Here is a 57,671-nt window from a genome sequence, read left to right as displayed (position 1 = left end):
ACCCGGACATGCCGGATGTGGATCTCTTCCTGCGCCCGAGCGGCGAGCAGCGGACGTCCAACTACCTGATATGGCAGAGCTCGTACGCGGAGATGATCTTCCAGGACGTGCTGTGGCCCGACTTCGACCGGCGCGACCTGTGGCGCGCGTGCCTGGAGTACGCGCAGCGCGACCGCCGCTTCGGCGGCGCGCTCCCCAACGAAGAGCCGCCCACCGAGCCGGGCACAGCGTCGGCCTGACCGCGGCGAGCGGCCTGCTGGGCCGTGGGTGCACGGCCCGGTGGCGCGGGGCTGACGAGGTGTGCGGCTCGGCGGTCACTCGGGGGCGTGGGTTGCTCGCCGCATGCCGCGAGCAACCCCGCCCGCCGCGACGGCGCTCAGGTCCATGGGGCTGCCGGCGGAACTGTTCAGCAATCCCCTCGGCACGTACAGCCGCCTGGTCGTGCGCCCGGCCGGGCCATGAAGGCCGGGGCGCCGAGGGTGAACCTGAACCACCCACCGGCCACGGCTGGTTGTGCACCGCGGACGGGTGGCTCTCGATGTGCTCGCTCCACCCGGCGAGAGCCGAGACCTACGCCCGCGCGGCCTTGGCCGCACAGGCACCGCACGTACCGAAGATCTCGATCGTGTGCGCCACGTCCACGAAGCCGTTGTCCGCCGCGATCTGGTCGGCCCACTTCTCCACGGCGGGGCCCTCCACCTCCACCGCCTTGCCGCAGCTGCGGCACACCAGATGGTGGTGGTGGTCGTCGGTGCTGCAGCGGCGGTATACGGCCTCGCCGTCGCTCGTCCGCAGGACGTCGACCTCGCCCGCGTCCGCGAGCGACTGCAGCGTGCGGTAGACGGTGGTCAGGCCGACGGAGTCGCCGCGATGCTTGAGCATGTCGTGCAGCTCCTGGGCGCTGCGGAACTCGGTGACCTCGTCGAGGGCCGCCGCCACCGCGGCGCGCTGCCGGGTCGACCGGCCACGCACCGGCGGGGGTGTGCTCGTTCCACTGCTCCCCGCGGTCGCCACCGTTGCCTCCTCTGCTCGCCGTCCACTCGTACGACTGGCCATTGTGCCAGCTTGCGAGCGGGACAGGGCCTACACCTTCACGTCGTCCCCGGGCGGATTCGTGCCCCCTGCTTCCAGGGTGCACTCTTCGTCGTACGCCGCGGCGGCCCTGCGGGCCCGCCGTTTCGCCAGAGGGGCCGCGAGCGCGGTGATCACCGCGAAGACGGCGATGGCCAGGACGACGATGCTCGCGCCGGGCGGCACGTCCACGTAAAAGGAGTACACCGTGCCGGACAGGCTGACGGCGACGCCGATGCCGATCGCGGCCACCAGCGTCATGGCGAAGCTGCGGGTGGCCTGCTGCGCGGCGGCGACCGGCACCACCATCAGCGCGCTGACCAGCAGCAGCCCTACGACCCGCATGGCCACGGTGACCGTGAGGGCCGCGGTGACGGCCAGGAGCAGGTTCAGCAGCCGTACGGGGAGCCCGGTGACGCGGGCGAACTCCTCGTCCTGGCAGACGGCGAAGAGCTGGCGCCGCAGGCCCAGCGCGACCGCCGCGACGAAGGCCGCCAGGACGCAGATCGCCGTCAGGTCCTCGGCCGAGACCGTGGTGATCGAACCCCACAGGAAGGTGGTGAGGTTGGCGTTGGAGCCGTTCGGCGCCAGGTTGATCAGCAGGACGCCGCCCGCCATCCCGCCGTAGAAGAGCATCGCGAGGGCGAGATCACCGCGCGCCTTGCCGTACCAGCGGATCAGCTCCATCAGAACGGCGCCGAGCACGGTCACGCCGATGGCGGTCCAGATCGGGTTCGTCCCGGTGAGGAAGCCGAGCGCGACGCCGGTCAGGGCGACGTGCCCGATCCCGTCGCCCATGATCGCCTGCCGGCGCTGGACGAGGTAGATGCCGACGGCGGGCGCGGTGATGCCGACGAGGACTGCGGCCAGAAGCGCCCGCTGCATGAATGCGTAGCCGAGGATGTCGATCACGTCAGCAGTCCCGTTCTGATCGGTTCGGCGGCCTCGCCCGCGTGCGGGTGGACGTGGTCGTGGCCGGGGAGCGCGTGCTGGCCCACCGCCTCGGGCGGCGGCCCGTCGTGGACCACACAGCCGTCGCGCAGCACCACGGCACGGTCGATGAGCGGCTCCAACGGCCCGAGTTCGTGGAGGACGACGAGCACCGTGGCGCCTGCGGCGACCTGCTCGCGCAGAGTGTCCGCCAGTACCTGCTGGCTCTCGTGGTCCACCCCCGCCATCGGCTCGTCCATGATCAGCAGGTCGGGCTCGGTGGCGAGGGCGCGGGCTATGAGCACCCGCTGGTGCTGGCCGCCGGACAGGGCGTTCACGGAGTCCTTGGCCCGGTCGGCCATGCCCACCAGGTCCAGCGCCCGCTGCACCGCCTCCCGGTCGGCCTTGCGGCGCGCGCCCAGCCGCGTACGTGCCAGGCGTCCCGCCGAGACGACCTCGCGCACGGTCGCGGGCACACCGCTGGCGGCGGTGGTGCGCTGCGGTACGTAGCCGATGCGCGCCCAGTCGCGGAAGCGGCGCAGGGGTGTGCCGAAGAGGGTCAGATCACCGCCGGTGAGCGGCACCTGCCCGACCACGGCCCGTACGGCGGTGGACTTGCCCGAGCCGTTGGCGCCCAGCAGTGCGACGACCTCGCCGTGCCCCACGGTCAGGTCGATGCCGCGCAGGACGGGCCGGGCGCCGAGCGAGGCGGTGGCCTTGCTGAGGGATATGACCGGCTGCTCCATGTGCCGTGCCTCCGTAGGGTGCGTCACGTGGCCGCGAGGGCCTTCTGCAGATTCCTGAGGTTGGCCTGCATGACCTCGAAGTAGTCACGGCCCTGGGACTCGTCGGTGATGCCTTCGACCGGATCGAGCACGTCGGTGCGCAGCGCGATGTCGCCCGCCAGGGTCTTCGCGGTCCGGTCGCTGGCGATCGTCTCGAAGAAGACGGTGCTGACCTTCTCCTTCTTGGCGAGGGCCTGCAGGTCCTTCATCCGGGCCGGGCTGGGCTCCGACTCGGGGTCGATGCCCGAGATGCCCTCCTGGTGCAGGCCGTAGCGCTCGGCGAGGTAGCCGAAGGCGGAGTGGGTGGTGATGAAGGTGTCGGTGGTGCGGTTCGCCAGACCGTCCTTGTACGCCTTGTCGAGCCGGCCGAGCCGGGCGACCAGGGCGTCGGTGTTGCGGCTGTACGCGTCGGCGTGCTTCGGGTCGGCCTTCTCCAGCGCTCCGCCGACGCCCTGGGCGATCTCCGCGTACTTGGCCGGGTCGAGCCAGACGTGCGGGTCGGCCGCCGCGTTCCCGCCGCCGTGGTCGTGGCCCTCTTCGCCGTGGTCCTCCTCGGCGTGGCCTTCTTCGCCGTGGCTGTGCTCGTCGCCGTGATCGTGCTCCGTGCCCGCGCTCTCGCCGTGGTCGTGGCCGGACGAGGTGCCGTGGCTCTCGAGGTGGGTGAGGTCGGCGGCGTCGACCTTGTCCTTCACCTCGGCGACCTTGATCGCCTCGTCCACCGCGGGCTGCAGGCCGCCCAGGTACACGACCAGTCCGGCGTCGCTCAGTTCGGCGGTCTGGCGCGGACTGACCTCGAGGTCGTGCGGTTCGACGCCCGGCTCGGTGAGGTCGGAGACGCTGACGTGACTGCCGCCGATCGTCCTCACCAGAAACTCCATGGGGTAGAACGACGCCACCACGGCCAGCTTGCCGTCGTCGCTGCGGCCGTCCGCGGAGCCCGTGGGCGGGCAGCCGGCCAGGGTGGCGAGCCCGAAGGCGACGGCACCGGCGGCAGCGCTGGTGCGTATGAGGCGGCGGCGTACGTTCATGACAGTCATTTTCAACAAAACTGGAAACGATTGTCAACAAGGAGGGCGCGGAGACGGGCTCCCCCGGCGATTTCCGCATCTCTCCAGGGCACAGCTCCGTGCCCCCCGATTTGGTGTGAGGGGTGCGCCCGCCGGTAATCTGAGGTATTCGCTGGGCAGGATCCCGGCGGAAACCACCATGACCGCTTCGTCGTATGAAGAGAGCACCGTGGCCGCCGACAAGATCGACACCATCGTCAGCCTGAGCAAGCGCCGTGGCTTCGTCTACCCGTGCAGTGAGATCTACGGTGGTCAGCGAGCCGCCTGGGACTACGGGCCGCTGGGCGTCGAGCTCAAGGAGAACATCAAGCGCCAGTGGTGGCGTTCCATGGTCACCTCGCGCGACGACGTCGTCGGTCTCGACTCGTCCGTGATCCTGGCCCGCGAGGTCTGGGAGGCGTCAGGCCACGTCGCCACCTTCACCGACCCGCTCACCGAGTGCACCTCCTGCCACAAGCGGTTCCGCGCGGACCACTTGGAGGAGGCGTACGAGTCCAAGCACGGCCACCTGCCGGCCAACGGCCTGACCGATGTGAACTGCCCGCACTGCGGCAACAAGGGCGCGTTCACCGAGCCCAAGCAGTTCTCCGGCCTGCTCGCCACGCACCTCGGCCCGACGCAGGACTCCGGCTCGGTCGCCTACCTCCGCCCCGAGACGGCGCAGGGCATCTTCACCAACTTCGCGGCCGTGCAGCAGACTTCGCGCAAGAAGCCGCCGTTCGGCATCGCGCAGGTGGGCAAGTCGTTCCGGAACGAGATCACGCCGGGCAACTTCATCTTCCGCACCCGCGAATTCGAGCAGATGGAGATGGAGTTCTTCGTCAAGCCGGGCGAGGACGAGACGTGGCACGAGTACTGGATGCAGGAGCGCTGGAACTGGTACCGCGACCTGGGCCTCCAGGAGGCCAACATCCGGTGGTACGACCACCCGAAGGAGAAGCTCTCCCACTACTCCAAGCGCACGGCTGACATCGAGTACCGCTTCAACTTCGGCGGCACCGAGTTCTCCGAGCTGGAGGGTGTCGCGAACCGTACGGACTTCGACCTCACCGCACACTCCAAGGCATCCGGCCAGGACCTGTCGTACTTCGACCAGGAGGCCGGCGAGCGCTGGACCCCGTACGTCATCGAGCCGGCGGCCGGTGTGAACCGGGCCATGCTCGCCTTCATGCTCGACGCCTACAACGAGGACGAGGCTCCGAACGCCAAGGGCGTGTTGGAGAAGCGCACGGTCATGCGGCTCGACCCGCGCCTGGCGCCGGTGAAGGTCGCCGTACTGCCGCTCTCCCGCAACCCGCAGCTCTCGCCGAAGGCGAAGGGGCTGGCGGCGGACCTGCGCAAGCTCTGGAACATCGAGTTCGACGACGCGGGCGCCATCGGCCGCCGCTACCGCCGCCAGGACGAGATCGGTACGCCGTTCTGCGTCACGGTCGACTTCGACACGCTCGACGACAACGCGGTGACGGTGCGCGAGCGCGACACGATGAAGCAGGAGCGGGTGTCGCTGGACCAGGTCCAGTCGTACCTGGGCGGCCGACTGCTCGGCTGCTGAACGGCGTTTGCCGGTCCGCGGATTCGCTGACGTGCTGACCTGCTGACGCGCTCAACCGGCCTCGGCGGGAAGATCGTTCGCACACACGGTGCCGGGCCCGTTCCCACGGGCCCGGCACCGTTCGTTGTGCCGCCGCGCATGCCGCTCGCCGCGCATCCGCCCACGCGTCAGCCCACCGTCCGCGGCAGCCGCAGACTCATCAGCACAGTCAGTGCCACCGCCCCCAACTGCACGCTCAGCGTGGCCGCCAGCGCGTCCCGCATCCCCGTGGAGGCGGTCAGGGCCAGAAACAGCGAGCCGAGCGTCGCCACACCCAGCGCCAGGCTGGACTGCTGTGTGGTCACCATCACCCCGCTGCCCACTCCGGCCTGTTCACCCGGCACATCGGCCAGCACGATCCGGAACAGGACCGGCAGTTGCAGCCCCTGTCCGAAGCCGGCCAGCGCCATCCCCGGCAGCAACTGCCAGAAGCCCAGGCCGTCCCAGCTCCGCAGTACCGCCGTCACCAGCAGCACCAACCCCACCGCCTGGACCAGGCCGCCCGCGGTCACGATCCGGCTGCCGTAGCGGCCGACCAGACGGGGGCCCATCAGTGACGCCGCGAAGAACGTCACGGCCATCGGCACCAGCGCGACCCCCGCGTCCACCGGGCTCTGTCTCAGCCCCTGCTGGAGGGCGACCGCCATCACGAACATGAAGCCGCCGAAGCCGATCGAGAACGGCAGCACCATCCCCAGGCCCCGGCGCAGCCCGGTCAGCGCGAAGAGACTCGGCGGGACCAGCGGCGTACGCCCCTGCCGGTCCGCCTGCCGCTCCACCGCCCAGAACGCGCCCGCGAGGAACGGGAAGGCGGCCAGCGAGACCCACGTCCACAGGGGCCAGCCCGCGGCGTGACCCTCCGTCAGCGGCATCAGCAGCGCCACCAGCGACAGCGCCAGCAGCACGGTGCCGGCGCGGTCGACGGGCGCGGGCCGTTCGGAGCGGGTCTCCGGGACCGTACGGGTCGCAAGGGCCGGACCCGCCAGCGCCACCGGCACGTTGACCAGGAAAACCGAACGCCAGCCGGTGCCCGCGATGTCCGCCGACACCAGCATGCCGCCGAGGATCTGCCCGGCCACCATGGACAGGCCCGCCGTCGCCCCGTACAGGCCGATCGCCCGCGCACGCCGGCGGCCGGTGGTCGTGGCGTGGATGGTGGCCAGCACCTGCGGCAGCATCAGTGCCGCCGCCGCGCCCTGCGCCACCCGGGCCGCGACCAGTGTCCCGGCCTGCGGCGCGAGACCGCACGCCAGCGAGGTGAGAGCGAAGGCGGCCATGCCGAAGAGGAACAGCCTGCGCCGGCCGAACATGTCGCCCAGCCGTCCGCCGAGCACGAGCAGGACGGCGTACGTCACGCCGTAGCCCGCCACTACCAGTTCCAGCATCGCGGGGCCCGCGCCGAGTTCCCGGTCGATGGAGGGCAGAGCCACATTGACGATGAAGAAGTCGATCAGCGGCAGCGCGGCGCCCAGGAGCACCGTGACGAGCCCGAGCGGGCGGAGCGCGGGCCCACTGCCGCCGCCGGCCGCGGGCGCACTGCCGTTCCGGCCGGGGCGGGCCCGTTCGTCCGTGCTGCCCGGGCGGGTCGCCAGGTGCCGGACGCGCGGGAGGATCTCGGCCCGCGATGCCGATCCGGTGAGCGGGGGCGGGGGTGGGGGAGTGAAGTCGGAACGCGTCGTCGATTCGGTCACGCCTCGACGATGCGCGCGCCCTGAGAGGGGTACCAGAGTCCCCTTATCCTGGTACCCGCACTACCTGGAAACCGGCTGAGCGCCGTAGCAAGCTGGAGTCATGAGCCTTGCCACGCACTCCTCAGCCGTCCCGCCAGCCGTAGCGAACCCCGCCGCCGTCGGTGCGGATGGGGCGACCGGGGCGTCCGGGACCGGCGAGGCGGCACGCGGTGCCGACACCGTACGCCGCAGTGAGCTGGCCGCGTTCCTCCGCAGCCGCCGGGAGCGGATCACCCCCGAGCAGGTCGGGCTGCCCCGCGGCCGACGCCGCCGGACCCCCGGGCTGCGGCGCGAGGAGGTCGCCCACCTCTCCGCGGTCGGCGTCACCTGGTACACCTGGCTCGAACAGGCACGGGACATCCACGTCTCCGCCCAGGTCCTCGACGCGCTGGCCCGCGCGCTGCAGCTCGACCCGAGCGAGCGCAGCCATCTCTTCTCCCTCGCCGGAGCCACGGACCCGGCCCCGGGCAGCGAGTGCACGGGCGTCTCGCCGTCCGTGCGGCTGATGCTGGAGCAGCTCGAGCCGTATCCGGCCTGCGTCCAGAACAGCCGGTACGACATCCTCGCGTACAACCGCACGTACGGCCGTCTGCTCTGCGGCCTCGACAGCCTCCCGTACCGGGACCGGAACTGCATGTGGCTGGCCTTCACCAGCCCCGAGTGGCAGGCCGCGCTCGTGGACCGGGACGAGACGATCCGCCTGATGGCGGCCAAGTTCCGTGCCTCGATGGCCGAGCATCTCGCCGAACCGGTCTGGAAGGCGATGCTCAAGCGGCTGCAGCAGGCTTCCGCCGAGTTCCGGGAGCTGTGGGAGCGGCACGAGGTGGTGAGCACGGTCGGCAGCCGGACCAAGCGGTTCCGCAACGCCGACGTCGGGCTGCTGCACCTCGAGCACACCGACCTCTGGCTCGGTCCGCGCCACGGTCCGCGGCTGGTGACCTACCTGCCCGCGGACGCCGAGACCGGCGAGCGGCTCGGACGGCTCCTCGCGCTCGCCCTGGCGGACGCGGCGGAGGGCCGTCGCAGCGCCGCCGACGAAGCAGCGGCACTGCGCGCCGCGGACGACGAGATGGATCCGCGCGGGGACGCGGTCGGCGCGTCGGCCTCCCCGGCCTGAGCAGCGGCCGCTACGCCCGCCGGAGCGGGGAAGGTCGTCCGGGCCGCGCCAGGGCCGTTGCCCGCACCCGAGCAGGCGCAGCCGCCGGGGTCACGCCCGCGCGCCTTCCGTCCGCTGGTTCCCCGCCGCCTCAGGGTCCAGCCGGGCCGCCGTGCGTGACGTCGTACGAGCCGCCCAGGAGCCGGTCGTGGCCGCGCCGACGAGCAGGACGCACACCCCGCAGCCCGCGATGATCCACCACGCGCCGCGGCTGGCGGCGGCGAACCCCTCCACATCGGCCGAGCCGTGCACACCCGCCGCCAGCACGGCCCCGATCACCGCCACCCCCAGCGTCGCCCCGACCTGCCGGCTCGTGGACGCCACGGCGGCGGCCACGCCCGCCTGGGCGCGTGGCATGCCGGACACGGCGGTGTTGGTGATCGGGGCGTTGACCATGCCGAAGCCGAGGCCGAAGAGCACATAGCCGGTGAAGAGCAGCGGCACCGACGCCTCGGCGTCGAACCCGGCGAACAGCACCCCGCTCGTCGCCATCGCCACCCCGGCGATCAGCAGCGGCAACCGCGGCCCGCGGCTGCCGACCAGCCGCCCGGACAGCGGCGCGCAGACACCGGTCATCGCCGCCATCGGCAGCATCCATACCCCGGCGTCCAGGGCGGACAGGCCGCGGATCTCCTGCAGATACAGGGTGTTGACGAAGAGGAAGCCACCCAGCGCGGCGAAAGCGCTCACCGCTATCACCGTGGCCCCGCTGAACGGCGCACTGCCGAAGAAGCGCAGATCGATCAGCGGCTCCTCGCGCCGCGGCTCGTACAGGACCAGCGTCACCAGGGCCACGAGTGCCACTCCCGCGCAGGAGAGGATCCGCGGCGAACCGGGCCCCGCCACCGGGGCCTCGATGATCGCGTACGTCAGCGAGCCCAGCAGCGCGATGACGAGCAGCTGCCCGACCAGGTCCACACGGCGCGGCTTCGGAGCCCGGGACTCCGGGACGTACCGCGCGGTGAGCAGCAGGGCGGCGAGCCCGACCGGAAGGTTGATCCAGAAGATCGACCGCCAGCCGACCGACTCCACCAGCACCCCGCCCACCAGTGGCCCTGCCGCCATGCTGATGCCGACGACCCCGCCCCACACACCGATGGCCCGCGCACGCTCCCGCGGCTCCGTGAAGACATTGGTGATGATCGACATCGCCACGGGGTTGAGCATCGCGCCGCCGACGGCCTGCACCATCCGGAAGGCGACCAGCCACTCCAGCGTCGGCGCGAGGCTGCACAGCAGCGATCCCACGGTGAAGAGCACCAGCCCGGCCTGGAAGACCTTCCGCCGGCCGATCCGGTCGGCGGTGGAACCCATGAGCATCAGCAGCGCCGCCAGCACCACGGTGTAGCCGTCGATGGTCCACTGCAGTCCCGAGAGGGAGGCGTTCAGATCCGCGCGCATGGAGGGCAGCGCGACGTTGAGCACGGTGTTGTCGAGGCTGACGATCAGCAGGCTCATGCAGCAGATACCCAGCACGAGCAGCCGCCGGCGGTGGCTGAGTTCCGACATGCTCGAACCGTACAAGCACTCCGCCTCCTGCGTTGGGTGACGACCCCCGCCATCCGTGCGGGACAATGGGTGGTCGTCCCCCGTTCGTACGCGCCCGAAGGAAGCCTTCCCGTGACCCAGCTGGACATCGGCCCGCACACGGTGCAGCCACCGGTGGTCCTGGCCCCCATGGCCGGGATCACCAATGCGCCGTTCCGCACCCTGTGCCGCGAATTCAGCCGCGGCAAGGGGCTGTTCGTCAGCGAGATGATCACGACCCGGGCCCTGGTCGAGCGGGACGCCAAGACCATGCGGCTGATCCACTTCGACGGGACCGAGAAGCCGCGCTCCATCCAGCTCTACGGCGTCGACCCGGACACCGTGGGCCGGGCCGTCCGCATGATCGCGGACGAGGACCTGGCCGATCACATCGACCTCAACTTCGGCTGCCCGGTGCCCAAGGTCACCCGCAAGGGCGGCGGCTCCGCCCTCCCGTACAAGCGGAATCTGCTGCGGTCGATCCTGCGGGCGGCCGTCGGCAACGCGGGCCGCCTGCCCGTGACCATGAAAATGCGCAAGGGAATCGACGACGACCACCTGACGTATCTGGACGCCGGCCGCGCCGCGGTCGAGGAGGGCGTCACCGCCATCGCCCTGCACGGCCGCACCGCCGCGCAGCACTACGGCGGTACCGCCGACTGGTCGGCCATCGCCCGGCTCAAGGAAGCCGTGCCGGAGATCCCGGTGCTGGGCAACGGCGACATCTGGTCGGCCGGCGACGCGCTGCGGATGATGCGCGAGACCGGCTGCGACGGGGTGGTCGTGGGGCGCGGCTGCCTCGGCCGTCCGTGGCTCTTCGGCGACCTGGTCTCCGCTTTCGACGGCACGGGCGACTACGCGGCGCCGACGCTGAAGGAGGTCGCGGTCGTCATGCTCCGGCACGCCCAGCTCCTGGGGGAGTGGCTGGAGGACGAGGCGCGCGGCGTCATCGACTTCCGGAAGCACGTCGCCTGGTACACCAAGGGCTTCGCCGTGGGCTCCGAGATGCGCAAGAAGCTCGCCGTGGCCTCCTCCCTCGACGAACTGGACGCGCTGCTCGGCGAACTGGATCTCGACCAGCCCTGGCCGGCCGGGGCCGACGGGCCCCGCGGCCGTACGTCCGGCAGGAACCGCGTGGTCCTGCCGGACGGCTGGCTCGACGATCCGTACGCGTGCGCCGCGGTGGGCGCTGAGGCGGAGCTCGACACCAGCGGCGGGTGAGCGCTCCCGCCGGTCGGCGCCCAGGGTGCCGGCCGTGCCACCCGGCCCCTCCACGGGGTTCCGTTCGTCACCCCGGAGGAAGGGGCGGGTGGAGGCGGCGCGCTGCCGTCGCCGAGGCGCACCGCCGCCCTCCCTCCCCGGCGGGGCACCGTCACCTCCGGGCCGGAGACGACGGCGCCCGGCCCGGCACTGTCACGTCCGGCCGGGCGTCAGCGCGCTGAGCAGGGCCAGCGGTGTCGCGGCCGCCCAGGCCTGCGGTGAGCAGGAGTGCGGATACGGCACGGGCGTCGGGTGTTCGTCCCGCCCGTAGCCCGCCATGAGTTCCGGCAGCCGCCAGTCGTGCACGACCGCTGCCTCGACGAGCGCGCGGATCACCACGAGTGCCTGCTCGGTGAGCCCGTAGCGGACGAGACCGAGCGCGGTGAGCGCGTTGTCGTGCGGCCAGATGGAACCCCGGTGCCAGGACAGCGGGTGGTACGGGACCTGGCCGGAGGCCAGGGTCCGGATGCCCCAGCCGGAGAAGAAGTCCCCTTCCAGCAGCCGGCGCCCGACCTTCTCGCCGTGCTCGGGATCCAGGATCCCGGACCACAGCAGATGACCGGCCTCCGAGGCCAGGACGTCGACCCTGCGGCCGTTGCCGTCGAGGGCGAGGGCGGGGAAGCCGTGCTCCGGCATCCAGAACTCGCGGTGGAAGCGGTGACCCAGTTCGGCCGCGGCCTCCTCCAGCCGGTCCGCGAGCCCCGCGTCGTCCCAGGTCTTGCGGGCGAGGGCGGCGGTGCGGACGAGCGCGTCGTACGCGTAGCCCTGGGCCCCGGCGATCGCGATGGGCCCCTGTGCCGGTGTCCCGTCGCTGAAGCAGATCGCGCCGGGAGAGTCCCGCCAGCTCTGGTCGCCGCCCGCGCCGCCGGAGGCGTCGGCGTAGACGAGCCAGCCGCGCTCGGTCAGCCCGCCGTCGCGGAACATCCACTCGACAGCGGCCCGCGCCTGCGGCTGAAGACGGTGCGCGAGCGCGTCGTCGCCCGTCCGGTCGGTGTAGGTGTGCAGGAGGGTGAGGAAGAGCGGGGTCGAGTCGACCGCGCCGTAGTACCGCCCGTACGGGACCTGGCGGAAGTGCGGCAGTTCGCCGTGGCGGATCTCGTGCGGGATGCGGCCGGGCTGTTCGTGCCGGGTGCCGCACTCCTCGTCGCGGTGGTGGCGTCCGTGCCCCGGACCCGGGGGAACGTCGTAGCCCGTGCCCTGCGCGGCGGCGAGGGCGGAGAGGGTGGCCGAGGCCAGGGCGGGCCGGTACGGCAGGGTGAACAGCGAGGTGAACAGGGAGTCGCGGCCGAACAGGGCCAGGTACCACGGGATTCCGGCCGCGGGCACCCGCAGCGCTTCCCCGTCCGGACCGGCCGCGGGCACGCGCAGCCCTGCCAGGTCGGCGAGGCCCTGCTCGCAGGCGCGCGCCAGTTCGGGCCAGCCGATGAGATCGCGCGGGCGGGGGCCGGTGCCGGTGAAGGCGGCGTTCTCCCGGGCGAGGCCGGCGACCGCAGCGGCCGGGGTCCGCAGCTGCGGCCGTTCGTTGTCCGTGCCGGACGGCAGCGCACAGGCCTGGAGGACGATCTCGCCGCTGCCGTGCGGCGGAAGGACCACACGCCATTCCAGGGTGCGTGCCGTCCCGCTGGAGGGGTGGGTGACCTCGTCCGGCGGCGGGACCGCGGTGATCACGGTCCGGGAGTGCCACTCGGGCTCGCCACCGGTGCCGGGGCGTTCGTATCCGAGGGCGACGCCGTCCGGCAGGGCCTCGGTGGTGCGGACGGCGTCGGTCTTGTCGTACGTGCGGTGGTCGGTGCGCAGCTCGAACTGGTCGGCGAAGTCGGCGTCCACCGTCAGGGAGATGCGGGCGACCGTCGGGAGCGGGCGGTTGCTGGTCAGCCGGATGCGGTCGGCGAGCGACCGGTCGGCGACCGCCTGCTCCCGGAAGACGGTGTAGGCCGGGGGCTCGTGCTGGGTGCCGGGCGGGGTGAGTACGGCGGCCAGGGGCCGGTCGGGTCCGGCCTGGCCCGCGGCGACGAGCAGTTCGGGGTCTCGGCCCTCCAGGGTGAGCTGCCAGCGGCTGAGGTGGCGGGCGTCGCGGGAGAACAGGCCCTGGGGTGAGGCGTCCCGGGCCCCGGTGATGTCACCGGAGTCCGTGACGACGGCGAATGTTCCGTCATGCACCAGAAGATGGTGTCCTGTCATCGGTCAAGCCTGCCTTTCGGCGGGCTCGGTATGGAGGACGTCACTCCGTGTGTCCGCGTCGCGACGAAGTGTGCGGGTCGGAGGGGTCGCGCGGCGACTGCTCATCTGAGCGATTTCCCGTGCGGATGTGTCCACTGGCTGAGATCGTGGGTACATCAAAGGCGTGATTCTCGCCACCCCTGATAGGGAGCATGCTCAGATGAGCGCTTCGTGAGGGGGTGCACTTTCCAAAGGGTGGCACCCAGTGCCACCTTCCGCGACTTCGGATGATCACGGGGTCGGTCACTCTCCGCCGATCGCAGCTGGCGTTACCGTCGGCCGAGAGTAACCATGACTACACCTCTTGAAGGAACCGGAGTTGACCGAGAACCGGTCGTGTGCCTGCGATCTGCTGGCGGACGAGTGGTTACAGCCGTATGACGGCCAAGTGGACGTACTCACGCGCCTTCGATCTGGGTACGCTCCCGGCCGTCAGGGCAGCCCCACCAGACGCCGTCGGCGGTACCCCAGCGAGGTGTAGAGATCCCGTGTCGGAAACCAAAAATCCCCACGTATCGCAGCCTGAGCCCCAGAAGTTCGTCTATGACTTCACCGAGGGCAACAAGGACCTCAAGGACCTGCTCGGCGGCAAGGGAGCCAACCTCGCCGAGATGACGAACCTCGGGCTTCCCGTGCCTCCGGGTTTCACCATCACCTCCGAGGCCTGCAAGGTCTACCTCGACAGCGGCAGCGAGCCCGCGGCACTCCGTGACGAGGTGAGCTCCCACCTTCTCGCCCTCGAGGAGACGATGGGCAAGAAGCTCGGCCAGCCGGACAATCCGCTGCTGGTGTCCGTGCGTTCCGGGGCGAAGTTCTCCATGCCGGGAATGATGGACACCGTCCTCAACATCGGCCTCTCCGACGAGTCGGTCGTCGGCCTCGCCGCGCAGGCCGGCGACGACCGCTTCGCCTGGGACTCGTACCGCCGTCTGATCCAGATGTTCGGCAAGACCGTGCTCGGCGTCGACGGCGATCTCTTCGAGGAGGCGTTCGAGGAGGCCAAGCAGACCAAGGGGGCCGCGACCGACGTCGACCTCAAGGCGGCCGATCTCCAGCACCTCGTCGAGGACTTCAAGGGCATCGTGCTCAAGGAGACCGGGCGCGAGTTCCCGCAGGACCCGCGCGAGCAGATGGACCTCGCCATCAAGGCGGTCTTCGACTCCTGGAACGGCGAGCGCGCCAAGCTCTACCGCCGTCAGGAGCGCATCCCGCACGACCTCGGCACCGCCGTGAACATCTGCTCCATGGTCTTCGGCAACCTCGGCCCCGACTCGGGCACCGGAGTCGCCTTCACCCGCGACCCGGCCAGCGGCCACCAGGGCGTCTACGGCGACTACCTGCAGAACGCGCAGGGCGAGGACGTCGTCGCCGGTATCCGCAACACCGTGCCGCTCGCCGATCTCGAGGGAATCGACGAGGCGTCGTACGACAAGCTGATGCAGATCATGGAAACCCTCGAGACGCACTACAAGGACCTGTGCGACATCGAGTTCACCATCGAGCGCGGTCAGCTCTGGATGCTCCAGACCCGGGTCGGCAAGCGCACCGCCGGCGCCGCCTTCCGGATCGCCACCCAGCTCGTGGACCAGGGGCTGATCGACGAAGCCGAGGCGCTGCAGCGCGTCAACGGCGCCCAGCTCGCTCAGCTGATGTTCCCGCGCTTCGACGAGTCCGCCGCCCCCGAGAAGGTCGGCCGGGGCATCGCGGCCTCGCCCGGTGCGGCGGTCGGCAAGGCCGTCTTCGACTCGTACACGGCCGTCAAGTGGTCGCGCTCCGGCGAGAAGGTCATCCTCATCCGCCGTGAGACCAACCCCGACGACCTCAACGGCATGATCGCCGCCGAGGGCATCCTGACCTCCCGCGGCGGCAAGACCTCGCACGCCGCCGTCGTCGCCCGCGGCATGGGCAAGACCTGCGTCTGCGGCGCGGAGGAGCTGGAGGTCGACACCAAGCGGCGCCGGATGACGACCTCCGACGGGACGGTCGTCGAGGAGGGCGACGTCGTCTCCATCGACGGCTCCTCCGGCAAGGTCTACCTCGGTGAAGTACCTGTCGTCCCCAGCCCCGTCGTGGAGTACTTCGAGGGCCGGATGCACGCCGGAGCGGAGGACGCCGACGAACTCGTGGGCGCCGTGCACCGGATCATGGCGTACGCCGACCGGGTCCGCCGTCTGCGGGTGCGCGCCAACGCCGACAACGCCGAGGACGCCGCCCGTGCCCGCCGCTTCGGCGCCCAGGGCATCGGCCTGTGCCGCACCGAGCACATGTTCCTCGGTGAGCGGCGCGAACTGGTCGAGACGCTGATCCTCGCGGACACCGACGAGGATCGCCACGAGGCGCTGAAGACCCTTCTGCCGCTGCAGAAGCAGGACTTCGTCGAGCTGTTCGAGGCCATGGACGGCCTGCCGGTGACGGTCCGTCTGCTCGACCCGCCGCTGCACGAGTTCCTGCCGGACATCACCGACCTCTCCGTCCGCGTCGCGCTGGCCGAGGCCCGTCACGAGCAGCACGAGAACGACCTGCGCCTGCTGCAGGCCGTGCACAAGCTGCACGAGCAGAACCCGATGCTGGGTCTGCGCGGCGTACGTCTCGGCCTGGTCATCCCGGGTCTGTTCACGATGCAGGTACGGGCCATCGCGGAAGCCGCGGCGCAGCGCAAGAGCGGCCAGGGGGACCCGCGCGCGGAGATCATGATCCCGCTGGTGGGAACCGTGCAGGAGCTGGAGCTGGTCCGCGACGAGGCCGAGCAGGTCATCGCCGAGGTCCAGGAGGCGACCGGTGTCGACCTCAAGATCTCGCTCGGCACGATGATCGAGCTGCCCCGCGCCGCCCTGACCGCGGGTCAGATCGCCGAGGCCGCCGAGTTCTTCTCCTTCGGGACGAACGACCTCACCCAGACGGTGTGGGGCTTCTCCCGCGACGACGTGGAGGCGAGCTTCTTCACCGCGTACCTGGAGAAGGGCATCTTCGGGGTCTCCCCGTTCGAGACCATCGACAAGGACGGCGTCGGCTCGCTCGTCCGGAACGCGGCCGAGGCCGGGCGGGCCACCCGCCCCGACCTCAAGCTCGGCATCTGCGGTGAGCACGGCGGTGACCCGGAGTCGGTCCACTTCTTCCACGAGGTGGGGCTGGACTACGTCTCCTGCTCGCCGTTCCGGATCCCGGTGGCGCGTCTGGAGGCGGGCCGCGCGGCCGCGCAGAGCAGGGGCAGCGACTCCCGCTGACCAGCGGCCCGTTGGACCACCGGGGCCGCCGCCGGGACTCCCTCAGTCCGGCGGACGGGCCCGGCGCCCTGAAAGGGGGCGGCGCCTTGTGCGGAGGCGCCGCCCCCGACCTTTCTGGCGAACACCGCTGATCCGGCCCGTTCTGCTGCGGAGGCCGTCTCCCGCCCGTGCCGGCGCGCTTCATAGGATTCGAGTCGTGTTGAGCGCCGGGAAGACCCAGCAGTATCTTCGTCGGCTCGGGCTGCCTGCCCCCGAACCGCCGTCGGTGGCCGGGTTGTTCGCCCTGCACCGGGCGCACGTCGAGCGGGTGCCCTACGAGACGCTGGAGATCCAGCTGGGTCGGCCGACGACCGTCGATCCGTGCGAGTCGGCCGACCGGATTCTGCGGGGGCGCGGCGGCTACTGCTACCACCTCAACGGCGCGTTCGCCGCGTTGCTGGCCACGCTCGGATACGACGTGGCATGGCATGTCGCCGGGCTCCAGCCGGATGCGGGGATGTCCGCCGGGGCGAACGGCAACCATCTCGCGCTGACGGTCGAGTGCGAGGGCCGTACGTGGTTGGCGGACGTCGGTCTGGCGGACGCACTGCATGAGCCGCTGCCGCTGCGGGAGGGGACGTACCGGCAGGGACTGATGACGTTCGGCCTGCGCCGCTCGGTCGCCGAACCGGGCGGATGGCGGTTCGATCACGATCCCCGGGGATCCTTCCTGGGCATGGACTTCCTGACCGCGCCTGCCCGTCCGGCCGATTTCTCCGAGCGGCATCAATACCTCTCGGGCTCCCCTGACTCGCCGTTCGCCGGCACGGCCCTGGTGTTCCGGCGGGATGCCGCAGCGCTGGAGGTGCTGCGGGGCTGCGTCCTGACCCGCACCGACATCGACGGGCGGCACACACAGGAACTGACCACCGCTGAGGAGTGGTTCGCGGTGCTCGGCAGTCGCTTCGGCCTGACCCTGGAGGATCTGCGCCCCGCTGATCGCGGCGCTCTGTGGCGAAAGGTCCAGGCGGCCCATCTGACGTGGAAGGCAGCGGTCGCCCCGCTCTCGTAGGCGCGTGTGCCGGTCCGGAAGACGCCTGCCCGGCCCGCCGCGTGGTGCCCGCGAGGCGCTGCCTTATTGACGTGAGTTCAGAAGCGCACGTTCCGGATGAGGCCGCGGTGTATGACGCGGGTCACTTTTTCCGTGGCTGTTGTTGATAAGGAGCCAAGCGCGGGATGGCGGTGTTCCTCCGTACCGCTCGGAATGTACGCGCTTAACTCGCTGTCACGCACGGGGCGTTGGTGTGCCGTGGGTGTTCGGGGCGCGGTGCCGGGGGGTGTCCGGATTTCTTCGGCGACGCAGAGTGCACCTCATGCCAAGAATCCGCCCGGGAGCATTTCCCGGGCGGATTCCTTGGCATGTGCCAGTGATGCGAGGAGGCGGGTTGTCGGCCTGCGGTCCGGACGGGCTCGAGGTACCAGACCGCAGGCCGTAACCCCTGCTGGACACGTGGCGGTACCCAAAGCCGCCCGGAAACGGTCGCCGTACTGCCCCCACAACAGCTGCATCGGCGGCTTCCGTGTGCCCAACGACATACAGCATTTCGTTTCGGGCGTATGGCGGCGACCCGTTTCAACTGTGGCCAAAAGGGCGTGGTCACCGTCCGTGCCGGTGTGCATACTCGGTGACCGGGACAAAGGCGGGGGGCCACTTGTGGGGGTTTGGTGCTACGCATCCATTTCACCGGGCTTGACCTCGCCCGGATCCGGATAGCCGCACGTCCGGATGCGCTGTGGGAATCCATCCTCAGTTTCCATCGACTACGCGACAAACGGGGGGCGTCGGTCTTCCGGCAATGGCGCGGGGAAACCCGGACCAGGTTGAACGGTGAAACACGCCTGCTCGCCTCGCTCGTTCCGACCCGGGGCTATTTCCCCGACTTCCTCACCCCGCCCGAAGGCGCCATCGGGGTGGAGCCGGCCATCGAGGCGCTGCGCGAGACTCCGGACCACCGTCTGCACCACGACATACGGCTGCTGGGCAGACAGCGTTCACGCCAGGCGTGGGTGCATGCGCTCGGCGACGGCGACGCGGGGGCGCTGGGCCGGCTCATCGGCGTCCTGCGGAGCTACCACAAGGCGGCCATAGCGCCCTACTGGCCGCATGTGCGGGCGCAGATCGAAGCCGACCGGGCGGCCCGCGGCCGGGCCCTTCTGGACGGCGGTGCCGACCAGTTGCTGGCCTCGCTTCCGCCGATGATGCGCTGGCGCTCACCAGTGCTGGAGGCCGATTACCCGGTGGACCGCGACCTGTATCTGAGCGGCCGGGGGCTGCTGCTCCAGCCGTCGTTCTTCTGCCGCAGCACCCCGGTGACGTACTACGACCGGGAGTTGAGCCCGGTGCTGGTCTATCCGGTGCAGCACACCGAGGAGTCGGCCCCCTCGACCGCCCCCGTGCGGTCCTACGCGGATGACCCGGCCTCCCTCGGCAAGCTCGTCGGGCACACCCGCTCCGCCGTGCTCCAGACCATTGGGCAGGGCTGCACCACCGGTGAACTGGCCCGCAGGGTGGGTGTGTCCGCGGCGTCGGCCAGCCAGCACGCCAGCGTGCTGCGCGAGGCGGGCCTCGTCCTCACGTTGCGGCACGGCAACGCCGTGCTGCACACGTTGACACCGCTGGGCGCCGCCCTGTTGCGGGGCGGCGCCGCAGCGGTGCCGGGAGTTCAGGAGCTGCCCGCCGCTACGACCGGAACGGTCCGGTGACCTCGTAGGTGATGCCGCCGGACGAACTGCCGGTGGTGCCGCGCTGGCTGGAGAAGTACAGCCGCCGCCCGTCGGGGGAGAAGGCGGGTCCGGTGATCTCCGAGCCGGACTGGCCGTCGATGCGCAGGAACGGTGCGACCACGTCATCCGGCGTGATGATGCAGATGTCCATGCTGCCGCCGTCCTCCGCGACGAACAGATCGCCGGAGGACGTGCCGGTCACGTTGTCGACGCCGGTCAGCGGGGCCCCGCCGCCGGGCACGAGGGAGTCGTCGTACGCGAGCTCGTACCGGCCGGCCGCCAGGTCGAGCTGCCAGAGGCGGTTGTCGCCCTTGGTGGTGAACCAGACCGTGTCGTCGGCGTAGTGGCAGCCCTCACCGCCGTTGAAGCGCTTCGCACCGGCGACCTGGTTGCGGGTGGCGGTGGGGGAGCCGTCGGGGTCGGGGACGTCCGCCCAGGAGAACGAGCCGGAGGTGCCGCTGCCGGCGAGCAGGACCTGCAGGGTTCCGGACGACAGGTCGCCCCACGCGCCGGGCAGGAAGCGGTAGAAGCAGCCGTCGCTCTCGTCCTCGGTCAGGTAGACGGCCCGGCGGACCGGGTCGGCCGCGGCCGCCTCGTGCTTGAAACGGCCCATCGCGTCGCGCCGGGTGGCCGCCTGCACACCCCACGGGTCGGTCTCGTAGACGGAGCCGAGGGAGACCTCTTCGCAGGAGAGCCAGGTGTTCCACGGGGTGGCGCCACCGGCGCAGTTCTGCCGGGTGCCGCTCAGTATCCGATGGGCGCCGGTCACGGTGCCGGAGGCGTCGAACCTCACCGCGCCCGCACCGCCGTCGGGGTTGATCTCGGAGTTGGAGACGTAGATCCACCCGTTCCCGTCGGCGAAGCAGGCGCCGCCGTCGGGCGCGTCGTGCCAGGTGTACGAGGTGCCGGGCACGGTCTGCCGGGAGCGGGCGATCACCCGGCCGGTGAATCCGCTCGGTAGGCGGATCCCGTTGGCGTCGGCGGCGCCCAGCGCGCCGTACGGGCCGGGGCCGGGCTGCGCGGGGGCCGCGTACGCGGCACCGTGCGTGAGGGTTCCGCCGAAGACGGCGGCCGATGTACCGAGGACTGCGGCACGCAGAAGGCTGCGGCGTTCCATGGTCACTCCGAGGAAGTTGTGACGTCGCCCGCGGCCGGTCGGCGGCGGGGAGGCAGCGCGGAGGAACCCTAGGGGCGGAGCATGGACGGAGAGTGAACAGCGCGCCGCCGGTGGCGTCCGGCGGGACAACGGCGATGGTGGGGCACCAATACGGCCCGGATGACCGGGAGTTGGGGACGGGGGCGGGGACGGGAGGCGGACCGCTACGTACGGCCTCCGGTGTCGCCGAGGTGGGCCAGCAGGACGGGAGTGATGGCCTCCGGACGTTCCACATGCGCCAGATGGGCCGCGCCCGCGACCTCCAGCAGGCTCGCGCCCGGCACCGCCGCGGCGATCGCGCGGGCATGCTCGGGCGGTGTCGCCGGATCGTTCCGGCCCGCCACGACCAGGGTCGGCACGGTGACCGACGGCAGTGCGGCGCGCAGGTCGAAGGCCGCGAGCGCGTCGCAGCAGGCGGCGTAGCCCTCACGATCTGCCGCGCGCAGGTCGCCGAGCAGCGCCTTTCCGCGCGGTGTCCGTGCGAAGGGCGGCGCGAACCAGGTCCCCGGCCGGCTCGCCGCCATCGCCTCCGTGCCCTGTTCCCGTACCAGTGCGGCCCGTTCGCGCCAGGCCTCCGGGTCGCCGAAGCGGGCGGAGGAGCAGACGACGGCGAGCGAGCGGATCCGCTCCGGGTGGTGCGCGGCCAGGTGCAGCCCGACGGCGCCGCCGATGGAGACCCCGGCGTAGGCGAAGCGTTCCCAGCCCTGCGCGTCGGCCAACTGCAGGACAAGAGCGGCGAGTCGGGCCACGGTCGCCGATCCGTCGCCGGGAAGGAGGGCGGAGGGGGAGCCGCCGTGGCCCGGAAGGTCCCAGCGCAGGACGCGGTGCACGGCCGCGAGGTAGGGGACCTGCGGGTCCCATACGGCGAGCGAGGTGCCGAGGGACGGGCCGAGGACGAGCGGGGCGCCGTCCGTCCTGCCGTCGAGCCGGTGATGAAGCCCCTGGCGGGGCAGGTCGGTCATGCGTGCTCCCCGGGGGTGGTGCGGGGCGGGCTCGGCGCTGCAGGTCGTGCGGCCGGTGCGGGGTCGGAGGCGGCACCGTGGGTCGTACGGTGCGGGGCGGCGCCGTCGGTCGTGCGGTCGGCGGCCGGGGTTCCGGGCGGACGCCAGGCCAGCGCGCGGTCGACGAGGGCCGCGGCCGAGCCGGTGTAGCGGGCGGGGGCGGCGAGATCGTGCAGCCGTTCCTTCGAGAGCTGTCCGGCCGCGTCCGGTTCGCCATCCAGGATGTCCGCCAGTGCGTCCGCCAGGGCGATGCCCTCGGCGGCCGCGCGGCGCGAGGCCGCCGTCAGCCACTCCCGGGCCCTGGCGCGCCCGGCGATCGGACCGAGTGCGGCGGCGAGCCGTTCGCTGACGATCAGGCCGTCCGTCAGATCCAGGTGCTCCCGCATCCGTTCGGGGAACACCCGTAGCCCTTCGGCGAGTTCGGCCGCGGCGCGAGCGACCCCGCCGGCCAGCCGCAACAGTTCGCGCAGCGGCTCCCACTCGGCGTGCCAGGCGCCTGCGGGCCGCTCGTCCTCGGCGGCGAGTGCGCCGAGGAGGACGGACACGAGGGCCGGTGCCCGGCGGGCGCCCGCCGCGATCAGTGCGGCCCGTACGGGGTTGCTCTTGTGCGGCATCGCGGACGACTCGCCTCCGCCGCCCTCGGCCACTTCGCCGATCTCCGTCCGCGAGAGGACGAGGACATCGGCGGCCGGTTTCCCGAGCGCCCCGCAGGTGAAGGCCAGCGCGGTCGCCAGGTCCGCCACGGGGGTGCGCAGGGTGTGCCAGGGGAGTGCGGGCGCGGCGAGCCCCACGGCCTCGGCGTACGCGTCCATCAGCCGGACCGCGGAGGCGTCGCCGCCCGTGGCGCCTTCCGGGCCCGCGGCGCCCGCGCCCCCGGCCGATGCCTCCGGGCCCCGCGCGGCCGCCTCCGCCTGGGCCGCGAACGCGGCCAGCGTGCCCGCCGCGCCGCCCAGTTGAGCCGGCAGGGCCAGCGCGGCGAGGCGGTCACGGGCGTCCAGCACCAGCGAGCGCCAGCCCGCGGCCTTCAGCCCGAACGTGGTGGGCACCGCGTGCTGGGTGAGCGTGCGGCCGGGCATCGGCGTCGAGCGGTGCTCGGCGGCCAGCCGGGCCAGGGCCTCGGCCGTACGGTCCAGGTCGGCCAGGACGCCCGGCAGGGTCCGCGCCGCGACCAGCATCGAGGCCGTGTCCAGGATGTCCTGGCTGGTGGCGCCGCGATGGACGGAGGCGGCCGCCCCCGGATCCGTACGGGCCACGGCGGCGGTCAGGTCCGCCACCAGCGGGACGACCGGGTTGCCGGCGGAGCGGGCGCGCAGGGCCAGGTCCCGTACGTCGTAGAGCTCGGCACGGGCCGCTGCCGCGACGATGCCGACCGCAGGGGCCGGGGCCTGCCCGAGGGAAGCCTGGGCGCGGGTCAGCGCGGTCTCGGCGTCCAGCATGGCCTGCAAGAACGCCCGGTCGCCGGTGGCCGCTTCGGCGGCCGAGCCCGCCCGCAGCGGCGCCAGCAGGCCGAGGTCCTCGCCCTCGGCGTGCGGGGAACCTGCGGCGGTGGCGCCTCCGGAGCCGGGAGGTGTCCCGGAGTCAGCGGAAGTCAAGGAAGACCGTCTCCTCCTCGCCCTGCAGACGGATGTCGAACCGGTAGCGGCCGTGCGCTTCGGCCCGGGCCACCAGCGTCTCCCGGCGGGCGGGATCCAGCGAGGCGAGCAGCGGGTCCGAGGCGGGAGCCGTGCCGTGCTCCGGCAGGTGGATCCGGGTGAACAGATGATGGAGCAGTCCGCGCGCGAAGACGCACACGGCGATGTACGGGGCCGCGGCCCCGCCCGGTGGCAGCGTGCGAATCGCCCAGTGGCCGTCCGCGTCCGTCGCCACCCGCCCGAAGCCGGTGAAGTCCACGCCGTTGCGGCCGAGATGGCCGCCGGTCACCGGGTCGCGGCGCAGCGAACCGGGCGCCCCGGCGAGAGAGCCGTCCGGTCCCGACTGCCAGAACTCCAGCAGCGCGTCGGGTACGGCGGCGCCCGCCCCGTCGCGGACGCGACCGTGGACGGTGATCGCGTCCGGATGCCCCGCCGGGGCGAGGTCGCCGCCCTCGGGGAACGGCAGCGCGTAGCCGTAGAAGGGCCCGACCGTGTGGGAGGGGGTGGGGGAGAGGGGAGTGTCCTGCCCGGTCATGCGCGGCCCTCCTCGGCGAAGGTGGCGGACGGCCCGTCGAGCACGATGTCCCAGTGGTAGCCCAGCGACCACTCGGGCCGGGACCGGGTGTGGTCGTACGCGGCGACCAGGCGCTCCCGGGCCTTCTCGTCGGTCACGGACTGCAGGATCGGGTCGTGGGCGAAGAGCGGGTCACCGGGGAAGTACATCTGGGTGACCAGGCGCTGGCTGAACGCGTTCCCGAACACCGAGAAGTGGATATGGGCCGGGCGCCAGACGTTCGTATGGTTGCGCCACGGATATGCGCCGGGCTTGACGGTGGTGAAGCGGTAGCCGCCGTCGTCATCGGTCAACACCCGCCCCACACCGGTGAAGTGGGGGTCCAGCGGCGCCGGGTGCCGGTCGCGCAGATGCGCGTAGCGGCCCGCGGCATTGGCCTGCCACAGCTCGATGAGCTGCCCGCGCACCGGTCGGCCCCGGCCGTCGAGGAGCCGTCCGGAGACGGTGATGCGCTCGCCGAGCGGCTCGCCCCGGTGCTGGGCCGTCAGATCACTGTCGTGCTCGGTGACATCGGTGGCGCCGAAGACCGGCGAATGCCACTCGACGGTCTCCGGGTCGCAGTGCACCGGGACCAGCGGCCGCTGCGGATGACGCAGCATGCTGCTCCGGTACGGCGGGAAGTCCCGAGGCGGGTGGTGGGCCGCGGGAGCGCCCTGGGCCCGCGCTTCCCCGTACGCGGCGTGGATCGCGGCCACTTCGCGGTCGATGTCCGCCTGGGTGGGCCGGGCGCTGCGTGCGGCGGGGACGGACGCGTCGGATCCGGCGGGCCGTTCGAGCCGTGCGGACCGGTCGTCTGCGGCGGGGGCCATGCGATCACCCTTCCTTTCCCGCTGACTTGGGGTTTCCCCCTGCGTCGGGGGCCGGCGCCACGGGTCTTCCCGCTGTCCCGGGCGCTCCCGCTCCTTCGCGGGCTCCCGCTGCTTCGGGTGCTCCCGCCGCCTTGAGGGTGCGCAAGGCGGCGAGTTCGGTGGCGGTCGGTGGCTCGGTCGTGCCGATCACGTCGGCGGTCCTCAGTTCCCAGCCCGTGGCCGCCCGTGCCTGGTCGAGCGTCGCGCCCGGGTGCAGCTCGGTGAGCACCAGTTCGGCGGTCGCCGGGTCGGGCCGCAGCACCCCGAGGTCCGTGATGACGGCGACGGGGCCCGCGCCCCTCATCCCCAGCCGGGCGCGGTCCCCGCGCCCGGTGCCGTGGCCGAGAGTGGTGGTGAAGTCGAGCCGCGGCACGAAGCCGCGGGGGGAGTGGCGCAGGACGAGCAGGACCCGGCGGCAGTTGGCGGCGATCTCCGGGGCGCCGCCCGCGCCGGGCAGCCGGGCCTCGGGCCGGTCGGGCCCGCGGTCCACGACGGTGGTGTTGACGTTGGCGTAGCGGTCGATCTGGGCGGCCCCGAGGAAGCCGACGTCGATCCTGCCGCCCTGCAGCCAGTAGTTGAACATCTCGGGGACCGACACCACCGCGTCCGCCGTGTCCGCCAGTTCGCCGTCGCCGATGGACAGCGGGAGGCGGGTGGGCTTGGAGCCGATCGTGCCGGACTCGTAGAGAAGGACCAGGCCCGGATTGGCCGTGTTCCGGGCGAGGTTGGCGGCGGTGCTGGGCAGCCCGATGCCGACGAAGCAGGTCCTGGCGTCGGAGAGGGCCCGCGCAGCGTTGATCTCCAACAGCTCGTCGCGGGTGAACTCCGTGGCCCCGGAGCCCTGTTCGGAACTCATCGGGAGACCGCCCCTTCCCCGGTCACATGCCGCTCCATCCACCGGGCGAACCTCTCCCTGTCCCGCGAGATCGGGTCCCATGCCTGGTAGAAGTCGTTGTCCCGCACCGAGTAGCCGCCGGCGTACGAGGGGTGGGCGCCGCCGGGGACGACGGCGACCGCGTCGATCACCCAGGCCGGGAGGGTCACGCCGCCGGGCCGCGGTGCGAGTGCGTCCACCATCTCCTCGACGGTCACGAGCACCCGTTCCGCGGCGAGGGCGGCCTCCTTCTGCACGCCCGTCAGCCCCCACATCTGCACATTGCCCCGCCGGTCGGCCTGCTGGGCGTGGATGACGGTGACGTCCGGGTTGAGGGCGGCGACGGCCGCCAGCTCCTCGCCGGTGAAGGGGCAGACGACGGTGGAGACGGTGTCCGTACGGGTGGGCAGGTCCGAGCCCCGGTACCCGCGGAGCACGGCGAAAGGCAGCCTCGAGGCCCCGGCGACATAGCGGTTGGCCATGCCGGCGTGGCTGTGCTCGTCCAGTTCGAGGGGGCGCGGCCAGCCGTTCTCGACGGCGTCGCGGAAGCGGTGCAGCGACCCGACGCCCGGGTTGCCGCCCCAGGAGAACACCAGCTTGCGCACCAGGCCCGCGCCGATGAGCTGGTCGTAGATGACGTCCGGGGTCATGCGGACGAGGGTGAGGTCGGTGATGCCCTGGCGGATCACCTCGTGCGCGGCCGCGTACGGGATCAGGTGGGTGAAGCCCTCCATCGCGACGGTGTCGCCGTCGCGGATCAGGTCCGCCACGGCGTCGTGCAGGGTCCGGATATCCGCCATCATCACTCCGCGGTGAGATGTTCAGTGCACTGATGATTTTTGGCGCTGTCTTCCGACGCTGCCACTGCACATCGGTCTCGTCAAGGGAATCGGCCCATGCGACAATCTCTCCGTGCACGCACGAATACGGCCCGGGGACCCGCCGAGAGCGTCAGGGGGCAGCGCATGGGCAGCAGCAGCGGGACGCCGCGCGGCAGTGGGATGACGGGGAGCAGGGGTACGACGGGCGCCGTCGATCTGAGCACCCACCCGGGGCACCTGGCACGCCGTCTCCAGCAGGCGCACTCACTGCTCTGGGGAGCGATGGTCTCCGAGGAGACCACGTCGCCGCAGTTCGCGGTGCTCAACGTGCTGACGGAGAAGCCGGACATCGATCAGCGGACCGTCGGCGCGGAGGTCCGTCTCGACCGCTCGACGGTCGCCGACGTCGTCGCCCGGCTCGTCCGTCGCGGCCTGGTGGAGCGGGTGCGCGATCCGCACGACGGCCGCCGCAATGTGCTGAAGCCGACCGACGAGGGCGCACGGCTGCACCGCAAGCTGGTCGGCCGCACCGAGCGCATGAACCGTGTCTTCCTGGCCCCGCTGGAGCAGGACGAGCGGGAGACGCTGCTCAGGCTGATCGCCCGGGTCACCGACGCGGCCGAGAACCTGCGCGGCTGACCATCCCGCCCAGCCATCCCGCCCGACCATCCCGCCGGGACCGCTCCGCCCGGCCCGTCCGGGGACGGCGGTGGCTCCCCGGCCGTCCCCGGCGCGAGAAGGGGTCCGCGCGGGGACGGGCGTCAGAGCTCCAGCGCTCCGTACGTCACACCCGTCAGCCGCTCCGACGCACCCCACAGCCGTTGGCCCGCCGTGTCGTTGCGGGCCCACGGCGCGCGCCACGTCGGGCCCGGCTCGCGTCCGCGCCGCGGGCCGGTGAAGGAGTCCGGGGCGACGGCGGGGGCCGTCGCCGCGTACAGCGTCGGCAGCGCGCCGGTCTCCGCCGGGTGCGCGAGGCGCCGGCGCGCCGCGTCCACGATCCGCTCGGCCGTCCTGCGGCCCTCCATCCGTACGCCCGCCGTGTGCAGGCCGGTGTCCGCGTAGCCGGGGTGGGCCGACGCGGCCACCACGTCGGAACCGGACCGGGCGAGCTGTCGCGCCAGCTCGTGGACGAAGAGCAGATTGGCGGTCTTGGAGCGGGCGTACGCGATCCAGCGGCGGTAGCCGCGCTCGCTGTTGAGGTCGCGCAGATCGATGTTGGCCAGGGCGTGCATGGGGCTGGAGACGGCGACCACCCGCGCCCCCGGCGTCGCCAGCAGGTGCGGCAGCAGCAGTCCGGTCAGAGCGAAGTGGCCCAGGTGGTTGACGCCGAACTGCATCTCGAAGCCGTCCACGGTCCTGCGGTGCGGCAGTGCCATGACGCCCGCGTTGTTGACAAGCAGGTCGAGCCGGTCGTGGCCGTAGTCGCGGGCGAAGTCGCGCACCGAGGAGAGATCCGCCAGGTCCAGATGCGCGAACTGCACGTCAGCCTCGGGGAGTTCGCTCCTGATGTGGGACTCGGCCTCCTTGCCGCGTGTCTCGTTCCGGCATGCCAGGACCACCCGTGCGCCGTGGCGGGCGAGCTCGCGGGCGGTGACATAGCCGATGCCGCTGTTGGAGCCCGTCACCACTGCCGTACGCCGGCTCTGGTCGGGGATGTCGCTCGCGGTCCAGCGCTTCATGGCTGCTGCTCTCCTCGCGTCGGCGCGGGACGTACCGCAGGGTCCGCTCGCGTCGCCATCCGTTACTCGCCAGTCAGCCTAGGCGCGGCCGGACGCGCGCGCGAGACCGCCCGCGCGCGCCCGCGGCCCCGGCGCGGCCCCGGCCCGGGCGCACCCCCCGCGGGTGCGCCCGGGCCGGGGCGCCCGCCTCCCTACGCGATCCGGACCGCGTACGCCGGCACCGTCACGGACGCGTCGTCCAGGCACCGTCCGGTCGCCAGGTCGAAGCGCTGCTTCAGCAGCGGCGAGGCCACGAAGGGCTGCCCCGCGGGCGTCCGCCCGAGCAGCCCGCGCGAGAGGACGTACGCGCCGGTGAACGGGTCCTGGTTGCCGACGCAGTACGTGACGCCGGAGCGGTCGAGGAAGACCGCAACCTGCCGCCCGTCTTGCAGCAGGGCGGCCACCCCGCGGCCCGGGGTGAGATGCGCGAGGTCGCAGACGGCGAACCACCGCTGGTCGACGAGCAGTTCCACTCTGAGGTCGGTCTTGTCCGGGGCGAGGGTCATCGGGCGGAGCTCCCTTCGAGGGTGCGGACGGGGAGGACGGGGCCGGAGGCCAGAACGGCCAGGTCCGGCTTCACCTGCTCGCGTTCGGGCACGAACCGCACCGAGGGGTCGGGCGTGCCCGGGGCGTTGACGAAGGAGACGAAGCGGCGCAGCCGGTCGGGGTCCTCGAGGGTGGCGGCCCACTCGTCGCGGTAGTGCGCCACGTGGTCGGCCATCAGCCGCTCCAGTTCGCCGGCGATCCCGAGCGAGTCGTCCACCACCACGTCCCGGACGTGGTCCAGGCCGCCCTCGATGCGCTCCAGCCAGGCGGAGGTGCGTTCCAGCCGGTCGGCGGTGCGGATGTAGAACATCAGGAACCGGTCGATCAGCGCGATCAGTCGCTCGTCGTCGAGGTCCTGGGCCAGCAGGTCGGCGTGGCGCGGATCGGCGCCGCCGTTGCCGCCGACGTACAGGTTCCACCCGTTGGACGTGGCGATGACACCGAAGTCCTTGCCGCGCGCCTCCGCGCACTCCCGCGCGCAGCCCGAGACCGCCGACTTCAGCTTGTGCGGGCTGCGCAGGCCGCGGTAGCGCAGTTCGAGGCCGATCGCCATCCGCACCGAGTCCTGCACGCCGTAACGGCACCAGGTCTGCCCCACACAGGACTTCACGGTGCGCAGCGCCTTGCCGTACGCGTGGCCGGACTCGAATCCGGCGTCGACCAGGCGAGCCCAGATGCCCGGGAGCTGGTCGACGCGTGCGCCGAACAGGTCGATCCGCTGGCCGCCGGTGATCTTCGTGTAGAGCCCGAAGTCCCGGGCGACCTCCCCGATGACGATCAGCTTCTCCGGGGTGATCTCCCCACCGGGGATGCGTGGCACGACCGAGTACGAGCCGTTGCGCTGCAGGTTGGCGAGGAAGTGGTCGTTGGTGTCCTGCAGCGATGCCTGCTCGCCGTCCAGCACGTAGCCGCTGGCGCCCAGCGTCGGCGCGAGCGAGGCGATGATCGAGGCGAGGGCCGGTTTGCAGACCTCGCAGCCGTCCCCGCCCCGGGCCTCCTCGCGCCCGTGCTCGTCGAGCACCCGGGTGTAGGTGGTCAGCTGTCGCACACGCACGATCTCGTACAACTCGGCGCGGGTGTGGGCGAAGCAGCCGCACAGGCCCTTCTCGACGCTTACGCCGCTCGCCTCCAGCTCGTCGTTGACGATGCCGGTGAGGACCCTGACGCAACTGCCGCAGCCCGTGCCCGCCTTGGTGCACTTCTTCACCTCGGGCAGCGTGGTGCAGGCGTGGTCGGTGACGGCGCCGCGCACGGCGCCCTTGGTGACGTTGTGGCAGTTGCAGACGACCGCGTCGTCGGGCAGCGCGGAGGGGCCGAGGGCCGCGGGCGCGCCCGCTCCGGCGGGCATCACCAACTGCTCGGGCGCGACGGGCGGCACGGAGCCGGTGAGCGGGCGCAGCATCCCGTACGCGTCGGCGTCGCCGACCAGGACGCCGCCCAGCAGGGTGCCGTCCGCGGCGACGACCAGCTTCTTGTAGACGCCGGAACGGGAGTCGGCGTAGACGACGTCGAGGCAGCCGGGAGCGGTGCCGTGGGCGTCGCCGAAGGACGCGACGTCGACGCCGAGCAGCTTGAGCTTGGTGGAGGTGTCGGCGCCGGTGAAGGAGGAGCGCTCCGACGCTCCGGTGGCGGCGTCCGCGGCGCCGATGGCCTCCGCCGCGGTCTCCGCCATCTCATAGCCGGGCGCGACCAGGCCGTAGACCCGCCCGTCGGCGGCGAGCGCGCACTCGCCGATCGCGTAGACGGCCGGGTCCGAGGTCCGGCAGGTCTCGTCGACGGTGATCCCGCCGCGCTCGCCCACCTCCAGGCCGCAGTCGCGGGCGAGTCGATCCCGCGGGCGCACGCCTGCGGAGAAGACGACGAGGTCGGTCGCGAGCGTCGAACCGTCGGACAGGGCCATGCCCGCGACGACCCCGTTCTCGTCGGTCGTGACCTCCTGCGTGCCGACGCCGGTGTGGACGGTCAGGCCCATGCCCGCGACGGTGCGCAGGAGTGCCGCGCCGCCGCCCTCGTCCACCTGGACGGGCATCAGCCGCGGCGCGAACTCCACGATGTGGGTGTCGAGTCCGAGTCCCTTGAGCGCCCCGGCGGCCTCCAGCCCGAGCAGTCCGCCGCCGACGACGGCCCCGCTCCCGGCGCCCGCGGCGTACTCCTCGATCGCCAGCAGGTCCTCGATGGTCCGGTAGACGAAGCAGCCGGTGGCGTCCTTGCCGGGGACGGGCGGCACGAACGGGTACGAGCCCGTGGCCAGCACCAGCGTGTCGTACGGCACGACAAGACCGGCGCGGGAGGTGACGGTGCGCGCCGCGCGGTCCACGGACTCCGCCGGGTCGCCGAGATGCAGCTCGATGCCGTGGCGCTCGATGAAGTCCGGCTCGCCGAGGGCGAGTCCCTCAGCGGTCGTGCCCGAGAAGTAGGAGGTCAGCCGCACCCGGTCGTAGGCGGGCCGCGGTTCCTCGCACAGCACGACCACCCGCGCCCGCTCGGTGACGCCGCGGGCGGCGAGCGCCTCCAGGAATCGCTGGCCGACCATCCCGTGGCCGACGAGAACGAGGGTGGGACGGGACGCGGCCGGTGTCTCGGCCGGCAGGGCGGTCGGCGGGGCGGGCGGCATGTCAGTGGCCTCCATCGTGGGTGAGCAGGTGGAGCAACGGAGCGGAGGGCAGCGGCTCGTCGCCCTCCCACGTGCGGGCGAGCGCGCCGACGGTGCCGAGATCGCCGAGCAGGATGCCCCCGACGAGGCGGTCACCGCGGACGACGACCTTGCGGTACGCGCCGCGGGTCGCGTCGGAGAGGTGCACCACGTCGTCGCCGGGGGCGGGGGTGGTCTCGCCGAAGGCGGCGAGGTCGAGGGGGCGGGGTGCGGCGGGTGCCGCGCCCGGAGCCGGGGCGCCGGCGTCGGCGGCCCGTTCCGGGGCGGTGCCCGCGTGCGCGGCCTGTCCCGGCGCGCCGGCGGGGGCGGGCCGGGCTGCCAGCGTCAGGCGGGTCAGGGCTCGGGTGCCGGTGTAGCGCGCGGGCCGTGGGGCCGTCGAACCGCCGCGGCGCGGTGTGCCGTGCTGTGCGGCCGCGTTCTGTGGCGTGCCGTCCTGCGCGGCGAGGAGGACGCGGGCCAGGACGTCGGCCTGTTCCTGCGCGGGGCCCGCCAGGCCGTACACCGTCCCGTCGTGCTCCGCGCAGTCGCCGATCGCGTGGATGCGCGGGTCGGAGGTGCGCAGCGCGTCGTCCACGACGATGCCGCGCGCGACATCGAGCCCGGCGGCCTGCGCGAGGCCGACACGTGGCGCGACCCCGCAGGCGAGGACGACCAGATCCGCGTCGAGCCGGTATCCGTCGGCCAGTTCGACCGCCGAGACCTCGCGCTGCGCGCCGCCCCGCGTCAGGAGCCCCCGGACCCGGCACTCGGTGTGCACCTCCACGTCCAGCTCCGCCAGATGCCGGCCCAGCAGGCGTGCCGCGCCTTCGTCGAGCTGGCGCTCCATGAGGTGCTCACCCTGGTGGGCGAGGACGGCCTGCGCGCCGCGGCGGGCCAGCGCGCGTGCCGCGGACACGCCCAGCAGCCCGCCGCCGATCACCACCGCCCGGAGCCCGGGCCGAACGGCGTCGGCGAGTGCGAGGCAGTCGTCCATGGTCCGGAAGGCGTGGACGCCCAGGGGGAGTTCGCGGCCGTCCGGCTCGAACAGGCCGCGCAGCGGCGGCAGTACGGGGTTCGAGCCGGTTGCGAGCACCAGCGTGTCGTACGGAACGCGCCGCCCGTCGTCGCAGCTCACCTCGCCCGCCGCGCGGTCCAGCCGTATGGCGCGGACGCCGCGCAGCCAGTGGGCGGTGGACGGGGGAGCGGGCAGTTGAACGACATCGGGTGCGTACTGGCCGGCGAGGACCTCCGCGAGCAGCACCCGGTTGTAGGGCGCGTGCCGCTCCTCGCCGATGACGGTGACGTCCATCGCGGCGTCCGCCGCGCCGCCCGCCGCATCGTCCAGGGGGGCGCCGCCGTGCCCGGCCGCCAGGTGCCGCACCAGCCTGGCAGCGGCCATGCCGCCGCCGACCACCACGATGCGGTGGCCGGTGCGGCGGGTGCGGGCGTTCGTCGGGGGAGCCATGCCAGGAAGCGTGCGGGCCCCACATTTCCCGTCCGCATCGCGCCTGTTTCCCGCGCGCAACGCTGCCCTCAGCGGCGGCGCGGGGCTGCTGTGAGCTGCCGAGCCCCCCGAATCCGCGGGGAACGCGGGGGAGGTCCACGCAGGAGGAACGAGGATTTCCAGCGTGTTCGCCCCCTTGCGGGAAACCTCAGATGTCCCTCAAATCCGGCGGGACGGCCGCGGGGTCATGCCTAGGGTCGGGGCCATGTCTGACATTCCCCCCACATGCCCCATCCGCCTCTCCGACGCCGCGCGCGACGCCGCGGAGGCGGCCCTGCGCGCCGTGACGGAAACGGAACTCGGTGAGGCCGTTCCCGACACCTGTGTACGGCCCTATCTGGAACACGGTGCGAAACACTTACGGAACCACCTCCCCTGCGAGGTCCTCGAAGCCCTGGCCGACTGGCGCCACGCCGCCACGCCCTGGCTGAACCTGACGAACCTGCCGGAGCCCGACCGCCGGGTGCCCACCCCGCAGGACGGCTTCACCGACGAGGAAGCCCTCCAGGTGCCCAACCTCGTGCAGTTCGGACTGCTGCACCTGCTCGGCATGACCCCGGTCGCCTACGTGTGGGAGAACGCCGGCCGGCTGATCCGGAACGTCGCCCCGCACCCGGACGCCGCCCGGACCCGGACCTCCTGGGGCCACGCCCGCCACCTCGGCTGGCACACGGACGACTCCGTGCTCGACCATCGCGCGGGCGCCGCCGCCTCGATGGCGATACCGCACTTCCTGTCCTTCTACGGCATCCGCAACAGCGAGGGTGTCCCCACCGAGCTCCTGCCGCTCGACACCGTGGTCGCCGCACTCCCCGCCCAGGTCGCGGTCGAACTGCGCCGGCCCCAATTCGCCGTCGGCGCCCCCGAGTCGTACACCGGAGGCACCGGGTCCGGCGAGCCGCCGCAGCGTACGGACGTCCCCGTGCTGTGGACGCTCCCCGATGGGAACGACGCCCTGCGCTACGCGCCGGGCCGCGTCACCGGGCAGACCGCCTGGGCGCGTGCCGCCCTGCGGTCGTTCGAGGAGTGTGTCGCCGGGCTCGCGGGCGTCCCGGTGACGGTGGAGGCGGGCGGGTTCCACATTTTCGACAACCGTAGGGTGTTGCACCGGCGCGTCTCCTTCGCACCGGCCCCACCCGGCCGGGCCCGGTGGCTGCGCCGTTGCTACGCGATGCGGCGCGCCGCCGCCCGCTGACCCGTGCCCCGCACCTGTGTGAAAGTGACCGCCCCACCGCGATGCCCGACATACCCCTGACGACCCTGCTGCTGCTGTGCCTGGCCGCGTGCGCGGCGGGCTGGATCGACGCGGTGGTGGGCGGCGGCGGTCTGCTCCAGCTCCCGGCTCTGCTGGTCGGCCTGCCGCACCTGGCGCCCGCGTACATCCTCGGCACGAACAAGGCGGTGTCGGTCGTCGGCACCTCGGCCGCGGCCGTCACCTACACGCGCAAGGCGCCGGTGGACGTGCGCATGGCCGTACGGATCGGGCTCGCCGCGGTCGGCGGCTCGCTCGGCGGGGCGTTCTTCGCCGCGGGCATCGACAGCGCCGTGCTCCGCCCGCTGATCATGGTCGTCCTGCTGGGAGTCCTGGCGTTCGTCCTCCTGCGCCCCTCCTTCGGCACGGCCCCGGCGACCGGACCGGCCACCCGGCAGCGGGTGCTGGCCGCGATCCTCGTCGCGGGCGTGGGCATCGGCTTCTACGACGGACTGATCGGCCCCGGCACCGGCACCTTCCTCGTCATCACCCTGGCGGCCATCCTGCACATGGACCTGGTGACGGCCTCGGCGACCACCAAGGTCGTCAACGTCTGCACGAATCTCGGCGCGTTGACGGTGTTCACCGTCCAGGGCACCGTCGTGTGGCGGCTGGCCGCCTTCATGGCGGTCTTCAATCTGGCCGGTGGCATGGCCGGTGCGCGGATGGCGCTGAAGAAGGGGACCGGATTCGTCCGGGGTGTCCTGGTCGTGGTCGTGGTGGCCCTGGTCTGCAAGCTGGCCTACGACCAGTGGGTGGCCTGAGCGCAGCGGAGCCCCCGCCGTGCGACGAGGGCTCCGGGCCGCGGAGGCGCGGCGTGCTCCGTGACGCTCGCGGCGGTCAGTGCCGCCCGGCGAACGTGCCGGGCTTCCCCGCGAACTCCGCTCCCGCGGCGCGCTTGCCGCAGTTCGAGCCGGTGTTGAAGGTCTCCCAGGTGCCGATGACGCCGCCCCACTCGACGCACAGGCCGCGCCCGTAGGCGTACACGGGCCCGGCGTACGAGCGGTACTCGCCCTCGTCCATGACGGGTTCGGAGGCGCCGTCGTCGAGGACGCCGAGGTAGGCGACGATGTACATCGGGCTGCCCGTGGTGTTGCGGAGGGTGACGACGCAGTTCTTGCCGGTCGTCGCGTTGTAGGTGAGATAGACCGTGCCCACGCCCCCGACGGGGGAGGAGTTCACGACCTTGTAGCCGGAGCCGCAGACTCCGTTGTACGCGGCCGTGGCGGCGGCCGATGCGGTGGGCGCCGTGGCCAGCAGGGCCGCACCTGCCGTCGCGGCTGCGGTCAGTGCGGTCGCCAGGACACGCGGAAAACGCTTCATGTGCATCCTCGATCCGTCGGTCGAATCGGCTTCGGATGGTGTGTGCTGAAGCCATTCGGTCAGACCGGCGAGGGGGACCTGTGGTTGTACGCCCGGGCCTGGCGTCCGTCGGGGAAAACCCTTTCGGTGCGCGGGAGTTGGGGGTGGCGCAGGGGGAGGCGGCGGGGTCGTTCCCGGGCCTCGCCGTGCTCGCGTGGTGCACCGGCCTTGAAGTGATCTTCGAGCCGAGCTATGCATGACTCATGCATGAAAACACCGGCCGGACCGCAGCCCGTACCGCCCGTACCGGCAATCTGCTGGGGGCGGCGGCGCTCACCGTCTCCGACCGCATGACCAGGGCCGCGGCGGACGCGACCGGGGTGAGCGTGAGCGGCACGGCGGCACTCGTCACCCTGCTGACGTCGCCGGGCATCGGCGTGACACGGCTGGGGACGCGGATCGGGCTCAGCCAGCCCGCGTGCGCGCGCATGCTGGACCAGCTCCAGGCCCGGGAGCTCGTCACCCGCCGCCGCGAGGGCGGACGCCTCGCGGCCGTGGAGCTGACCGGGCCGGGCCGGGACGCCGCCCGGGCCGCGCTCTCGGCGCGGCAGCGGGAGCTGAACGCACTGGTGGACCGGCTCGGCGAGGAGCGTCGCGCCGGGCTGACCGCCGGGCTCGAAGCACTCCTCGACCTGCTCCACGACGAGGTCGGCTCCGAGTACGTGCTGTGCCGTCTGTGCGACCGCCCGGCGTGCGTGCGCGGTGGCGAACCCTGCCCGGTCGGCGCGGCGGCGCGCGCCCACGCGCGTGCGGAGTCGGATGGCGGTGGAACGAGCGGTCCCGATGGGTGAGTTGCTCGCCCTCGCCTCCGCGGTGTGCTTCGGTACGACGCACTTCGTGGCGGGCGTCATCGCGCGCCGTGCGCCCGGCATGACAGTCGCGGTGTACACCCAGGCGGGCGGAACGGTGCTCTGCGCCGTCGCCGCCCTCGCCGTGGCCGACGCGTTCCCGGGCGTACGGGCTCTGGGCTGGGGCGCGCTGTCCGGACTCGGCACCGGCGTCGGCGTGGCGTATCTCTACCGGGCACTGAGCAGGGGACCGATGAGCGTGGTCGTCCCCGTGAGCGATGTCGGCGCGGTCGCCCTGCCGGTGCTCGTCGGGATCGCTGTGCTCGGTGAACGCCCTTCCGCCCTGGCGCTGTTCGGCATGGTGGTGGCCGTCCCCGCGATCTGGCTGGTCTCGGGTGGGGCCGCTCGGCGACCGTCCGCCGCTCGCCGGGGCGGCGGCGACCCGGCGGCCGCGGATTCCGCGGGCGCGTCCCGCTCCGCCGCCGGTGGCCGGTCCGCCGCGGGTGACCGCGGCACGGGTCCAGGCGCCGAGCGCACACCGCCCTGGGCCCCCGGTGTTCCCGACGCACTGGTCGCCGGGGTCGGCTTCGCCGTCCAGTACCTCGCCATCGCGCGCGTCCCGGCGGATGCGGGCCTGTGGCCGGTGGCGGCGAGCCGTGTCGTCTCCGTGGCGGTGGCCGCCGTCCTGCTCCGGCGCGCCGGCGGTCCCTGGCGGCTGCCCTTCCGCCTCGCCGCCCCGGCGGCCGCGGCCGGAGGACTCGGCACGGTCGCCCTCATCCTCTACCTGTCCGCCGCGCACCAGCAGCTCGTCGCCGTGGCCACCGTCCTCTCGGCGCTCTACCCCGTCATCCCGGTCCTCCTCGCCGTGGCGCTGCTGCACGAACGGGTCGGCCGGGGGCAGGCGCTGGGGCTTCTCGGGGCCGGCGCGGCCATCGCGCTCATCGCCTCGCGGTGAGCCCCCTCGACGGCCCTTCCGCGGAGGGCGCCCACGACGCGTCGGCGGCACGCACCCCGCGCCGGACGCAGCGGGCGCGCACCGCCCCGTATGCTCGCGGCGCGCTGAGCAGCCATGACATCGACGATCGACCCCGATCACCGGTCACCGATCTTCGAAGGACGAGAAGGAGACGAGCGGACGTGGCGGAATACCTGACCGTGATGACCACCACCGACGACGCCGAGAAGGCCGAAGCCCTGGCGCGCGGGGCCGTTCAGACGCGGGTGGCGGCCTGCGCGCAGATCTCGGCCCCCGTCACCTCCGTCTACCGGTGGGAGGGGACGATCGAGACCGCCCAGGAGTGGCAGGTGCTGTTCAAGACGACGGCGGAGCGGTACCGCGAGCTCGAGGCGTACATCGAGGGCACCCACGCGTACGAGACCCCGGAGATCATCGCGACACCCATCGTCAAGGGCGGCGCCGACTATCTGGCCTGGGTCACGGCCGAGACCGCGGGGGCCACCGAGAGCTGAGCGCCGGGCCCGCCACGTCCGCCCCGTCAGCCCCGCCCGCCTCACGGCGAGGAGCCGCCGTCCGCCGGACCGGAAACAGCAGGCTGCGGCCTGTTGACCTCGGTCCCGGTCGTTGTCCGAGACTGGGACTGCGAGGACCGGAACACCGGGCCGGTCCGGACGGGGAGTGTGATCGCCATGCGTGTGGTGAGGGCCGAGCAGTTCGGGAAACCGGACGTGCTGGTGGTGGAGCATGCGCCGGACCCCGAGGCGGGTCCCGGCGAGGTCGTGGTCGGTGTGCGCGTCGTGCCGCTCCTCTTCCTGGACACGCAGCTCAGACGCGGCTGGGGTGACGCCTGGTTCACCCTGGAGCTGCCCTACATACCGGGGTCGGGGGTCGCCGGGGTGGTGGTCTCCGTCGGGAAGGGCGTGGACCCCGCCTGGGTCGGGCGGCGGGTCGTCACCGACACCGGCGCCCAGGGCGCCTACCTCCAGAAGGCGGCCGTCCCGGTGGAGAACCTGATACCGGTGCCCGAGGGCCTGGGATTGCAGGAAGCCGCGGCGCTGATGTACGACGGCCGTTCCGCGATGCGGCTGGCGGAGCTGTTCCCCGTCCGGCCGGACGAGTGGGTGCTGGTCCTGGCGGCGGCCGGCGGCCTCGGCAGTCTGCTCGTCCAGCTGGCGCATGCGGCCGGCGGCCGGGTCATCGGCGCGGCGGGCGGCAAGCGGAAGATCGACCTGGTGCGGGAGCTGGGGGCCGACGCCGTGGTCGACTACACCGAACCCGGATGGTCCGGCCAGGTGCGCTCGCTGACCGGGGGGAGGGGGCCGGAGCTGGTCTTCGACGGGGCGGGCGGGCGGATCGGCCGTGCGGCGTTCGACATGATCATGGAGGGCGGGATGTTCTCGGCACACGGCGCCCCCGGCGACCGGTTCGCGCCGATCGAACCGCAGGAGGCGCGGAGCAAGGGCGTGATGCTCTCCGGGGTCGATGAGGTGACGCTTTCGGGCGCGGAGGCCCGGCGGCTCACCGCGGAGGCGCTGTCCGAGGCCGTGGCGGGTCGGATCCGGCCGGTGATCGGCCATGCCTTCCCGCTGGAGAGGGCCGTCGACGCGCACGCCGAGCTGGAGGCCCGCGAGATCCTCGGCAGGGCCGTATTGCTGGTCTGAAGGCGCTGCGGCCGGCCGGAGGTGCCGACGGCCCTCGCCTTTGCGGGCCTCACCTTCCGCGGGCCCCACCTTCCGTGGCCCTCACCTTCCGAGGGCCTCACCCTCCGCGGCCGGGCCGGTGCCCGGAGCGCGAGCGGCTCTACGACATGGGCGCCCGCGGTGCCGACCCGTCCGGTTCGCCCTGGCTCTGGGGCGTTCCCGGACTCCCCGGGCTCTCCGGCTGCCCCGGGGATTCGGGAGGCGGCGGGGACTCGTCCGGCTGCCCGGGGCTGCTGGGCTGCTCCGGCGACCGGTCACCGGGGGACTCCGGCGAGGAGTCGGGCGCGGGCGAGGAGGGCGTGGTGTCGCCGCTCGGGGACGACGTCTCGTACGGATCGTCGCTCGGCGCCGTCGTGGGGCGGTCGGTGCTGCCCGTGTTCCCGGAGCGCCGCTCGAACCATCCGCCCGTGGACGGGTCGAAGAGCACGAACCAGACGATGTCCCGTGAAGCCGGGGCCACCGCCACGACGTTCGACCGGTCGTAGCCCGGCCAGGCGCTGCCGCGCTGCTCCGGGGCGCCCTCGAGGGCCGACGGCGGGGTCAGCGGATTGCCGCAGGCGCAGCGCACGCGCGGCACACCGCGCCTGTCGACCAGGACGGCCGTACCGGACTGCAGCACCGACTGGTAGGAGGTGGCCTCGCCGTTCCTGAAGCCGTGGTTGGTGACCCGGGTGTCCGCGCGGAGCTGGACCGGGGTGAGGGCGCGCAGCCACGACGGGATCCGGTCCTCGTCGATCTTCGCCACGCTCGCGAAGGCGCTCGCCTTGGCGCGGTCGGAGGCCAGATAGTCGATCTGCCTCTCCACGTCGCAGCTCGAGGAGTCGCGGGTGCCGCCGTACAGACCGGGCGCCGAACCCCCGATGCTGCGCGTGCCGTTGGCTCCGCTGGGCCGTGCGCTCGGCGTCGCGGTCGGCGGGATCGTGGAGGAGTTCTCGGCCGTCGAGTCCGTGTAGGGGTCGGGGCCCCGGGAGGAGGCCGCTTGGAGGAAGAGCTCCTCGGATTCCGGTTCGCCGGTCGAGCGGGTGAGGACGACGGCCACGACGACGGCGATCACCACGCTGCCCGTGATGATCGCGATGCGCGGTGCGGAGCGCCACCACGCGCGGGGCCGCTCGCCCTCGGGGTCCTCGCCTGAGGGGCCTCCGCCTGAGGGGCCTCCGCCGTTGCCTCCGGGGCCCGGTCCTCCACCGGGGCCGCCCGGGCCGCTCGGCTCGCCCGGCTCCCCGGGGCCGCCCGGCCCCGAGGGCTGAGAGGGCTGTGGGGGTTGTGAGGGATCCGACGGCCCTGAGGGGCGCGTCGGCTCAGGGCCCGAAGCATGTCCGGGCGGGCCCGACGGCTCACCCGCCGGCCGGCCGGACAGAGGCCCCGACGGCGGGCCGGTCGGCGGTTCGCCGCCCGGCCCTGTGGGCGGCTCGTTGCTGTCCGAGGGCGGCTGGGACGTCACGGGCGTGCTCCTCCGAAGGCATAGGGCGGCGATGACTGCGGACTTCTTCAGATTGATCCCGTTTCTTCCCTCTCTGCTCATTGTGTGCTCCTGCTCCACGCCCCCCGCAAGCGGTGTGGCGCCCCCGTGCTTACGGTGGATGAAAGCCCGATGAAGGGCGCGAACGCCGGAAACCGTGCGGGAGAAGGGCAGGAGGCGGACGGTGTGAGTCGTACGCGAGAAGCCGCTCCCGCGGGCGCCGCGGGACCCGCGGTGCACCCGCTGCGTGCCTGGGGCGACGCACTCGCAGCCGTGGCCGCGGGTGTGGTCACCATGTGGATCGTCGCCACGCTCGGCCTGTGGGCGGCGGGTGCCGACGATCTGCCCGGCGGGGCGTTCCCCCGCGTCGTCGCGGCCACCGTCGTGATCGCCGTTGGCGGCGATGTCGAACTGCACGGGGACGCCGGATTCATCGCGCAGACCGACGCGGCCATCGACGTCGTACCGCTGTCCGTGACCCTCGCCGGCGCCCTGGCCGTGGCCTTCGTCTTCCTGATGGCCCTGCGGCGCCGAGCCGTGGCCGACAGCCGCGAGGTGCTCGGACGCGTCGTACGCGTGGCGGTGCTCTGGCTCGTGGCCCTTCTGGTGCTGGCGCTCGTCGCCCGCCACACCTTCCGCATCTCCCTCGGCGACGGCATCGCCGAGGACATCGGCGAAGCCCTGGGTGCGGCCCCGACCGTCGGATTCAGCGCCGCGGTCGGCCCGACGCTCGGGTTCGGTCTGCTCTGGCTGCTCGCCGTCCTGGCGCTGACCTTCCTCGTCTCCCGCCGCGCCCCTCTGCCCTCGCGGCTGCTGCGCTTCCAGGAGTCCGTACGGCCGCCCGCGCACGCGATGGTCCTGCTCCTGCTCGCCTACGTCGTCATCGGGCTGGTCATCGGCCTGATCACGCTCATCACGAACGGGCACCCGGCCGAGACCCTGGCCGTGATCCTCCTCGGGCTGCCGAACCTGGCCTGGATGGGGCTCGGGCTCGGCATCGGCGGTTCGTACGACGGCCATGTCGCCGAAGGCGTCGGGCTGCCCATGCCGAACTCCCTCGACGCCGTGCTGCGCACGCCGGGCGGAAGCGACACCACCCTGGACCTCGGCACCCTCATGGAGAACGACGGCCGGGCCTGGCTGCTCGTCGCCGTGGCCGCCGTGCTGCTGCTCGCCGCCGGATTCCTGGCCGCGGTCCGCTCCCCGGCCCGTACGAAGCCCTGGCAGCACGCCGTCCGCATGGCGATCGCCCTGGGCCTGGCCATGCTGATGATCGGCCTGCTCACCCGGATCTCCGCGCACTACGGGCTCACCGTCATCGGCCTCGGAGACCTGGGAGGGGGCCTGGGCGGGGAGATCTTCCTGCGACCGAACTTCCTGCCGCTGATCGGCTACGGGCTGCTCTGGGGGCTGGTCGCCGGCTTCCTCGGCAGCCTGCTCGCCCGCCGCGTACGCCACCGGGGCGCGGTGGAGTGACGGCCGCGGCGGTGAGCCGCGGCCCGGGCTCAGGACGTACGGCGACGTGCGGCGCTCACGTACTCACCGGGACCCAGGGTCGGGGGCTATGCGCCGGGAGCGCCGAACACCGGGGCCGCCCAGGCCGGGGGCGGAGGCGGCGGCGGTGACGGTTCCGGCCACCCGGGCCCGGGTGCGGCCATGTCGACGCGGGTCGGGGTGCGCCGGGCGGCAGGGCTCTTCTCCTCCTGCCGTACGGTCCTGCCCGCCGCCCGCAGTTCGGCGATGAACTCCCGGCAGGTGCCGAACCGTTCGTCCGGCGACTTGGCCAGCGCCCTCGCCATCACCTCGTCCGCGGCGGGCGGCAGTTCGGGCCGCTCCTCGGACAGCACGGGCGGTGCCTCGTAGCGGTGCGCCCACAGCAGGGCCATGTCGTCGTCCCGGCGGAACGGGGGAACACCGGTGAGCATCTCGAAGACCACGCAGGCCAGGCCGTAGATGTCGCAGCGGCCGTCCACCGGGCGGCCGGAGATCTGCTCGGGCGCCACGTAGTCGAGCGTCCCCACGAACTGGCCGACCGAGGTGAAGCCGGTCAGCGACAGCGACTTCTTCGTCAGCCCGAAGTCGGTCAGATAGACGTGCTCGGGGCGGTCGGAGTCGGTGCCCTCCGCCACCAGGATGTTCCCCGGCTTCACGTCACGGTGCACCAACTCGTGGGCGTGGGCGGCGTCCAGAGCAGAGGCGACCTGGATGGCGATCCGGCAGGCGGCCTCGATGGTCAGGGGGCCGTTCCGGTCGAGCAGCGCCCGCAGATCCTTCCCGGCGACGTATCGCATCGCGATCCACAGCACGCCGTCGGTCTCGCCCGCCTCGAAGACCGGCACGATGTGGGGGTGGTCGAGGGAGGCGGCCACCCGCGACTCGTGGGCGAACCGCTGCCGGAAGGTGTCGTTGCGGGCGAGCTCGGGGGCGAGGAGCTTGACCGCGACGGTACGGCCGAGCCGCAGATCCTCCGCGCGGTAGACGACGGCCATGCCGCCGCGGCCGATCTCGTGCTCCAGCCGGTACTCGGCGATCCGGCGGCCGGCCGGCCCGGACGTGTCGGGCGCTGCGCCGCGCCCGGGAGGACCTGCGCCGGGCCCGGTCACCGGGCATCACCGAACCGGGTCGGGGGGTGGTGCGTGTCATCCGGCGGAAACCCCTCATCGCCGTCGTCGCCCGCCCGCCGCTCGCCCCCGGCCGGATCCCCCGCGCCGGGCTGCGCCTCGGGCCGGTCCACGTGCTGCGCCTCGGGCTGCTCCACCACCTGTGTGGGCGGGGGCGGTTGGGGCCGGGCCGTCGCGTCGGGGGAAGGCGACTCGCTGGGTGGAGGCTCGGTGGGTGGCGGCTGCGCGGGTCGTGGCGGTGTCCCAGGCGGGGCCTCCGCCTCTGGTGGGGCCTGCGCCCCGTACGCCGCCCCGGTCCCCGGGGCGGCCGAGGGACCCTCCGCGCCCGGCGGGGCCGGTGTGCTCGACGGCGTATGGCTCGCCGCGTACGTCGTCAGGGCGCTCCCGTCGGAGTAGCACCACCGCTCGTGCTCGGCGTCGTACAGCCAGATCGCCTCGCCGTCCACGACGAGCCCGGCCCGCAGCCCCCGCGTCCGCTGCCGGAACGTCTCCCCGTCCACGCCCGCGGCCAGCTCCTCCGCGGCCTGCCGGTACCGCCGCACCTCGCCCTCCGAGCGGTCCAGCAGCCCTCGCGGGTCGGCGGTGCGGGCAAGGGGTGCTCCGGCGGCGGGCGGGTTCTGCGGGACGGACACCAGCAGCCGTCCGTCCACCCACGCCGCCCAGCCGTTGGAGCACAGCACATGGGCCCAGTCGCCGCGGCGGTCGAGAAGCTGGACGGGCAGCAGCGGGTCCAGCGGCATCGAGGGGCGCGCCATGTCCGGTGCCGACCAGGTGGCCATGCCGTCCCGGGGCGCGACATGACTGGGGCGGAAGCCGGGCTCGCCACCGGGCCCTGCCACAGGCGGATCGTGGGGATCGGTCATCCGGCTCACCTCCCGCGGGCCTCTGCTTCCGTGGTGTCCGCTACTTCCGCATGATGACGGGCTCGTGCCTGCGCAGCAGCCGGGAGACCAGGTATCCGAACACCACGGACAGCACGACCAGCATCCCCATGTCGAGCAGCCAGGCCGTGGCCGTGTGGTCCATGAGCGGATCGGCGGTCACCTTCTGGCCCCGCATGATCCGCTCCAGATCCACCGTTCCCGCCATGGCCGCCAGCCCCCACCGCGCCGGCACGAGCCAGGACAGCTGCTCCAGCCCCGCGACGCCGGCCAGTTTGATCAGCGCGCCGCAGAAGACCACCTGCACGATGGCGAGGAGGACCAGCAGCGGCATGGTGACCTCCTCCTTCCGCACCAGCGCGGAGACCACCAGGCCCAGCATCATGGCCGTGAACCCCAGCAGCGCGACGGCGAGGGTGATCTCGATCAGCGGCGGCATGAACACCCCTTCGCCGCCGGGCGCGTTGAGGTCCACCCCGGTCAGCGCGACCATCGTCAGCACGACCGCCTGGACGATCGTGATCAGCCCCAGAACCACCACCTTGGACATCAGATACGCGGAGCGGGACAGGCCGACGGCCCGTTCCCGGCGGTAGATCGTCCTCTCCTTCACCAGCTCGCGTACGGCGTTGGCGGCCCCGGTGAGCACCGCTCCCAGGCACAGGATCAGCAGCGCGTTCATCGCTTCCTGGCTGGTCAGTTCCGATCCGGCGAGAGCGTGCGCCATGGCGCCCATGATGAACGGCAGGGCGATCATGACGGCCAGGAAGGTCCGGTCGGCGGCGAGGGCGGCCGCGTACCGCCGGATCAGCGTCCGGAGCTGGGAGCCCCAGCTCTGTGCCTTCGGCGGGGGAACTGCGGCGTGTGCGGCGGGCGGGACCGGCTCGGGCTGGCGCGTGGCCCCCGCGATGTACTTCCGGTGGAGATGCGAGTCGCGGTACTCGCCGGCCCAGTCCCGGTCCCGGTCCGTCTCGAACGCCTCGAAGGCCTCGGGCCATTGCTCGAATCCGAAGAACGGCAGGGCGTCCGCGGGCGGCCCGTAGTACGCGATCCTGCCGCCCGGCGCGAGCATCAGCAGCCGGTCGCACACGTCCAGGCTCAGCACGCTGTGCGTGACCACGATGACCGTACGGCCGTCGTCCGCGAGGCCGCGCAGCATGTGCATCACCGAGCGGTCCATGCCCGGGTCGAGGCCGGACGTCGGCTCGTCCAGGAACAGCAGGGACGGCTTGGTCAGCAGCTCCAGCGCCACGCTCACGCGCTTGCGCTGCCCGCCGGAGAGGCTGTGGATGGGCTGCTTGACCCGCTGGTCCAGGCCGAGTTCATGGATCACCTCGTCGACCCGCGCCTGGCGCTCTGCCTTCGCGGTGTCGTCGGGGAACCGGAGCTGGGCGGCGTAGCCGAGGGCCCGGCGCACGGTGAGCTGCGCGTGCAGGATGTCGTCCTGCGGCACCAGGCCGATGCGCTGCCGCAGTTCCGCGTAGTCCCGGTACAGATCGCGGCCGTCGTAGAGCACGGTGCCGGTGTCCGCGGGGCGCAGCCCGGTCAGCGCGTTGAGCAGCGTCGACTTGCCCGCGCCGCTGGGGCCGACGACGGCGAGCAGGCACTTCTCGCTCACCGGGAAGGAGACGTGGTCCAGCAGCGTCTTGCGGCCTCTGTCGACCTGAACGGCCAGGTCCTGGACGTCGAGCGAGATCTCACCGGTGTCGACGTACTCCTGCAGCTCGTCCCCGACCAGGCAGAAGGCGGAGTGGCCGATGCCGACGATGTCGCCCTGCTCGACGCGGGCGCGCTGGACCGGTTGGCCGTTGAGATACGTGCCGTTGTGACTGCCGAGATCGACGATCTCGTAGCCCCCGGGCGCGCCCGGGGGGTGGGGCGCGGCGCCGCCGGGTGCCGGCAGGGCCCGAAGCTCGGCATGACGGCGGGAGACCACCAGATCGTCGATGACCAGGTCGTTGTCCACGGCCCGGCCGATGCGGATCGTCCGGGCGGGCAGCGGGCGTACGGCAGACGGCCTGCGGAAGGTGCTGGTGGCGCCGGGGTGGGCGACCGCGGAGGGGCGCGGGCGCGGGACCTCCATGGGGGCGGCCGGCGGGGTACGAGCGCTGAGAACCGCGCAGGGGCCGTCGGCCGGGTTGCCGAAGCGGATGACACTGCCGGGACCGATGCCGGACCGGTCGACGCGGCGTCCGTCGGTGTACGTACCGTTGGTGCTGCCCTCGTCCTCAAGGGCCCAGTGCCCCTCCAGGGGCCGCAACACCGCGTGATGCCAGGAGACCCTGGTGTCGCTGAACACGATGTCGCTCGCCGGATCGCGACCCACGTGGTAGGACCGGCTGGGACTCATGACATGGGAGTCACCGTCGGCTTCGAGGACGAGTTCGGGCGCGGAGGGTGCGACCGGTCGCTGTCCCATGTCATGAATGGTACGGCCGGGGCCGGGCGCACGCCGGTCGGAGCAGGGCGCACCCCGGGCCCGACCGGGTCGGGGCCCGGACGGTGGGTGGCGACCTGTGCGGAGCGGGAGAGAGGAGTCGGGGGTGACGGTGGAGCGGCTGCGGCTGCCTTTCTTCGTCTACGGGACGCTGCGTCCGGGCCGGGAGAACCACGACCTGTATCTGCGCGGGCGCACCGCGGAGGAGCGGCCCGCCCTGCTGCGCGGGGCCGTGATGTACGAGGGTCCCGGGTGGCCGTACGCGGTGGCCGACCCCTGCGGCGAGATCCACGGCGAACTGATCACCCCCGCCGCCGATCACTACGACGCGCTGCTCGTGGCCCTGGACAAGCTGGAGGACTACGCGCCGGGGGACCCCGCCAACATCTACGAGCGCGTCGCCCGCGAGGTGATCCTGGGGGACGGAAAGGCCACGGGAGCCTGGGTGTACCTGGCCGCCGGACCGGTGGCGAGGCAGCTGCGCGCCTCGGGCACGCCGGTGCCCGGCGGGGACTGGGTGTCCTGCTGACCACGTGGGCGTGAGCGGCCCCCGACGGAACGGCGCGGTTCTCGAACGGAGCGGCGCGGTCCTCCACGGAACGGCGATCGGTCGGTCGATCGCGGGTGATCGTTTGCCGGTGGCTGGACGGGGTGGAGTTGCGGGTGGCCGGTGGCCGGTGGCCGGTGGCCGGTTGGGGTTGGGGTTGGCCGGTGGCGGTTGGGATTGCGGGTGGTTGTCGGGCTGCCACGCGCACGGACCGTTTCGATCCCTGACGGTGCGGCGGTCGACTGCCGATGACCGGCGGCTTGCGCGAGCGCGCTCCTAGGGTGCGGCAATCGGCTGCGTGGCCACCGGCTGCGGTGCGTCCGACGGCCGGGCGTCCGGCTGCGCCTCCGACGGCCCGTCAGCGGCAGCCGGAACCGGCTCCACGCGGACCGCGCAGACCTTGAACTCCGGCATACGGGAAGTGGGGTCCAACGCCGGGTTGGTGAGGGTATTGGCGCGGCCGGGGCCCGGCCAGTGGAAAGGCATGAAGACCGTGTCGGGGCGGATGGAACCGGTGATCCGCGCCGGTGCGACGGCCCGGCCGCGCCGCGAGACCACCGCCACCGGGCCGCCCTCATCGACCCCCACGCGCGCGGCCAGTTCGGGATGCAGCTCCACGAAGGGGCCGGGCGCCGCCGCGTTGAGCTCCTCGACCCGCCGCGTCTGCGCACCCGACTGGTACTGCGACACGACCCGGCCCGTGGTGAGCAGCACCGGATAGTCCTCGTCGGCCTCCTCGGCGGAGGCACGGTCGGTGACCGGGACGAACCGTGCCCTCCCGTCCTCGGTCGCGAACCGGTCGAGGAAGAGGCGGGGCGTACCCGGGTGGCCTCCGGCCGGAACCCCGGTGCTCTGCCCGTCGGTTCCGGGCCGAAAAGCGGTGCCGGCGGGGGCAGCGGTGCCGGCGGGGGCGGTCCGGTGGCCGGGAGCGGAACGGTGGCGGGGAACGGAACGGCCCTCCGGCTCGGCCCCGTGGTCGTTGGCCGGGTCGTCGGGGAGCGCCGCGTCGTCCGGGAGCGGGGCGTTGTCCGGGAGCGGGGCGTTGTCCGCGAGCAGGGTGGTGTCCGCGAGCGCCGTGTCGTCCGGGAGCGGAACATCGGCAGTCAGCGCCGGTAGGCCGCGTCGGCCGGGCGGCGGCTGTTGGTCACGCAGCCCGGGACGGTCACGCAGCCCGGGGCGGTCAGACGGTCCGGGTCGGTCATGCAGTGCCGGTCGGTCGGGCAGCGGGCGACCGGTCTGCCCATCCGTCTCCGGGCAGGGCCAGAACACCCCGTCCTCTTCGGCGATCCGGCGGTAGGTGATGCCGGAGTAGTCGGCGGGACCGCCCGCGGACGCGCGGCGCAGCTCGGAGAAGACCTCCTCCGGATCCGTGGGGAAGCCCTTCTCCCAACCCAGGCGGGAGGCAAGGCCGTTCAGCACCTCCAGGTCCGTCCGTACACCCGGCGGGGGCGTGATGGCCCGGCGGCGCAGCAGCACCCTGCCTTCGAGGTTCGTCGTGGTCCCGGTCTCCTCGGCCCACTGCGTCACCGGCAGGACGACATCGGCCAGTCGGGCCGTCTCCGACAGCACGACGTCGGCGACGGCGAGGAAGTCCAGGGAACGGATCCGTTCCTCGACGTGGGACGCGTGCGGGGCGGACACCACCGGGTTGGATCCCATCAGCAGCAGCGATTTCACGTCCCGGCCGAGCGCGTCCAGCAGTTCGTAGGCGCTGCGGCCCGGGGCCGGGAGGGCATCGGGATCCACACCCCACACCTCGGCCACATGGGCGCGCGCAGCGGGATCGGTCAATTTGCGGTACCCGGGCAACTGGTCCGCCTTCTGGCCGTGTTCACGGCCGCCCTGCCCGTTGCCCTGCCCGGTGAGACACCCGTACCCGGACAGCGGCCGCCCGGCGCGACCGGTCGCCAGGCACAGATTGATCCAGGCGCCGACGGTGTCCGTGCCCTTCGACTGCTGCTCCGGCCCGCGTGCGGTGAGCACCATCGAGGAGGGCGCGTCGCAGAACAGCGCGACCGCCTCGCGCAGGTCGGGCAGCGGCACGCCGGTGATGCGCTCCACCAACTCGGGCCAGTGCGCCATCGCCGCGGCACGCGCCTCCGGCCAGCCGGTCGTCCGCTCCGCGACGAACGCCTCGTCCACCCTGCCCTCGGCGACCACCAGATGCAGCAGGCCCAGGGCGAGGGCGAGGTCCGTGCCGGGGCGGGGTGCGAGATGCAGGTCCGCCTGCTCGGCCGTACGGGTGCGGCGCGGATCGATGACGACGAGCCTGCCCCCGTTCTCCTTCAGCTCGGTGAGGTATCGGAGGGCGGGCGGCATCGTCTCGGCGAGGTTGGAGCCGACGAGCACGACGCAGCCGCTGCGGGGGATGTCGGCCATCGGGAAGGGCAGCCCGCGGTCCAGTCCGAAGGCCCTCTGGTGCGCGGCGGCGGCCGAGGACATGCAGAAGCGTCCGTTGTAGTCGATCTGCGAGGTGCTCAGCACGACGCGTGCGAACTTGCCCAGTGCGTACGCCTTTTCGTTGGTCAGCCCGCCGCCGCCGAAGACGCCGACCGCGTCGGGGCCGTGCTCCGCGCGCGTACGGACGAGGCCTTCGGCGACCCGGTCCAGCGCCTCCTCCCATGTGGCAGGTTCCAGTTCCCCCGTGGCGCGGCGACGGACCAGGGGCTCGGTCAGGCGCACCCGGGAGGAGAGCACGGCAGGTGCCGTGCGTCCCTTTCCGCACAGCGCGCCCCGGTTGACGGGAAACGCGGTCCGCTCCACCACCTCCACACCGCCGTCCGCCTCAGGTCGCAGCCCCATCCCGCACTGCAGCGCGCAGTACGGACAGTGCGTGTCGACGGGGGCGGCTGCGGATGCCCCGAGGGCTGGGGGTGTGGTGACGCTCGGCATACCCCTCAGCGTGCGACGGCGGTGTTACGGGACGTCTCCCTCCGCGTTACGCGCGCCGCACGGCCACCTCAGCACCGGCCGTACGGCACCGTGAGGTGCCGCCCGCACGGCCCACCCCGGATCAGCGCGGGACGCCTCCGGGAAGCCCTGCTCCGGCGTCCCCCTCCCCTCCTGCAGGCATCAACGCCGCAGACATCAACCCCGCACGCTTCAACCCGCCACCCTTCAACCCGTCACGCTCCCACCCGTCACGCTCCAACCCCCACAGGCATCAACCCGCCAGTGCCTGTGCGACTCCCGGCTCCAGCGGGCCGAGGAAGTGCGGATCGGGCCGGACGGTGGCGTCCAGCGCCGCCTTGCTCGCGGCCGCGAGCTCGCGCACCCCGCCGTACCACCAGGTGATGTCGCGCCGTTCGGTCACGCTCACGCCGTACGCGTCGAGGCCCGCCGCCTGGCACAGCGCCAGCGCCCGGCTTATATGGAAGCCCTGGCTGATCAGCAGCGCCCGGTCGACACCGAAGATCCGCTTCGCCCGCGCGCACGAGTCCCAGGTGTCGAACCCGGCGTAGTCGCTGACGATCCGCCCGTCCGGAACACCGCGCTCCGCGAGGTATCCGCGCATCGCGTCCGGTTCGTCATAGTCGGTGCGGCTGTTGTCGCCCGTCACCAGCACCACGCGGATCCGTCCCGCCCGGTACAGCTCCGCGGCGGCGTCCAGCCGGTGCGCGAGGTACGGCGACGGCCTGCCCTCCCGCAGACCCGCTCCGAAGACGATGCCCACCGGTGCCGTGGGGGCGTCGGCCACGGCCCGCACCCGCTCCGACGCCGTCGCGTGCATCCACGTCGCCGGCAGGAGGGCCAGGACGCAGCCCAGCATCACCGCCTGCACCGCGCGCCGTCTGCCCTGCCGCGTCCGCGGCAGCCGCAAGTGCTGCAAGTGCTGCAACTTGCGCAACCACCGCAAACGCGGCGGCCGTTGCGGGCCCGACCGCGGTGTGCGCTCGATTCCTGTCTGCGCTCGCGCCCGTGTCCGCGCCCGCGGCAGCCGGAGCCTCGCCATGATGTCCCCCTGGTTCTCCGTTCCCCACTCCTTCGACGATCGGGCGGGCCCAGGAGTTCACCGAACGGACGGCCGGTTCGTGAGAACACCCGGACGAGTGACCCGGGTGAGTGGGGGTGACGAAGAACGCCGGCGAGCGGCGCCAACAAGAAGATCCCGGCGCGACATTCCACGGGTGCGAAGCGACATCTCCGTGCCTCGCACCGCCTCGTGAGCCCGCCGACATCAGGTGTCACGCCGCCGCAACCACCTGGCAACACCCGCTCGCCAGACTCTCCCCATGACGGCGTCGACACCCCCTCCCGGCCCGGTCCCTCCCGGAACCACCACCCACCTCGACAGCACGGCGCAGCTCATGGACCAGATCACCGTCCAGCTCAGCAGCCGCCTTCTGACGGCGGGCACGCGCAGTCTCCGCCGCCCGCACGCGGACCGCAGGCACTCCCGGCCCCCGACGCTCGTCGCCGTAGCGCACGGCAGCCGTGACCCGAGGGCGCGCGAGACCGTCCTCGCGCTCCTCGACCTCGTCCGCGCCCTGCGCCCCGGCCTGCCGGTGCGGCTCGGACACATCGAGCTCAACGATCCGCCCCTGTCCGGGACTCTGGCCGAACTGCGCGGCGACGCCGTACTCGTACCGCTGCTGTTCGGGCGCGGCCATCACGTCAAGCACGACATCCCGCAGGCCGTCGGCGAGGCGCCGCACCTGCGCGTGCGCACCGCCGCGCCGCTCGGCCCGCACCCCCTCCTCGCCGAGGCCCTGCACTCCCGGCTCGCGGAAGCCGGCTGGCGGACATCCGGCCGCGCCGGCGGACTCGCCCGCAGCGGTGTGGTGCTGGCGTCCGCGGGGTCCCTCGACCCCGAGTCGGCCGCGGACACCGCGCGCACGGCCGAGTTGCTCAGCGCCCGGCTCGGCGGGGCGCCCGTGCTTCCGGCCTACGCCTCGGCGGCCGCCCCCACCGTGCCGGAAGCGGTGTCGGCGCTGCGCGCCGCGGGCCGTGACCGCATCGCCGTCGCCTCGTACTTCACGGCGCCCGGACGTTTCTCGGCGCAGTGCGCGGACCTCGCCCCGGGTGTCGCCGCCGGGCCGCTCGGCGCCCACCCCGCTCTCGCACGTCTGGTCCTGCACCGTTACGACGAGGCGCGGGCCGCGAAGGCGGCCGCTCCCGGTCCGGCCGGAGAACCCCAGCTCGCCTCCGCCTGATCCACGGATCCGCCGTACCACCCGAAAGAACAGCCACCCCTCGCGGCGCTTGCCATCCCCTCCCGCCCCCGCCCCGGCAGCCCTCCCGCCCCACGCCCGGCCCCCATCCCCATCCCAGCCCCGGCCCCATCCCCATCCCCATCCCCTTCCCGGCCCCGTCCCCACGCCCTGCCCGCCCCATCCCCGCCCCCGGCCCCGGTCCCCGCTCCGCCGGGGGCCGCTCGTCCCGTCCGGTGGCCGGTCCGGTTACGGTCCCTGTATGGCAGGCAATAACGGGACCGATGCATCCACCGCGTACGACGACCGCTCCGCGCCCCCCGCGCAGGGCCCGCGGCCGTACGGCGAGGGGGACACCGAGCGCTGGGCGCACGAGCCCGACAAGCGCCCCGGCCGTACCGCCTTCCAGCGCGACCGGGCCCGTGTCCTGCACTCCGCCGCGCTGCGCCGCCTCGCCGGGAAGACGCAGGTGGTCACCCCGGGCCAGCAGTCCCTCGGATGGGATGCCAGTCCCCGTACCCGGCTGACCCACTCCCTGGAGTGCGCCCAGGTCGGCCGAGAACTCGGTGCCGCGCTCGGCTGTGATCCCGACCTCGTCGAGACCGCCTGCCTCGCGCACGACCTCGGCCACCCGCCGTTCGGCCACAACGGCGAGCACGCGCTCGACGAATTCGCCAAGGACTGCGGCGGGTTCGAAGGGAACGCCCAGTCCCTGCGCCTCCTCGGACGTCTCGAACCCAAGCGCTTCGTGCAGCGGGACGGCAGTGCCGAACCGGTCAGCGTCGGGCTCAACCTGACGCGTGCCGCCCTGGACGCCGCGACCAAGTACCCCTGGCCGCGCGGAGGGCACCCGACGGACCCGGACTCCCCGAAGTTCGGGGTCTACGAGGACGACCTGCCCCTGTTCACCTGGCTGCGGCAGGGCACCCCGGACCACCGCCAGTGCTTCGAGGCGCAGGTGATGGACTGGTCCGACGACGTGGCCTACTCCGTCCACGACTTCGAGGACGGCCTGCACGCCGGCCACCTCGACCCCAATCTGCTGCTCGCCGAGCCCGAGCGCCGCGAGATCTTCGCCTGCGCCGTCGCCCGCTACGCCCCTCCCGGTACCGAGCCCGACGAGCTGGCCGAGGCTCTGGACCGGCTGACCGACCAGGAGTGGTGGCCGCACGGTTACGACGGTTCCGCCGGCGCCCAGGCCCGCCTGAAGGACGCCACCAGCCAGCTCATCGGCCGGTTCTGTCTCGCCGCGGAGGGCGCGACGCGCCGGGCGTACGGCAGCGGCAGGCTCACCCGGTACGCCGCCGAACTGGTCGTTCCCCGGACCGCCCGGCTGGAGTGCGCCGTGCTCAAGGCTGTCGCCGATCTGTATGTGATGCAGCGTGCCGAGCAGGAGCGGGTGCGCGCCGAGCAGCGGGTGATTCTGGCCGAGCTGGCCGAGGCTCTCAGCGCCCGCGCACCCGAGGGCCTCGACCCGCAGTACCGCGCACTGCACGCGGCCGCCGCGGACGACCGGGCGCGGCAGCGGGTCGTCGTCGACCAGATCGCCGCGCTCACGGACGCCTCGGCCCGCAGCCTGCATGCACGTATGACGAACGGGGAGTGAGGCCGGCGGCCCCGGACAACGCAGCGGTTCGGGAAGCCTCGGCCAAGAGCTCCCGGCCGCAACCGCGGGCCTTCCCGGCCGTAACCCCGGGGTTTCCAGGCGACAACCGTGGGCCTTCCCGGGTGCACGCGGGGCTCTCGACGGAACGCGGCCGCTCGCAACCGTACGTGGCGGCACACGGCCGTACGAGGACTCCCGCGGATCTCACGACCGCGCCGGAAGCCCCGTCCTTACGCCGAGCTCACCGCCGTCGGCGGAACCTTGTCCGTACCCGACACGACGGGACCGAGCAGCGCGACCAGCCGAACGACTCGCGACACGACGGCCGGGAGCACCACGTCACGCGGCCGAAACAGCACCCTGGAGATCGCCCGGATCAGCGCCCGAGGCAACGTCCGAAGGGGCGGAGTCCCTCTTCCCGCGGCACGCCCCGTGCGGGAGGCTCGCTTGAGGCGAGCGGAGCGGGGGACCATGGACACAGGCTTAAGGCCCGGTAGCGAGGAGGCACCAAGTGGTCGACGCTAATCAGACGTTCGTCATCGTCGGAGGGGGGCTTGCGGGAGCGAAAGCCGCCGAGACCCTGCGCGCGGAGGGGTTCACGGGAAGAGTCATCCTCATCTGCGACGAGCGCGACCACCCCTATGAGCGGCCGCCGCTGTCCAAGGGCTACCTCACAGGCTCCGACGAGCGCGACAGCGTCTTCGTCCACGAGCCCGCCTGGTACGCACAGGCCGAGATCGAACTCCATCTCGGACAGCCCGCCGTCCAGCTCGACCGCGGCACCAAGGCCGTGACCCTCGGCGACGGCACCCGTATCCACTACGACAAGCTGCTGCTCGCCACCGGTGCCGAGCCCCGCCGCCTGGACATCCCCGGCACCGACCTCGCCGGCGTCCACCATCTGCGCAGGCTCGCCCACGCCGACCGGCTGCGCGGGGTCCTCGCCACTCTCGGCAGGGACAACGGCCACCTGGTCATCGCGGGTGGCGGCTGGATCGGACTCGAAGTCGCCGCGGCCGCCCGGGGGTACGGTGCCGAGGTCACCGTCGTGGAACCCGAACCGACGCCCCTGCACACCGTCCTCGGTCCCGAACTCGGGTCGCTCTTCACGGATCTGCACCGGGAGCACGGCGTCCGCTTCCACTTCGGCGCCCGGCTCACGGAGATCACCGGGCAGGACGGCATGGTGCTCGCGGCCCGTACCGACGACGGGGAGGAGCACCCCGCCCACAGCGTGCTCGCCGCGATCGGCGCCGCCCCCCGTACGGGCCTCGCCGACTCCGCGGGCCTGGCGCTGGCCGACCGGGCGCACGGCGGCGGTGTCCTCGTCGACACTTCGCTGCGCACCTCCGACCCGGACATCTACGCCGCCGGTGACGTCGCCGCGGCCGAGCATCCGCTCTTCGGCAACCGGATCCGCGTCGAGCACTGGGCCAACGCGCTCAACGGCGGCCCGGCCGCGGCGCTGGCCATGCTCGGCCGCGAGGTGACGTACGACAGGGTTCCGTACTTCTTCTCCGACCAGTACGACGTCGGGCTCGAGTACTCGGGATGGGCGCCCCCCGGCTCCTACGACCAGGTGCTGCTGCGCGGTGACGCCACCAAGCGCGAGTTCATCGCCTTCTGGCTGAACGACGGGCGCGTTCTGGCGGGCATGAACGTCAACGTCTGGGACGTGACCGAGCCCATCCAGCTGCTCATCCACTCCGGGCAGCGCGTCGACCCCGAGCGCCTCGCCGATCCGACCGTCCCCCTGGGTGCGCTCGTGCGGGAACAGGGGGCCTGATGGGGCAGCCGATGGCACGAGACACCACGGACGCTGCGCCCGTCGTCACCCTCGACGACGTCCGGGACGCCGCCGACCGGATCAAGGGGGTGGCGCACCGTACACCGGTGCTGCGCTCCAGGACCCTCGACCGGCTCATCGGTGCCGAGACCCATCTCAAGTGCGAGAACTTCCAGCGCATCGGCGCGTTCAAGTTCCGCGGCGCGTACAACGCGGTCTCCCGGCTGTCGCCCGATCAACTGAGCCGCGGAGTGGCCGCGTACTCCTCGGGCAACCACGCCCAGGCCGTGGCACTGGCCGCCCGTGAGGCCGGGAGCACCGCCGTCATCGTCATGCCCGAGGACGCGCCCGAGTCCAAGATCGCGGCAACCGCCGCCTACGGCGCCGAGATCGTGCACTACGACCGCTACACCGGCGATCGTCATGCCATCGCCCAGGAGCTGGCGACGGAGCGCGGTCTCGCGCTCATCCCGCCGTACGAGCATCCGCACGTGATGGCCGGGCAGGGCACGGCCGCGCTCGAGCTGCTGGAGGAGACCGGGGAACTCGGCGCGCTGCTGGCGCCGGTCGGCGGGGGCGGGCTGATGGCCGGCTGTGCCACGGCCGCGACCGCGCTGTTCCCCGGCATCCGCATGATCGGGGTGGAGCCGGAGGCGGGGGACGACACCAAGCGGTCGCTGGAGTCCGGGCACCGGGTGAGCGTCCCGGTGCCGCGCACCATCGCCGACGGACAGGCGATCGATACGCCGGGGGAGTTGACGTTCTCGGTCAACCGGCGCCTGGTCGACGATGTGCTGCTCGTCAGCGACGAGGAGATCCGGGCCGCGATGAGACTGGCCTTCGAGCGGCTGAAGATCGTCGTCGAGCCCAGTGGTGCGACGGGTCTTGCCGCGCTGCTGGCCGGCAGGCTGGATCCGCTGCCGCCTCGCGTGGGCGTGGTGATCTCCGGGGGCAACATCGGGCTGCCGCGGTTCCTGGAGCTGATGGGCGGCTGAAGGGCGGCGCGGTCGCCGCTGCGGTCGGGACGGGACGTGGCCGCCGTCCGCTGGCGCGGGTGCGCGCCACGGACCACTGCGGCCGGGGTTGTCCGACCCCGGCCGTAGACTTCCCTCCGTGGCAGGCAGGATCATCGATGACGACGTGAAGGCGGTCAGGGACGCGGTCCCGATCGACGCCGTCGTTTCCGAGTACCTCCAGCTGCGGAACGCCGGAGGCGGAAATCTGAAGGGGATCTGCCCCTTTCACGATGAGAAGTCCCCCTCGTTTCATGTCAGTCCGAGCAAGGGGCTCTACCACTGCTTCGGCTGCCAGGAGGGCGGCGACACCCTCGACTTCGTGATGAAGGTCGATCATCTCTCCTTCTCCGAAGCCGTCGAACGGCTCGCCTCCCAGGCCGGGATCACCCTGCGCTACGAGGAGGGCGGATACACCCCCGGCCGCCAGCAGGGCGAGCGGATCCGCCTCATCGAGGCCCACAAGATCGCCACGCAGTTCTACATCGATCAACTCGACAGCCCCGAGGCCGAGATCGGGCGGAAGTTCCTCGCCGAGCGGGGCTTCGACCAGGGCGCCGCCCAGCACTTCTCCGTCGGCTACTCGCCGGCCGGCTGGGACCATCTCGTCCGCTTCCTGCGCGGACGCGGGTTCAACGACAAGGAGATGATCCTCTCCGGTCTCGCCCAGGACGGCCGCCGCGGTCCCATCGACCGCTTCCGCGGCCGCCTGATGTGGCCCATCCGCGACATCACCGGAGAGGTCGTCGGCTTCGGCGCGCGCAAGCTGCGCGAGGACGACAACGGCCCCAAGTACCTGAACACCCCCGAGACCCCCCTCTACCGCAAATCCCATGTCCTGTACGGGATCGACCTCGCCAAGAAGGACATCGCCAAGACCAGCCGCGCCGTCGTCGTCGAGGGCTACACCGACGTCATGGCCTGCCATCTCTCCGGTGTCACCGGCGCCATCGCCACCTGCGGCACCGCCTTCGGCGGCGACCATGTGAAGATCCTCCGGCGGCTGCTGATGGACAATGCGAGCGCGGAGGTCGTCTTCACCTTCGACGGTGACGCGGCCGGGCAGAAGGCCGCGCTCCGCGCCTTCGAGGACGACCAGAAGTTCGCCGCCGAGACCTCCATCGCCATCACCCCCGGGGGTATGGATCCCTGCGAACTCCGTCTCGCCGAGGGCGACGACGCGGTGAAGTCCCTGGTCGAGTCCCGTACACCGCTGTTCGCCTTCGCGCTGCGCTCGATCGTCTCGCGTTACAACCTGGATACCGAGGAGGGCCGCATCGCCGCCGTCGACGCCGCGGTCCCCGTCGTCGCCGCGATCAAGAACACCGGCCTGCGCGACCGCTACGCGATCCGCCTCGTCGGCATGGTCGGCATCACCAGCCAGGCCGAGGAGCAGTCCATCATCCGGCGGGTCCGGGCCCTCTCCCGCAGCCGGGACAGCCATGGAGGCGACGGTTCGGCCCAGGGGCGTACGGGCCG

46 protein-coding genes (2 of these 46 cut by a window edge) are annotated in these 57,671 nt (G+C 72.7%); 21 read left to right on the top strand and 25 right to left on the bottom strand.

All coding sequences use genetic code 11. The annotated features are described in order from the left end of the window. On the top strand, positions 1-239 hold the 3' end of the coding sequence (locus ACGFNH_RS03440; protein ID WP_393651281.1) for an isoprenyl transferase. 598 nt of this gene lie to the left of the window's left edge; 239 of the gene's 837 nt are visible here — the last part of the coding sequence; its start codon lies off the left edge, out of view; the stop codon is at positions 237-239. A gap of 331 nt (positions 240-570) precedes the next feature. Here ACGFNH_RS03440 and ACGFNH_RS03435 read toward each other — a convergent pair whose 3' ends face one another. From ACGFNH_RS03435 to ACGFNH_RS03420, 4 genes are all read right to left on the bottom strand, one after another. Next, positions 571-1,014: a Fur family transcriptional regulator gene (locus ACGFNH_RS03435; protein WP_393651280.1), complete on the bottom strand. Its 444-nt coding sequence runs from the start codon at positions 1,012-1,014 to the stop codon at positions 571-573. 69 nt (positions 1,015-1,083) lie between these two features. Continuing rightward, positions 1,084-1,983: a metal ABC transporter permease gene (locus ACGFNH_RS03430; RefSeq protein WP_393651279.1), complete on the bottom strand. Its 900-nt coding sequence runs from the start codon at positions 1,981-1,983 to the stop codon at positions 1,084-1,086. Continuing rightward, positions 1,980-2,747, bottom strand: coding sequence for a metal ABC transporter ATP-binding protein (locus tag ACGFNH_RS03425; RefSeq protein WP_393651278.1), 768 nt, complete (start codon positions 2,745-2,747; stop codon positions 1,980-1,982). Before ACGFNH_RS03425 ends, ACGFNH_RS03430 begins: the two co-directional genes overlap by 4 nt. 23 nt (positions 2,748-2,770) lie before the next feature. Continuing rightward, positions 2,771-3,814 (bottom strand): metal ABC transporter substrate-binding protein, encoded by a 1,044-nt coding sequence (locus ACGFNH_RS03420; protein WP_393651277.1) that lies wholly within the window; start codon positions 3,812-3,814, stop codon positions 2,771-2,773. Positions 3,815-4,022: 208 nt separating this feature from the next. Between ACGFNH_RS03420 and ACGFNH_RS03415 the strand changes: the two genes are divergently transcribed. Beyond that, positions 4,023-5,405, top strand: a complete 1,383-nt coding sequence (locus tag ACGFNH_RS03415; RefSeq protein ID WP_393651494.1) for a glycine--tRNA ligase — start codon at positions 4,023-4,025, stop codon at positions 5,403-5,405. A gap of 167 nt (positions 5,406-5,572) precedes the next feature. On the opposite strand, the gene ACGFNH_RS03410 is transcribed toward ACGFNH_RS03415, so the two are convergent. Next, the gene (locus ACGFNH_RS03410; RefSeq protein WP_393651493.1) at positions 5,573-6,922 is read right to left on the bottom strand and encodes an MFS transporter; all 1,350 of its coding nucleotides are present in this window, start codon (positions 6,920-6,922) and stop codon (positions 5,573-5,575) included. A gap of 313 nt (positions 6,923-7,235) precedes the next feature. On the opposite strand from ACGFNH_RS03410, the gene ACGFNH_RS03405 reads away from it, so the two are divergent. Further along, a complete protein-coding gene (locus ACGFNH_RS03405; RefSeq protein ID WP_393651276.1) occupies positions 7,236-8,291 on the top strand; it encodes a helix-turn-helix transcriptional regulator in 1,056 nt (351 codons plus the stop codon). 90 nt (positions 8,292-8,381) lie between these two features. Here ACGFNH_RS03405 and ACGFNH_RS03400 read toward each other — a convergent pair whose 3' ends face one another. Continuing rightward, on the bottom strand, positions 8,382-9,839 hold the full coding sequence (locus tag ACGFNH_RS03400; RefSeq protein ID WP_393651275.1) for an MFS transporter: 1,458 nt from the start codon (positions 9,837-9,839) through the stop codon (positions 8,382-8,384). Positions 9,840-9,950: 111 nt separating this feature from the next. Between ACGFNH_RS03400 and dusB the strand changes: the two genes are divergently transcribed. Continuing rightward, positions 9,951-11,078 (top strand): tRNA dihydrouridine synthase DusB, encoded by a 1,128-nt coding sequence (gene dusB, locus ACGFNH_RS03395; RefSeq protein WP_393651274.1) that lies wholly within the window; start codon positions 9,951-9,953, stop codon positions 11,076-11,078. A 192-nt stretch (positions 11,079-11,270) separates the two neighbouring features. On the opposite strand, the gene ACGFNH_RS03390 is transcribed toward dusB, so the two are convergent. Next, a complete protein-coding gene (locus tag ACGFNH_RS03390) occupies positions 11,271-13,298 on the bottom strand; it encodes a glycogen debranching N-terminal domain-containing protein (protein ID WP_393651273.1) in 2,028 nt (675 codons plus the stop codon). Positions 13,299-13,825: 527 nt separating this feature from the next. Between ACGFNH_RS03390 and ppdK the strand changes: the two genes are divergently transcribed. From ppdK to ACGFNH_RS03375, 3 genes are all read left to right on the top strand, one after another. After that, complete coding sequence (ppdK, locus tag ACGFNH_RS03385) at positions 13,826-16,561, top strand: pyruvate, phosphate dikinase (protein WP_393651272.1); 2,736 nt, start codon at positions 13,826-13,828, stop codon at positions 16,559-16,561. A gap of 196 nt (positions 16,562-16,757) precedes the next feature. Further along, positions 16,758-17,612, top strand: a complete 855-nt coding sequence (locus ACGFNH_RS03380; protein WP_393651271.1) for an arylamine N-acetyltransferase — start codon at positions 16,758-16,760, stop codon at positions 17,610-17,612. 653 nt (positions 17,613-18,265) lie between these two features. Further along, a complete protein-coding gene (locus ACGFNH_RS03375; protein ID WP_393651270.1) occupies positions 18,266-19,303 on the top strand; it encodes a helix-turn-helix domain-containing protein in 1,038 nt (345 codons plus the stop codon). Here the strand turns inward: ACGFNH_RS03375 and ACGFNH_RS03370 are convergent. The 7 genes from ACGFNH_RS03370 to ACGFNH_RS03340 form a co-directional block, all read right to left on the bottom strand. After that, positions 19,281-20,441 (bottom strand): alkaline phosphatase PhoX, encoded by a 1,161-nt coding sequence (locus ACGFNH_RS03370; RefSeq protein ID WP_393651269.1) that lies wholly within the window; start codon positions 20,439-20,441, stop codon positions 19,281-19,283. The genes ACGFNH_RS03375 and ACGFNH_RS03370 overlap by 23 nt on opposite strands. Before the next feature lie 203 nt (positions 20,442-20,644). Then, complete coding sequence (gene pcaD, locus ACGFNH_RS03365; RefSeq protein ID WP_393651268.1) at positions 20,645-21,442, bottom strand: 3-oxoadipate enol-lactonase; 798 nt, start codon at positions 21,440-21,442, stop codon at positions 20,645-20,647. After that, the gene (gene pcaB / locus ACGFNH_RS03360; protein WP_393651267.1) at positions 21,439-23,073 is read right to left on the bottom strand and encodes a 3-carboxy-cis,cis-muconate cycloisomerase; all 1,635 of its coding nucleotides are present in this window, start codon (positions 23,071-23,073) and stop codon (positions 21,439-21,441) included. The genes pcaD and pcaB overlap by 4 nt, the downstream gene beginning before the upstream one ends. Beyond that, entirely contained in the window at positions 23,060-23,647 is a 588-nt protein-coding gene (gene pcaG / locus ACGFNH_RS03355; RefSeq protein ID WP_393651266.1) for a protocatechuate 3,4-dioxygenase subunit alpha, read from the bottom strand. Before pcaG ends, pcaB begins: the two co-directional genes overlap by 14 nt. Further along, the gene (pcaH, locus tag ACGFNH_RS03350) at positions 23,644-24,495 is read right to left on the bottom strand and encodes a protocatechuate 3,4-dioxygenase subunit beta (protein WP_393651265.1); all 852 of its coding nucleotides are present in this window, start codon (positions 24,493-24,495) and stop codon (positions 23,644-23,646) included. The genes pcaG and pcaH overlap by 4 nt, the downstream gene beginning before the upstream one ends. A gap of 4 nt (positions 24,496-24,499) precedes the next feature. Continuing rightward, positions 24,500-25,390: a CoA-transferase subunit beta gene (locus ACGFNH_RS03345; RefSeq protein ID WP_393651264.1), complete on the bottom strand. Its 891-nt coding sequence runs from the start codon at positions 25,388-25,390 to the stop codon at positions 24,500-24,502. Beyond that, positions 25,387-26,208: a CoA transferase subunit A gene (locus ACGFNH_RS03340; RefSeq protein WP_393651263.1), complete on the bottom strand. Its 822-nt coding sequence runs from the start codon at positions 26,206-26,208 to the stop codon at positions 25,387-25,389. The genes ACGFNH_RS03345 and ACGFNH_RS03340 overlap by 4 nt, the downstream gene beginning before the upstream one ends. Positions 26,209-26,409: 201 nt before the next feature. On the opposite strand from ACGFNH_RS03340, the gene ACGFNH_RS03335 reads away from it, so the two are divergent. Next, a complete protein-coding gene (locus tag ACGFNH_RS03335) occupies positions 26,410-26,868 on the top strand; it encodes a MarR family winged helix-turn-helix transcriptional regulator (protein ID WP_393651492.1) in 459 nt (152 codons plus the stop codon). 122 nt (positions 26,869-26,990) lie between these two features. On the opposite strand, the gene ACGFNH_RS03330 is transcribed toward ACGFNH_RS03335, so the two are convergent. The 4 genes from ACGFNH_RS03330 to ACGFNH_RS03315 all read right to left on the bottom strand — a co-directional run bounded on the left by ACGFNH_RS03330 (position 26,991) and on the right by ACGFNH_RS03315 (position 32,590). Next, complete coding sequence (locus tag ACGFNH_RS03330) at positions 26,991-27,908, bottom strand: oxidoreductase (protein WP_393651262.1); 918 nt, start codon at positions 27,906-27,908, stop codon at positions 26,991-26,993. 191 nt (positions 27,909-28,099) lie between these two features. Then, complete coding sequence (nirD, locus tag ACGFNH_RS03325; RefSeq protein WP_393651261.1) at positions 28,100-28,453, bottom strand: nitrite reductase small subunit NirD; 354 nt, start codon at positions 28,451-28,453, stop codon at positions 28,100-28,102. Continuing rightward, positions 28,450-31,107, bottom strand: coding sequence for a nitrite reductase large subunit NirB (gene nirB / locus ACGFNH_RS03320; RefSeq protein ID WP_393651260.1), 2,658 nt, complete (start codon positions 31,105-31,107; stop codon positions 28,450-28,452). The genes nirD and nirB overlap by 4 nt, the downstream gene beginning before the upstream one ends. A gap of 1 nt (position 31,108) precedes the next feature. Beyond that, positions 31,109-32,590, bottom strand: a complete 1,482-nt coding sequence (locus ACGFNH_RS03315; RefSeq protein WP_393651259.1) for an NAD(P)/FAD-dependent oxidoreductase — start codon at positions 32,588-32,590, stop codon at positions 31,109-31,111. A gap of 244 nt (positions 32,591-32,834) precedes the next feature. On the opposite strand from ACGFNH_RS03315, the gene ACGFNH_RS03310 reads away from it, so the two are divergent. Together ACGFNH_RS03310 and ACGFNH_RS03305 are read left to right on the top strand one after the other, a co-directional pair. Next, positions 32,835-33,824: a TauD/TfdA family dioxygenase gene (locus tag ACGFNH_RS03310; protein WP_393651258.1), complete on the top strand. Its 990-nt coding sequence runs from the start codon at positions 32,835-32,837 to the stop codon at positions 33,822-33,824. 41 nt (positions 33,825-33,865) lie between these two features. Further along, a complete protein-coding gene (locus ACGFNH_RS03305) occupies positions 33,866-34,645 on the top strand; it encodes a sulfite exporter TauE/SafE family protein (protein WP_393651257.1) in 780 nt (259 codons plus the stop codon). Between the two features lie 76 nt (positions 34,646-34,721). Here the strand turns inward: ACGFNH_RS03305 and ACGFNH_RS03300 are convergent, their stop codons facing one another. Beyond that, positions 34,722-35,204 (bottom strand): spore-associated protein A, encoded by a 483-nt coding sequence (locus ACGFNH_RS03300; RefSeq protein ID WP_393651256.1) that lies wholly within the window; start codon positions 35,202-35,204, stop codon positions 34,722-34,724. Positions 35,205-35,446: 242 nt separating this feature from the next. Between ACGFNH_RS03300 and ACGFNH_RS03295 the strand changes: the two genes are divergently transcribed. From ACGFNH_RS03295 to ACGFNH_RS03280, 4 genes are all read left to right on the top strand, one after another. Continuing rightward, a complete protein-coding gene (locus ACGFNH_RS03295; RefSeq protein WP_393651255.1) occupies positions 35,447-36,034 on the top strand; it encodes a MarR family winged helix-turn-helix transcriptional regulator in 588 nt (195 codons plus the stop codon). Beyond that, positions 36,027-36,986 carry an EamA family transporter gene (locus ACGFNH_RS03290; protein ID WP_393651254.1) on the top strand — a complete coding sequence of 320 codons (960 nt, stop codon included), beginning with the start codon at positions 36,027-36,029 and terminating at the stop codon, positions 36,984-36,986. Before ACGFNH_RS03295 ends, ACGFNH_RS03290 begins: the two co-directional genes overlap by 8 nt. Positions 36,987-37,189: 203 nt before the next feature. Further along, the gene (cutA, locus tag ACGFNH_RS03285; RefSeq protein ID WP_393651491.1) at positions 37,190-37,501 is read left to right on the top strand and encodes a divalent-cation tolerance protein CutA; all 312 of its coding nucleotides are present in this window, start codon (positions 37,190-37,192) and stop codon (positions 37,499-37,501) included. 177 nt (positions 37,502-37,678) lie between these two features. Further along, positions 37,679-38,650 carry a zinc-binding dehydrogenase gene (locus tag ACGFNH_RS03280; RefSeq protein ID WP_393651253.1) on the top strand — a complete coding sequence of 324 codons (972 nt, stop codon included), beginning with the start codon at positions 37,679-37,681 and terminating at the stop codon, positions 38,648-38,650. A 139-nt stretch (positions 38,651-38,789) separates the two neighbouring features. On the opposite strand, the gene ACGFNH_RS03275 is transcribed toward ACGFNH_RS03280, so the two are convergent. Beyond that, positions 38,790-39,746: a DUF6777 domain-containing protein gene (locus ACGFNH_RS03275; RefSeq protein ID WP_393651252.1), complete on the bottom strand. Its 957-nt coding sequence runs from the start codon at positions 39,744-39,746 to the stop codon at positions 38,790-38,792. Positions 39,747-40,337: 591 nt separating this feature from the next. On the opposite strand from ACGFNH_RS03275, the gene ACGFNH_RS03270 reads away from it, so the two are divergent. After that, positions 40,338-41,627: a streptophobe family protein gene (locus ACGFNH_RS03270; RefSeq protein ID WP_393651251.1), complete on the top strand. Its 1,290-nt coding sequence runs from the start codon at positions 40,338-40,340 to the stop codon at positions 41,625-41,627. An 86-nt stretch (positions 41,628-41,713) separates the two neighbouring features. On the opposite strand, the gene ACGFNH_RS03265 is transcribed toward ACGFNH_RS03270, so the two are convergent. Genes ACGFNH_RS03265 through ACGFNH_RS03255 form a run of 3 tightly spaced genes read right to left on the bottom strand, consistent with a single transcriptional unit; the run spans position 41,714 to position 46,072 of the window. Next, on the bottom strand, positions 41,714-42,754 hold the full coding sequence (locus tag ACGFNH_RS03265; protein ID WP_393651250.1) for a serine/threonine-protein kinase: 1,041 nt from the start codon (positions 42,752-42,754) through the stop codon (positions 41,714-41,716). After that, the gene (locus ACGFNH_RS03260) at positions 42,751-43,635 is read right to left on the bottom strand and encodes a hypothetical protein (protein WP_393651249.1); all 885 of its coding nucleotides are present in this window, start codon (positions 43,633-43,635) and stop codon (positions 42,751-42,753) included. The genes ACGFNH_RS03265 and ACGFNH_RS03260 overlap by 4 nt, the downstream gene beginning before the upstream one ends. A gap of 40 nt (positions 43,636-43,675) precedes the next feature. Then, on the bottom strand, positions 43,676-46,072 hold the full coding sequence (locus tag ACGFNH_RS03255) for an FHA domain-containing protein (protein ID WP_393651248.1): 2,397 nt from the start codon (positions 46,070-46,072) through the stop codon (positions 43,676-43,678). A 139-nt stretch (positions 46,073-46,211) separates the two neighbouring features. On the opposite strand from ACGFNH_RS03255, the gene ACGFNH_RS03250 reads away from it, so the two are divergent. After that, entirely contained in the window at positions 46,212-46,619 is a 408-nt protein-coding gene (locus ACGFNH_RS03250) for a gamma-glutamylcyclotransferase family protein (protein ID WP_393651490.1), read from the top strand. Positions 46,620-46,913: 294 nt separating this feature from the next. Here the strand turns inward: ACGFNH_RS03250 and ACGFNH_RS03245 are convergent, their stop codons facing one another. Further along, on the bottom strand, positions 46,914-49,529 hold the full coding sequence (locus ACGFNH_RS03245) for a molybdopterin-dependent oxidoreductase (RefSeq protein ID WP_393651247.1): 2,616 nt from the start codon (positions 49,527-49,529) through the stop codon (positions 46,914-46,916). 271 nt (positions 49,530-49,800) lie between these two features. Then, positions 49,801-50,589: a vancomycin high temperature exclusion protein gene (locus tag ACGFNH_RS03240; RefSeq protein WP_393651246.1), complete on the bottom strand. Its 789-nt coding sequence runs from the start codon at positions 50,587-50,589 to the stop codon at positions 49,801-49,803. 280 nt (positions 50,590-50,869) lie between these two features. Here ACGFNH_RS03240 and ACGFNH_RS03235 point away from each other — a divergent pair, with 280 nt between their 5' ends. The 5 genes from ACGFNH_RS03235 to dnaG form a co-directional block, all read left to right on the top strand. Next, positions 50,870-51,790 (top strand): sirohydrochlorin chelatase, encoded by a 921-nt coding sequence (locus tag ACGFNH_RS03235; protein WP_393651245.1) that lies wholly within the window; start codon positions 50,870-50,872, stop codon positions 51,788-51,790. A 259-nt stretch (positions 51,791-52,049) separates the two neighbouring features. Beyond that, positions 52,050-53,393 carry a deoxyguanosinetriphosphate triphosphohydrolase gene (locus ACGFNH_RS03230; protein ID WP_393651244.1) on the top strand — a complete coding sequence of 448 codons (1,344 nt, stop codon included), beginning with the start codon at positions 52,050-52,052 and terminating at the stop codon, positions 53,391-53,393. Positions 53,394-53,904: 511 nt separating this feature from the next. Continuing rightward, complete coding sequence (locus tag ACGFNH_RS03225; protein WP_393651243.1) at positions 53,905-55,179, top strand: NAD(P)/FAD-dependent oxidoreductase; 1,275 nt, start codon at positions 53,905-53,907, stop codon at positions 55,177-55,179. An 11-nt stretch (positions 55,180-55,190) separates the two neighbouring features. Next, the gene (locus tag ACGFNH_RS03220; RefSeq protein ID WP_393651242.1) at positions 55,191-56,174 is read left to right on the top strand and encodes a pyridoxal-phosphate dependent enzyme; all 984 of its coding nucleotides are present in this window, start codon (positions 55,191-55,193) and stop codon (positions 56,172-56,174) included. A 118-nt stretch (positions 56,175-56,292) separates the two neighbouring features. After that, a protein-coding gene (dnaG, locus tag ACGFNH_RS03215) for a DNA primase (RefSeq protein WP_393651241.1) crosses the window boundary here: on the top strand, positions 56,293-57,671 show its 5' portion. 556 nt of this gene lie beyond the right edge of the window; the window shows 1,379 of its 1,935 coding nt (coding positions 1-1,379); it begins with the start codon at positions 56,293-56,295; its stop codon lies off the right edge, out of view.

The sequence above is a fragment of the Streptomyces sp. NPDC048639 genome (assembly GCF_043199075.1).
In the GTDB taxonomy this organism is placed as follows: Bacteria; Actinomycetota; Actinomycetes; order Streptomycetales; family Streptomycetaceae; genus Streptomyces.
This window is presented reverse-complemented; position numbering and strand designations above follow the sequence as displayed.

Bases quoted from the DNA above. Each gene is read 5' to 3' on its own strand.
- ACGFNH_RS03425 (WP_393651278.1), bottom strand. From the start codon at position 2,747: ATGGAGCAGCCGGTCATATCCCTCAGCAAGGCCACCGCCTCGCTCGGC.
- ACGFNH_RS03420 (WP_393651277.1), bottom strand. From the start codon at position 3,814: ATGAACGTACGCCGCCGCCTCATACGCACCAGCGCTGCCGCCGGTGCC.
- ACGFNH_RS03405 (WP_393651276.1), top strand. From the start codon at position 7,236: ATGAGCCTTGCCACGCACTCCTCAGCCGTCCCGCCAGCCGTAGCGAAC.
- ACGFNH_RS03400 (WP_393651275.1), bottom strand. From the start codon at position 9,839: ATGTCGGAACTCAGCCACCGCCGGCGGCTGCTCGTGCTGGGTATCTGC.
- ACGFNH_RS03390 (WP_393651273.1), bottom strand. From the start codon at position 13,298: ATGACAGGACACCATCTTCTGGTGCATGACGGAACATTCGCCGTCGTC.
- ACGFNH_RS03370 (WP_393651269.1), bottom strand. From the start codon at position 20,441: ATGGAACGCCGCAGCCTTCTGCGTGCCGCAGTCCTCGGTACATCGGCC.
- pcaD (WP_393651268.1), bottom strand. From the start codon at position 21,442: ATGACCGACCTGCCCCGCCAGGGGCTTCATCACCGGCTCGACGGCAGG.
- pcaG (WP_393651266.1), bottom strand. From the start codon at position 23,647: ATGACCGGGCAGGACACTCCCCTCTCCCCCACCCCCTCCCACACGGTC.
- pcaH (WP_393651265.1), bottom strand. From the start codon at position 24,495: ATGGCCCCCGCCGCAGACGACCGGTCCGCACGGCTCGAACGGCCCGCC.
- ACGFNH_RS03345 (WP_393651264.1), bottom strand. From the start codon at position 25,390: ATGAGTTCCGAACAGGGCTCCGGGGCCACGGAGTTCACCCGCGACGAG.
- ACGFNH_RS03340 (WP_393651263.1), bottom strand. From the start codon at position 26,208: ATGGCGGATATCCGGACCCTGCACGACGCCGTGGCGGACCTGATCCGC.
- ACGFNH_RS03335 (WP_393651492.1), top strand. From the start codon at position 26,410: ATGACGGGGAGCAGGGGTACGACGGGCGCCGTCGATCTGAGCACCCAC.
- ACGFNH_RS03330 (WP_393651262.1), bottom strand. From the start codon at position 27,908: ATGAAGCGCTGGACCGCGAGCGACATCCCCGACCAGAGCCGGCGTACG.
- nirD (WP_393651261.1), bottom strand. From the start codon at position 28,453: ATGACCCTCGCCCCGGACAAGACCGACCTCAGAGTGGAACTGCTCGTC.
- nirB (WP_393651260.1), bottom strand. From the start codon at position 31,107: ATGCCGCCCGCCCCGCCGACCGCCCTGCCGGCCGAGACACCGGCCGCG.
- ACGFNH_RS03315 (WP_393651259.1), bottom strand. From the start codon at position 32,590: ATGGCTCCCCCGACGAACGCCCGCACCCGCCGCACCGGCCACCGCATC.
- ACGFNH_RS03310 (WP_393651258.1), top strand. From the start codon at position 32,835: ATGTCTGACATTCCCCCCACATGCCCCATCCGCCTCTCCGACGCCGCG.
- ACGFNH_RS03305 (WP_393651257.1), top strand. From the start codon at position 33,866: ATGCCCGACATACCCCTGACGACCCTGCTGCTGCTGTGCCTGGCCGCG.
- ACGFNH_RS03300 (WP_393651256.1), bottom strand. From the start codon at position 35,204: ATGAAGCGTTTTCCGCGTGTCCTGGCGACCGCACTGACCGCAGCCGCG.
- ACGFNH_RS03295 (WP_393651255.1), top strand. From the start codon at position 35,447: ATGCATGAAAACACCGGCCGGACCGCAGCCCGTACCGCCCGTACCGGC.
- ACGFNH_RS03290 (WP_393651254.1), top strand. From the start codon at position 36,027: ATGGGTGAGTTGCTCGCCCTCGCCTCCGCGGTGTGCTTCGGTACGACG.
- cutA (WP_393651491.1), top strand. From the start codon at position 37,190: ATGACCACCACCGACGACGCCGAGAAGGCCGAAGCCCTGGCGCGCGGG.
- ACGFNH_RS03280 (WP_393651253.1), top strand. From the start codon at position 37,679: ATGCGTGTGGTGAGGGCCGAGCAGTTCGGGAAACCGGACGTGCTGGTG.
- ACGFNH_RS03260 (WP_393651249.1), bottom strand. From the start codon at position 43,635: ATGACCGATCCCCACGATCCGCCTGTGGCAGGGCCCGGTGGCGAGCCC.
- ACGFNH_RS03255 (WP_393651248.1), bottom strand. From the start codon at position 46,072: ATGGGACAGCGACCGGTCGCACCCTCCGCGCCCGAACTCGTCCTCGAA.
- ACGFNH_RS03245 (WP_393651247.1), bottom strand. From the start codon at position 49,529: ATGCCGAGCGTCACCACACCCCCAGCCCTCGGGGCATCCGCAGCCGCC.
- ACGFNH_RS03240 (WP_393651246.1), bottom strand. From the start codon at position 50,589: ATGGCGAGGCTCCGGCTGCCGCGGGCGCGGACACGGGCGCGAGCGCAG.
- ACGFNH_RS03235 (WP_393651245.1), top strand. From the start codon at position 50,870: ATGACGGCGTCGACACCCCCTCCCGGCCCGGTCCCTCCCGGAACCACC.
- ACGFNH_RS03230 (WP_393651244.1), top strand. From the start codon at position 52,050: ATGGCAGGCAATAACGGGACCGATGCATCCACCGCGTACGACGACCGC.
- ACGFNH_RS03220 (WP_393651242.1), top strand. From the start codon at position 55,191: ATGGCACGAGACACCACGGACGCTGCGCCCGTCGTCACCCTCGACGAC.